The 55,567-nt window shown below is 68.2% G+C and carries 56 protein-coding genes (1 of these 56 only partly in view); 22 read left to right on the forward strand and 34 right to left on the reverse strand.

The annotated features are described in order from the left end of the window. The 4 genes from AA983_RS03500 to AA983_RS03515 form a co-directional block, all read left to right on the forward strand. Window positions 1-425: the 3' portion of a MarR family winged helix-turn-helix transcriptional regulator gene (locus AA983_RS03500; RefSeq protein ID WP_047310745.1), read on the forward strand. Its footprint begins 115 nt before the window's first position; the window shows 425 of its 540 coding nt (coding positions 116-540); the start codon falls outside the window, past its left edge; the stop codon is at window positions 423-425. Between the two features lie 73 nt (window positions 426-498). Next, window positions 499-1,518 (forward strand): winged helix DNA-binding domain-containing protein, encoded by a 1,020-nt coding sequence (locus tag AA983_RS03505; RefSeq protein WP_052946826.1) that lies wholly within the window; start codon window positions 499-501, stop codon window positions 1,516-1,518. Window positions 1,519-1,700: 182 nt separating this feature from the next. Beyond that, window positions 1,701-2,066, forward strand: a complete 366-nt coding sequence (locus tag AA983_RS03510; protein WP_047310746.1) for a hypothetical protein — start codon at window positions 1,701-1,703, stop codon at window positions 2,064-2,066. 202 nt (window positions 2,067-2,268) lie between these two features. After that, window positions 2,269-2,853: a GNAT family N-acetyltransferase gene (locus tag AA983_RS03515; RefSeq protein ID WP_047310747.1), complete on the forward strand. Its 585-nt coding sequence runs from the start codon at window positions 2,269-2,271 to the stop codon at window positions 2,851-2,853. Window positions 2,854-2,955: 102 nt separating this feature from the next. Here the strand turns inward: AA983_RS03515 and AA983_RS03520 are convergent, their stop codons facing one another. The 4 genes from AA983_RS03520 to AA983_RS03535 all read right to left on the reverse strand — a co-directional run bounded on the left by AA983_RS03520 (window position 2,956) and on the right by AA983_RS03535 (window position 7,398). Continuing rightward, window positions 2,956-3,786: a gamma-glutamyl-gamma-aminobutyrate hydrolase family protein gene (locus AA983_RS03520; RefSeq protein ID WP_047310748.1), complete on the reverse strand. Its 831-nt coding sequence runs from the start codon at window positions 3,784-3,786 to the stop codon at window positions 2,956-2,958. 183 nt (window positions 3,787-3,969) lie between these two features. Beyond that, a complete protein-coding gene (locus AA983_RS03525; protein ID WP_047310749.1) occupies window positions 3,970-4,830 on the reverse strand; it encodes a fumarylacetoacetate hydrolase family protein in 861 nt (286 codons plus the stop codon). 29 nt (window positions 4,831-4,859) lie between these two features. Then, window positions 4,860-5,846, reverse strand: coding sequence for a catechol 1,2-dioxygenase (locus AA983_RS03530; RefSeq protein WP_047310750.1), 987 nt, complete (start codon window positions 5,844-5,846; stop codon window positions 4,860-4,862). A gap of 73 nt (window positions 5,847-5,919) precedes the next feature. Next, entirely contained in the window at window positions 5,920-7,398 is a 1,479-nt protein-coding gene (locus tag AA983_RS03535) for an aldehyde dehydrogenase (RefSeq protein ID WP_047310751.1), read from the reverse strand. Between the two features lie 316 nt (window positions 7,399-7,714). Here AA983_RS03535 and AA983_RS03540 point away from each other — a divergent pair, with 316 nt between their 5' ends. Next, window positions 7,715-9,301 carry an APC family permease gene (locus AA983_RS03540; protein ID WP_047310752.1) on the forward strand — a complete coding sequence of 529 codons (1,587 nt, stop codon included), beginning with the start codon at window positions 7,715-7,717 and terminating at the stop codon, window positions 9,299-9,301. 60 nt (window positions 9,302-9,361) lie between these two features. Here the strand turns inward: AA983_RS03540 and AA983_RS03545 are convergent, their stop codons facing one another. Continuing rightward, entirely contained in the window at window positions 9,362-10,033 is a 672-nt protein-coding gene (locus tag AA983_RS03545; RefSeq protein ID WP_047310753.1) for a hypothetical protein, read from the reverse strand. A gap of 44 nt (window positions 10,034-10,077) precedes the next feature. After that, window positions 10,078-10,719 carry a hypothetical protein gene (locus tag AA983_RS15390; protein WP_047310754.1) on the reverse strand — a complete coding sequence of 214 codons (642 nt, stop codon included), beginning with the start codon at window positions 10,717-10,719 and terminating at the stop codon, window positions 10,078-10,080. Between the two features lie 323 nt (window positions 10,720-11,042). Between AA983_RS15390 and AA983_RS15610 the strand changes: the two genes are divergently transcribed. Further along, window positions 11,043-11,669: a maleylpyruvate isomerase family mycothiol-dependent enzyme gene (locus AA983_RS15610; RefSeq protein ID WP_047310755.1), complete on the forward strand. Its 627-nt coding sequence runs from the start codon at window positions 11,043-11,045 to the stop codon at window positions 11,667-11,669. Between the two features lie 145 nt (window positions 11,670-11,814). Further along, entirely contained in the window at window positions 11,815-12,054 is a 240-nt protein-coding gene (locus AA983_RS03560) for a hypothetical protein (RefSeq protein ID WP_047310756.1), read from the forward strand. 6 nt (window positions 12,055-12,060) lie between these two features. On the opposite strand, the gene AA983_RS03565 is transcribed toward AA983_RS03560, so the two are convergent. The 4 genes from AA983_RS03565 to AA983_RS03580 all read right to left on the reverse strand — a co-directional run bounded on the left by AA983_RS03565 (window position 12,061) and on the right by AA983_RS03580 (window position 15,140). Beyond that, window positions 12,061-12,504, reverse strand: coding sequence for a YccF domain-containing protein (locus AA983_RS03565; RefSeq protein WP_047310757.1), 444 nt, complete (start codon window positions 12,502-12,504; stop codon window positions 12,061-12,063). Between the two features lie 36 nt (window positions 12,505-12,540). Beyond that, window positions 12,541-12,900, reverse strand: coding sequence for an ArsC/Spx/MgsR family protein (locus tag AA983_RS03570; protein WP_047310758.1), 360 nt, complete (start codon window positions 12,898-12,900; stop codon window positions 12,541-12,543). Window positions 12,901-13,004: 104 nt separating this feature from the next. Then, a complete protein-coding gene (locus tag AA983_RS03575; protein ID WP_047310759.1) occupies window positions 13,005-14,174 on the reverse strand; it encodes an RtcB family protein in 1,170 nt (389 codons plus the stop codon). A 51-nt stretch (window positions 14,175-14,225) separates the two neighbouring features. Beyond that, window positions 14,226-15,140, reverse strand: coding sequence for a bifunctional 2-polyprenyl-6-hydroxyphenol methylase/3-demethylubiquinol 3-O-methyltransferase UbiG (locus AA983_RS03580; RefSeq protein ID WP_047310760.1), 915 nt, complete (start codon window positions 15,138-15,140; stop codon window positions 14,226-14,228). A gap of 222 nt (window positions 15,141-15,362) precedes the next feature. Between AA983_RS03580 and AA983_RS03585 the strand changes: the two genes are divergently transcribed. The 3 genes from AA983_RS03585 (at window position 15,363) to AA983_RS03595 (ending at window position 17,772) form a co-directional block, all read left to right on the forward strand. Then, complete coding sequence (locus AA983_RS03585; RefSeq protein WP_047310761.1) at window positions 15,363-16,844, forward strand: hypothetical protein; 1,482 nt, start codon at window positions 15,363-15,365, stop codon at window positions 16,842-16,844. Between the two features lie 182 nt (window positions 16,845-17,026). Then, window positions 17,027-17,380 (forward strand): hypothetical protein, encoded by a 354-nt coding sequence (locus tag AA983_RS03590; RefSeq protein WP_156170141.1) that lies wholly within the window; start codon window positions 17,027-17,029, stop codon window positions 17,378-17,380. Further along, a complete protein-coding gene (locus tag AA983_RS03595) occupies window positions 17,380-17,772 on the forward strand; it encodes a hypothetical protein (protein ID WP_047310763.1) in 393 nt (130 codons plus the stop codon). The genes AA983_RS03590 and AA983_RS03595 overlap by 1 nt, the downstream gene beginning before the upstream one ends. A gap of 66 nt (window positions 17,773-17,838) precedes the next feature. Here AA983_RS03595 and AA983_RS03600 read toward each other — a convergent pair whose 3' ends face one another. From AA983_RS03600 to AA983_RS03610, 3 genes are all read right to left on the reverse strand, one after another. Further along, window positions 17,839-18,033: a hypothetical protein gene (locus tag AA983_RS03600; protein WP_047310764.1), complete on the reverse strand. Its 195-nt coding sequence runs from the start codon at window positions 18,031-18,033 to the stop codon at window positions 17,839-17,841. 64 nt (window positions 18,034-18,097) lie between these two features. Further along, the gene (locus AA983_RS03605; RefSeq protein ID WP_052946827.1) at window positions 18,098-18,967 is read right to left on the reverse strand and encodes a phosphatase PAP2 family protein; all 870 of its coding nucleotides are present in this window, start codon (window positions 18,965-18,967) and stop codon (window positions 18,098-18,100) included. Beyond that, complete coding sequence (locus AA983_RS03610; protein WP_052946912.1) at window positions 18,967-19,662, reverse strand: phosphatase PAP2 family protein; 696 nt, start codon at window positions 19,660-19,662, stop codon at window positions 18,967-18,969. The genes AA983_RS03605 and AA983_RS03610 overlap by 1 nt, the downstream gene beginning before the upstream one ends. A 185-nt stretch (window positions 19,663-19,847) precedes the next feature. Between AA983_RS03610 and AA983_RS03615 the strand changes: the two genes are divergently transcribed. Both AA983_RS03615 and AA983_RS03620 read left to right on the forward strand, forming a co-directional pair. Then, window positions 19,848-22,151, forward strand: a complete 2,304-nt coding sequence (locus AA983_RS03615) for a glycosyltransferase family 39 protein (protein ID WP_047310765.1) — start codon at window positions 19,848-19,850, stop codon at window positions 22,149-22,151. Between the two features lie 288 nt (window positions 22,152-22,439). Beyond that, on the forward strand, window positions 22,440-23,885 hold the full coding sequence (locus AA983_RS03620) for an APC family permease (protein WP_047310766.1): 1,446 nt from the start codon (window positions 22,440-22,442) through the stop codon (window positions 23,883-23,885). A gap of 79 nt (window positions 23,886-23,964) precedes the next feature. On the opposite strand, the gene AA983_RS03625 is transcribed toward AA983_RS03620, so the two are convergent. Next, the gene (locus tag AA983_RS03625) at window positions 23,965-25,197 is read right to left on the reverse strand and encodes an MFS transporter (protein WP_047310767.1); all 1,233 of its coding nucleotides are present in this window, start codon (window positions 25,195-25,197) and stop codon (window positions 23,965-23,967) included. 208 nt (window positions 25,198-25,405) lie between these two features. On the opposite strand from AA983_RS03625, the gene AA983_RS03630 reads away from it, so the two are divergent. Then, window positions 25,406-26,173, forward strand: coding sequence for an OBAP family protein (locus AA983_RS03630; RefSeq protein ID WP_047310768.1), 768 nt, complete (start codon window positions 25,406-25,408; stop codon window positions 26,171-26,173). A 146-nt stretch (window positions 26,174-26,319) separates the two neighbouring features. Here the strand turns inward: AA983_RS03630 and AA983_RS03635 are convergent, their stop codons facing one another. Further along, window positions 26,320-27,159 carry a hypothetical protein gene (locus AA983_RS03635; protein WP_047310769.1) on the reverse strand — a complete coding sequence of 280 codons (840 nt, stop codon included), beginning with the start codon at window positions 27,157-27,159 and terminating at the stop codon, window positions 26,320-26,322. A 27-nt stretch (window positions 27,160-27,186) separates the two neighbouring features. Continuing rightward, the gene (locus AA983_RS03640; protein ID WP_047310770.1) at window positions 27,187-27,444 is read right to left on the reverse strand and encodes a hypothetical protein; all 258 of its coding nucleotides are present in this window, start codon (window positions 27,442-27,444) and stop codon (window positions 27,187-27,189) included. Window positions 27,445-27,826: 382 nt separating this feature from the next. On the opposite strand from AA983_RS03640, the gene AA983_RS15395 reads away from it, so the two are divergent. After that, a complete protein-coding gene (locus AA983_RS15395) occupies window positions 27,827-28,621 on the forward strand; it encodes a DUF6226 family protein (protein ID WP_156170143.1) in 795 nt (264 codons plus the stop codon). Window positions 28,622-28,697: 76 nt separating this feature from the next. Here AA983_RS15395 and AA983_RS03655 read toward each other — a convergent pair whose 3' ends face one another. The 4 genes from AA983_RS03655 to AA983_RS03670 all read right to left on the reverse strand — a co-directional run bounded on the left by AA983_RS03655 (window position 28,698) and on the right by AA983_RS03670 (window position 32,490). Beyond that, entirely contained in the window at window positions 28,698-29,108 is a 411-nt protein-coding gene (locus AA983_RS03655) for a VOC family protein (protein ID WP_047310773.1), read from the reverse strand. Window positions 29,109-29,207: 99 nt separating this feature from the next. Further along, window positions 29,208-29,522 carry a VOC family protein gene (locus AA983_RS03660; RefSeq protein WP_231579510.1) on the reverse strand — a complete coding sequence of 105 codons (315 nt, stop codon included), beginning with the start codon at window positions 29,520-29,522 and terminating at the stop codon, window positions 29,208-29,210. An 892-nt stretch (window positions 29,523-30,414) separates the two neighbouring features. Then, the gene (locus AA983_RS03665; protein WP_047310775.1) at window positions 30,415-31,656 is read right to left on the reverse strand and encodes an ATP-binding protein; all 1,242 of its coding nucleotides are present in this window, start codon (window positions 31,654-31,656) and stop codon (window positions 30,415-30,417) included. A 111-nt stretch (window positions 31,657-31,767) separates the two neighbouring features. Further along, window positions 31,768-32,490, reverse strand: coding sequence for a FadR/GntR family transcriptional regulator (locus AA983_RS03670; protein ID WP_047310776.1), 723 nt, complete (start codon window positions 32,488-32,490; stop codon window positions 31,768-31,770). 221 nt (window positions 32,491-32,711) lie between these two features. Here AA983_RS03670 and AA983_RS03675 point away from each other — a divergent pair, with 221 nt between their 5' ends. Genes AA983_RS03675 through AA983_RS03690 form a run of 4 tightly spaced genes read left to right on the forward strand, consistent with a single transcriptional unit; the run spans window position 32,712 to window position 37,346 of the window. Continuing rightward, the gene (locus AA983_RS03675; protein WP_047310777.1) at window positions 32,712-34,388 is read left to right on the forward strand and encodes an L-lactate permease; all 1,677 of its coding nucleotides are present in this window, start codon (window positions 32,712-32,714) and stop codon (window positions 34,386-34,388) included. 20 nt (window positions 34,389-34,408) lie between these two features. Further along, a complete protein-coding gene (locus tag AA983_RS03680; protein WP_047310778.1) occupies window positions 34,409-35,212 on the forward strand; it encodes a (Fe-S)-binding protein in 804 nt (267 codons plus the stop codon). After that, window positions 35,209-36,711 (forward strand): LutB/LldF family L-lactate oxidation iron-sulfur protein, encoded by a 1,503-nt coding sequence (locus tag AA983_RS03685; protein WP_047310779.1) that lies wholly within the window; start codon window positions 35,209-35,211, stop codon window positions 36,709-36,711. The genes AA983_RS03680 and AA983_RS03685 overlap by 4 nt, the downstream gene beginning before the upstream one ends. Further along, window positions 36,708-37,346, forward strand: a complete 639-nt coding sequence (locus tag AA983_RS03690) for an LUD domain-containing protein (protein ID WP_047310780.1) — start codon at window positions 36,708-36,710, stop codon at window positions 37,344-37,346. The genes AA983_RS03685 and AA983_RS03690 overlap by 4 nt, the downstream gene beginning before the upstream one ends. Before the next feature lie 50 nt (window positions 37,347-37,396). Here the strand turns inward: AA983_RS03690 and pdxY are convergent, their stop codons facing one another. Beyond that, window positions 37,397-38,245 (reverse strand): pyridoxal kinase PdxY, encoded by an 849-nt coding sequence (pdxY, locus tag AA983_RS03695; RefSeq protein WP_047311190.1) that lies wholly within the window; start codon window positions 38,243-38,245, stop codon window positions 37,397-37,399. A 1,012-nt stretch (window positions 38,246-39,257) separates the two neighbouring features. Here pdxY and AA983_RS03705 point away from each other — a divergent pair. Together AA983_RS03705 and lepB are read left to right on the forward strand one after the other, a co-directional pair. After that, window positions 39,258-39,575, forward strand: a complete 318-nt coding sequence (locus tag AA983_RS03705; RefSeq protein ID WP_047310782.1) for a rhodanese-like domain-containing protein — start codon at window positions 39,258-39,260, stop codon at window positions 39,573-39,575. Between the two features lie 124 nt (window positions 39,576-39,699). Next, complete coding sequence (gene lepB / locus AA983_RS03710) at window positions 39,700-40,365, forward strand: signal peptidase I (RefSeq protein ID WP_047310783.1); 666 nt, start codon at window positions 39,700-39,702, stop codon at window positions 40,363-40,365. Window positions 40,366-40,496: 131 nt separating this feature from the next. Here the strand turns inward: lepB and AA983_RS14610 are convergent, their stop codons facing one another. The 3 genes from AA983_RS14610 to AA983_RS03725 all read right to left on the reverse strand — a co-directional run bounded on the left by AA983_RS14610 (window position 40,497) and on the right by AA983_RS03725 (window position 43,472). Next, window positions 40,497-41,393, reverse strand: coding sequence for a M15 family metallopeptidase (locus AA983_RS14610; protein ID WP_052946828.1), 897 nt, complete (start codon window positions 41,391-41,393; stop codon window positions 40,497-40,499). Between the two features lie 98 nt (window positions 41,394-41,491). Then, window positions 41,492-42,352 carry an Fpg/Nei family DNA glycosylase gene (locus tag AA983_RS03720; RefSeq protein ID WP_047310784.1) on the reverse strand — a complete coding sequence of 287 codons (861 nt, stop codon included), beginning with the start codon at window positions 42,350-42,352 and terminating at the stop codon, window positions 41,492-41,494. After that, on the reverse strand, window positions 42,345-43,472 hold the full coding sequence (locus tag AA983_RS03725) for an App1 family protein (RefSeq protein WP_047310785.1): 1,128 nt from the start codon (window positions 43,470-43,472) through the stop codon (window positions 42,345-42,347). Before AA983_RS03725 ends, AA983_RS03720 begins: the two co-directional genes overlap by 8 nt. Window positions 43,473-43,617: 145 nt before the next feature. Here AA983_RS03725 and ppk2 point away from each other — a divergent pair, with 145 nt between their 5' ends. Next, complete coding sequence (gene ppk2, locus AA983_RS03730) at window positions 43,618-44,643, forward strand: polyphosphate kinase 2 (RefSeq protein WP_047310786.1); 1,026 nt, start codon at window positions 43,618-43,620, stop codon at window positions 44,641-44,643. Window positions 44,644-44,728: 85 nt separating this feature from the next. On the opposite strand, the gene AA983_RS03735 is transcribed toward ppk2, so the two are convergent. From AA983_RS03735 to ahpC, 9 genes are all read right to left on the reverse strand, one after another. Next, window positions 44,729-45,166 (reverse strand): MarR family winged helix-turn-helix transcriptional regulator, encoded by a 438-nt coding sequence (locus AA983_RS03735; RefSeq protein WP_052946913.1) that lies wholly within the window; start codon window positions 45,164-45,166, stop codon window positions 44,729-44,731. 76 nt (window positions 45,167-45,242) lie between these two features. Next, on the reverse strand, window positions 45,243-46,721 hold the full coding sequence (locus AA983_RS03740) for a long-chain fatty acid--CoA ligase (RefSeq protein ID WP_047310788.1): 1,479 nt from the start codon (window positions 46,719-46,721) through the stop codon (window positions 45,243-45,245). An 81-nt stretch (window positions 46,722-46,802) separates the two neighbouring features. After that, on the reverse strand, window positions 46,803-47,654 hold the full coding sequence (locus tag AA983_RS03745) for a CPBP family intramembrane glutamic endopeptidase (RefSeq protein WP_319803894.1): 852 nt from the start codon (window positions 47,652-47,654) through the stop codon (window positions 46,803-46,805). Between the two features lie 49 nt (window positions 47,655-47,703). Beyond that, a complete protein-coding gene (locus AA983_RS15400; RefSeq protein ID WP_156170145.1) occupies window positions 47,704-47,868 on the reverse strand; it encodes a hypothetical protein in 165 nt (54 codons plus the stop codon). Window positions 47,869-47,914: 46 nt separating this feature from the next. Further along, a complete protein-coding gene (locus AA983_RS03750; protein WP_047310789.1) occupies window positions 47,915-49,393 on the reverse strand; it encodes an amidase in 1,479 nt (492 codons plus the stop codon). Between the two features lie 113 nt (window positions 49,394-49,506). Next, window positions 49,507-50,967 carry an NAD(P)/FAD-dependent oxidoreductase gene (locus AA983_RS03755; protein WP_047310790.1) on the reverse strand — a complete coding sequence of 487 codons (1,461 nt, stop codon included), beginning with the start codon at window positions 50,965-50,967 and terminating at the stop codon, window positions 49,507-49,509. Between the two features lie 29 nt (window positions 50,968-50,996). After that, window positions 50,997-51,878 (reverse strand): hypothetical protein, encoded by an 882-nt coding sequence (locus AA983_RS03760; protein ID WP_047310791.1) that lies wholly within the window; start codon window positions 51,876-51,878, stop codon window positions 50,997-50,999. Window positions 51,879-52,090: 212 nt separating this feature from the next. Next, the gene (gene ahpF, locus AA983_RS03765) at window positions 52,091-53,641 is read right to left on the reverse strand and encodes an alkyl hydroperoxide reductase subunit F (protein ID WP_047310792.1); all 1,551 of its coding nucleotides are present in this window, start codon (window positions 53,639-53,641) and stop codon (window positions 52,091-52,093) included. Between the two features lie 269 nt (window positions 53,642-53,910). Further along, window positions 53,911-54,474, reverse strand: a complete 564-nt coding sequence (gene ahpC, locus AA983_RS03770; protein WP_047311193.1) for an alkyl hydroperoxide reductase subunit C — start codon at window positions 54,472-54,474, stop codon at window positions 53,911-53,913. Between the two features lie 35 nt (window positions 54,475-54,509). Between ahpC and AA983_RS15615 the strand changes: the two genes are divergently transcribed. Next, window positions 54,510-54,854, forward strand: coding sequence for a VOC family protein (locus tag AA983_RS15615; RefSeq protein ID WP_197078931.1), 345 nt, complete (start codon window positions 54,510-54,512; stop codon window positions 54,852-54,854). 130 nt (window positions 54,855-54,984) lie between these two features. On the opposite strand, the gene AA983_RS03780 is transcribed toward AA983_RS15615, so the two are convergent. After that, window positions 54,985-55,509 carry a LysR substrate-binding domain-containing protein gene (locus AA983_RS03780; RefSeq protein WP_052946829.1) on the reverse strand — a complete coding sequence of 175 codons (525 nt, stop codon included), beginning with the start codon at window positions 55,507-55,509 and terminating at the stop codon, window positions 54,985-54,987. Between the last annotated feature and the right edge of the window lie 58 nt (window positions 55,510-55,567).

Below are 55,567 nucleotides of genomic sequence, written 5' to 3' on the forward strand. Positions count from 1 at the left end.
ACGCGTCGCGCAATCACATGACGAACACCGTTCTGCGTCCGCACGACCTGTCGTGGACCGGGTTCGTCGTCCTGTGGAGCGTGTGGATCTTCGACAACCCCGAGACGCGTGAGGTCGCCGACAGCGCCGGCATCTCGAAGGCGACGCTGAGCGGGGTCGTCAAGACGCTCAGTGCGCGGGGTTGGCTGACGCGCAGCCAGTCGAGCACAGACAAGCGCTTCGCCCACCTGAGCCTCACCCCGGCCGGCGTGGCCCTCATGGAGGAGCTCTTCCCGCGCTTCAACGCCCTCGAGGAAGAACTCATCTCCGGTCTCACGCCCGAGGAAGTCGACGTCCTGACGAAGGCGCTGCGCAAGGTCGTCACGACGGCCGAGTCCATGAGCGCCGACGGCCCGAGGCCCGAGTCGGGCGTGACTCATGGTTGATTCCGCGCTGGTCCGCCGCCGCCTCGTGGCCCAAGGGTTGGCGACCCGGCCCTTCAGCAGTCCCCACGACGCCGTGGCTGCGTTCGGTGCCATGCAGGGGCAGGACCTGCCGGGCGTCATGGCGTCCATTGCGCTGCGGTTGAGCGAGCCGGGTGGGCGTTTCGGGCTCGACGACGTCGTGGCCGCCTTCAACGACGGCTCCGTCGTCCGCGGATATCCGATGCGTGGCACTGTCTTCGCCGTGGCCGCCGAGGACGTCCGATGGATGACTGAGCTCTGCGCGGGACCGGCCGTCAAAGCCCAGGTGAGGCGCCGCGCCCAGTTGGAGCTGGACGACGAGCAGATCGCGCGGGCGCAGGAGATTCTCCTGACGCAGTGCACCGCCTCGCCGCGCGGGCTGTCGCGCGGCGACCTCTTCGCCCACTGGGAGGCGGCGGGCCTCGCCCCCGCCGGCGGCCGCGGCTACCACATGCTGTCGTACCTCATCGCGACCGGCGTTGCCGTGTACGGGCCGTGGAACGGTTCGGACAACAACGTCGTGTCAGCTCAGGCTTGGCTGCCCGCCGGGTCGTCGCTCGGGGAACGCTTCAACGGTGACGAAACCGCCGCCATCGCCGAACTGCTGCGCCGATACCTCACGAGCCACGGCCCCGCCACGCTGCGCGACTTCGCCTGGTGGACCAAGCTGCCCATCACGAAGATTCGCCGCGCTTTCGCCACGATCGCAGACGAGTTCGTCGGCGACGACTCCGATGAGGGCCGTTACTGGCGTCAGACACTCGACGACGAGGTGGACGCCGCGGGGGACGCCGCCGACGGGCTGCTCCTCCTGCCCGGCTTCGACGAGATCGTGCTCGGCTACCCCGACCGGCTGGCCCTGCTCGAAGAGGCACACCATCCGCGACTCGTGCCCGGCAACAACGGCGTCTTCCAGCGCGGCATCATGCACGCGGGCACCATCGTCGGCACCTGGCGTCGCGGCGGGCGTCCCGGCCGACGAGCGCTTGACGTCGTCGGCTTCGACACCTTGCCCGCCGACGTGGCCCACGACGCTGAACGTCTGCACGCCCAGTTCCCCTACCTCGGGGCGTGACGCTGACCGGGCGGGCCGGGACAAGCGCACAGCTTGCCTCGATGCCGTCCCCAGGTACTGCGCAAACCGGGGGCAGATGGGTAACTTCAGTCGGGTGGAACCCGTTCCGGCCGACGCCATGGTCTCGCGGCGCATGCGCGGGCAGCGCCGCCGTGACACGTCACCAGGGATGAGCCTCCGCCGTGCCCTCCACGCCAGGGGACATCGGTACCGAGTCGATGCACCACTGCCAGGTATGCCGGGCCGACGAGCCGATCTACTCGCACAACGACCTCGCCGCCACCCTCATCGACGCAGCCGACGTCGTCGCTGAGCTGCGCTCCCAGGGACACCACGTGCTGCTGCGCTGCGCCCACGCTCACCACCGCACGACGTCGGACGCTCTCGTCTACGCCGTGAAGTACCGCTGGCTGACGACGGACGCCGCAGCCGAGCAGATCCGCCGGGCGCTCGGCGTCACCTCGATCGACGGACTGCTGTGGCGGACCGCGCAGGAGGTGGCGCGGGCCATCGAACCGCCCCGCGTCATGACTCCCACGACGGCGTGACCCGGTGGGGACGGGAGGCATTCCCGTCCCCACCGGATGCACTCTCATCGCTGGGCAGACTTCCCTGCGATTGGGCAGTCACCGCCTCGACCCAAGGGCAGCAAACTCTGCCCAACGGCGTGACGTGACGATGCCGCCGTGCTCCCGGTCGGTGCCGACTCGTAGGCTGCGAGAACAACGCACGCACCGGCCGGAGGTCACCATGCCCGCACGCACCGTCACGACCTGGACGCTCGAGATGACGACGCGCCCCGAACTGGCCGCGACGCTGCCCGCTGGTGTGCGCATCGACCTCGCCGAGAACATCACCCCGGAGTTCGCCCGCTACCTCTACGCCGTCGTCGGCGGACCGTGGACGTGGACCGATCGCCTCGCCTGGTCACGCGAGCAGTGGCTCGAGGACCTCGGCGTTCCCGGCACCGAGACGTGGGTGGCCTACGCCGACGGCGCCCCCGCGGGGTACGTGCAGATCCAGCCGACGAAGGACGATCAACACCCGGCATCGGTGGAGATTCGTTATTTCGGCCTCGTCGAGGAAGCGATCGGACGCGGCATCGGCCGGGCGCTGCTCGAGCACGGCATCGCCTCGGCGTGGAGCCTCGGCGAGCGCCACGACGACCTGCCTGCGACGTCGCGCGTCTGGGTTCACACGTGCGACCTCGACGGCCCCGCAGCGCTGCCCAACTACGAGAAGCGCGGGTTCACGCTCACCGACGAGAGCGTCGACGAGATGGACTACCCCGACGAGCCGCTCGGCGCGTGGCGCTCGTCGGGCGGACCGGCCTGACGGCACCCCGTCGCCGTCGCTGGGCAGAGTTTCCTGCGGCTGGGTAGAGGCACACACTGCCCAACCGCGGGGAAGTCTGCCCAACCTCTGGCACTGCGCCGATCAGCGATCGCTCACGCGCCGCGCCCGCTCGACGAGGTCGGCGAAGAGCTTCGCCTGCTGCGGGTCGGTGTCGAAGGTGTCCTCCGGGTGCCACTGCACCGCGACAACGCTCGCGCCGCCCGCAATGGTGGCCGCACCGCTCGCACCCTCACCCGCAGCGGCACCGTCCAGCTCCACCGCTTCGGTGACGCCGTCCGACGACCGCGCCACGACGCGCCATCCGGGCGCCACGTCCTTGAGGCACTGGTGGTGGTAGCAGCTGGCGCGCACCTGCGGCACGCCGAGTACTCCCGCCAGGCGCGAATCGGCGTCCACCTCGACGCCCTCGACCCGGTGACGGTGCGCCTCGACGGAGAGTTCGTCGTCCATGTCGAAGTGCAGCGTGCCGCCGAGGGCCACGTTGAGCAGTTGCATGCCGCGGCAGATCGCGAGCGCCGGCACACCGCGTTCGATGACGACGCGTGCCAGGGCGAAGTCGAACGCGTCCTGCTCGACGTCGACGTCGTAGTGCGTCTCGTGCAGGGCATCGCCGGTCCAGACCGGCGACACGTCGCCGCCACCGGGCAGCAGAATGCCGTCGACAAAGACCACACGCTCGGCTACCTCGTCGACGAAATCCTCTGTCAGCGCGCTGAATCCACGTGATGGGTCGATGCGTCGGTCGGCCGGAACGTCGTCGCCGACGGGCGCCACGGGGTGGATCACGACCGGCTCGCCACCCGCTGCCCACACCGCGTCGAGCAGCTTGCGCGCCGTCACATCTGCGCCGAACCGCAGCGCCGATGCCGACGCCGAGAACCGCGCCGGGATGGCGATGATGGGCCGCCCCATGGCCCCTCCTTCGTTGACGATCACATCGTGCCCCTGGCGAGCCCCGGCTCAAGGTACCGAACCGGCTCCGTGACAATTCGGCACCTCAATCAGGGCGGTTCAGGTGCGATGGCGCCACGACGCCCCGTCGCACCCTGAAGCCGAAACCTGAGCGGGCCGGGGCAAGCGCCCCGGCCCGAACGATCAGGGCTGCGGCGGCTTTGGCTTGCGGATGCCGCGGAACTCCCAGTCGCCACCCTGGGCGGTGGAGAGAACTTCCTCGGACTCGGTCACCTGAGCGCCGACGTCGGTGCGGATCGGCGTCGGGCCCGTGACGATGTGATTGCGCAGCGTGCCGAGACCCTCGACCTCGACCTCGACGACGTCACCCGGGTACACCGTGCGCGAGATCGCGGGCGTGCCCGAGAGCAGCAGGTCGCCCGGCTGCAGCGTGATGGTGCGGGCGATGTCGGCGACGAGGTAGTGCATGTCCCACTCCATCTCGTCGGTCGTGCCGTCCTGCCTCACCTCGCCGTTGACGATGGTGCGGATGCGCTTGCCGCGGAAGTCCCACCCCTCGACGATGCCCGGGCCGACCGGACAGAGCGTGTCGGCGCCCTTGACGCGCAGCATCGAACCGGAGTCGGTGTCACGGAAGTCGTGCAGGCCGTAGTCGTTGGCCACGGTGTAGCCGCGGATGTAGTCCCCGGCTTCCTCGGGCGAGATGTTGCGGCACGTCTTGCCGATGACGATGGCGATCTCGCCTTCGTAGTTGAGCCACTTGCAGCCCTCGGGTCGCACGACGGCACCCTCGTGCGTGTTGAGTGCGGAGACCGGCTTGTGGAAGTAGGTGGGCGCCTTCGGCAGCGACGTCATCATTTCCTCGACGCGGCTGCGGTAGTTGAGGTGCACGCAGACGATCTTGCTCGGCGTCACCGGCGGCAGGTGCGTGGCGTCGGCGATGGCGACGCGGCGGCCGTCACCGGCAACGAGCTCGTCCCCCTCGACGACGACGTCGACGGGGTTGCCGTCGAGCAGGATGCGACGGAATTCCTTGGTGGCCATGGTGATTACTCCTCGAAGTTCTCGGGTGGTCAGCCGGCGGCGGGCAGGTCGGGGATGTGCTCGGGTCCGGCTTCCTCAGCGGCTGCGGCAGCCTTCTGACGCTTGACGTCGTCGTCGATGTCGGTGCGGCGCGGCGCCGGGAAGCCGCCGTCGGGCTGGTCGAACCACAGGTGCACCTGCCCGGTGCCCACCGAGTTCTCGTACTCGCCGTACTGGCGCGACGTGGCGGTACAGTCGCCCTCGCCGAGGGCGCCGATCATCATGAGGTAGTGCCCGAAGCGGGCCTCGGGCTTGTAGCGGTAGAACTCGTCCATCGTGTCGAGCACGCGGGCGTGGTCGCCCTGGCCGAACCACTCCATCCGCTGCAGATCGGCCTGGTAGGCCTCCTGAGAGAAGATGTGCTTCGGGTCGGCAGCCTCGTGGTCGCGCAGCTTGCGCAGCGGGTGGAACGTGTGGCTGAGCGCGCCGCTCGCGATGAGCAGCACCTTGCGGTCGCTCTCACGAATGGCGTCGCCGAGCGCACGCCCGAGGCGCAGGTTGTCCTCCATGTCGGCCGTCTGGCACACGCCGATGGAGATCCAGCGCTTGTCGTCGAGCCCCTTGCCGAGGTACTCCCACATGTTCGTCGTCGCGTAGAAGATCGGCAGCGAGTGGTCGTCGATCGCGGTGATCCACGTGCCGTGCTCGTCGGCCTTGCTCGCGATGAGGTGCGCGAGTTCCGGGTCGCCCGGGAAGTCGTAGTGACGGCGCGTCATGCCGCGCGGCAACTCCTCGGACGTGAACAGCCCCGAGCGGCGGTCCTGCGCCGTGACGACGAACTCGACGGTGGTTGCCCAGTGGCTGTCGAGCACGACGACGGTGTCGTAGTCGAGCGTCTCGAAGACCTCCTTGCGCAACTGCTCAAGCCCGGCGACGAGCGTCGAGTCCTCACCGTGGTTCAGGCTGCGGCGGATCTCCTCCGGCAGCATGATCGTCGGAACGTGCGCGAGCAATCCCGCGCCGACTACCTCACCCATCGGCCCATTCCTCTCTCTGCCCCGCCGCCGGTGACGACGTCCGTCGTCAGCCGTGTGCGGGCGTTTCGTCGTGTCAGTTCGATGCGGGCGCGAAGACGGAGTTCTTCACGTCGCAGTAGAAGTCGAAGCTCCAGATGCCACCCTCGCGCCCGATGCCGGACTGGCCACTGCCGCCGAACGGCGCGCCCAGGTCACGCACGAAGAAGCAGTTGACCCAGACGGTGCCCGCGCGAAGCTGCGCGGAGACCTTCTCGGCACGCTCCGGGTCGGACGTGACGAGCGTGGCGGCGAGCCCGAAGCGTGTGTCGTTCGCCTTGGCGACGCCCTCGTCGTCACCGGAGAACGTCTCGATCGTGAGCACCGGGCCGAAGACCTCCTCGGTGAGGATCTCCGAGCCCTCCGGGCAGTCGGCGAGGATCGTCGGCTCGTAGAAGAGGCCGCCGAGTTCCGTGTTGGGGCCGCCGCCGGTGAGCACCGTGGCGCCGTCGGCCTTGGCGCGCTCGACGAAGCCGTCGATCGTCTCGAAGTGCTTGCGCGTGATGAGCGCCGAGACATCGGTCTCGAGGTCGCGCGGGTCGCCCTGCTTGAGCGTCTTCGACTTCTCGACCACGCGCTTCGTGAACTCCTCGGCGATGGCCTCGTCGACGAGGATGCGCGAGCCCTTGAGGCAGACCTGGCCGGCGTTGTCGAACTGCTCGACGGCGATGTCGACGGCCGTGTCCATGTCGGCGTCAGCGAGCACGAGCAACGGCGACTTGCCGCCGAGTTCGAAGCTGAGCGGCACGATGTTCGGCGCGGCAGCGGCGGCGATGACGCCGGCCGTCGGCACCGAGCCGGTGAAGCACAGGCGGTTGATGTCCGGGTGACGCGTGAGCGGCGCGCCCGCGTCCACACCAGTGCCCTGGACGACGTTGAACACGCCGGCCGGAAGGCCTGCTTCGTGGGCGATGTCGGCGAGCAGCGACGCCGTGAGCGGCGCCCACTCCGGCGGCTTGAGGACGACGCAGTTACCCGCGGCGAGCGCCGGGCCGATGCGCCACGTGGCCAGCATGAGGGGCGCGTTCCACGGCGTGATGATGGCGACGACACCCGCGGGGTCGTACGTGATGCGCTCGCGGTGGCCGCGCCCGGCGACCTCCATGTCGGGGTGCTCGAGATCCTTCTCGAGGTAGTCCGCGAAGAAGCGGAAGTTCATCGCCACACGCGGCATGACGCCACGCAGGTGGCTGCGAAGCAGCGCGCCGTTGTCACGCGTCTCGACCTTGCCCAGCTCCTCGACGCGGGCCTCGATGCCCTCGGCAACCTTGCGCAGGACGGCGGCGCGCTCGGCGGGGCTCGTCTTCGACCAGGCGGGGAACGCCTCGCGAGCTGCGGCGACCGCGGCGTCGACCTCGGCCTCACCGGCGGCACTGACCTCACCGATGACCGACTCGTCGATCGGCGAGACGGTGGTGAACGTGGCGCCGTCGGCGCTCGCGACGCGCTCGCCGCCGATCCAGTGCCGGGTGTCGACCTCGACACCCTCGACGGTGATCTTTTCCGGGTTCGCCATGACGCTCCTCGCCGTTCGCGTGGGTGGTGACATGAGTCACAGTAGCAATCGTTCGGACCCAAACGTATCTGACGGCCGAGGCTTTTGGAAGCGCGTCAAGACCCCGCGGAGAGCGTCGAAAGGACGCTTCGGAAATTTTCCGACGAAATGCTGTGGTCCAGGTCACACCGTGCGCTACCGTGAGCCTCACGCAGATCGTTCGCTCCCTAACGAGTGGGGTGACTCGGAGTGAACGTGCGTAACACCCCGGCCCGCGACACGCGGCGTCACGGGCCGGGGTGCCTCCCCACGCAACCCCCTGGCGAAAGGCGATGCCATGAGCAGCGCACCACTTCACGACGACGCACGCGAGCGCGCGACGTCCGGCGACGAACACAGGCTGCGCAGCGGCCGACTCGGCTCGGTCGCCATCGCATTCATCGTCGTTTCGGCGGCGGCACCTCTGACCGCCATGGCCGGCGGAGCCCCCGTCGCGATGCTGCTCGGCAACGGCCCCGGCATACCGTTCGCCTACCTCATCGTCAGCGCCCTGCTGCTCCTCTTCGCCGTCGGGTACACGGCCATGGCACGCCACCACACGAGCACGGGCGCCTTCTACGCGTACGTCGCGCGTGGCCTCAAGCAGCCCGCCGGTGGCGCGGCCGCGTGGATCGCGCTGCTCGGCTACAACTCGATGCAGATCGGCCTCTACGGACTCTTCGGCGCCGCCGCCGCGAGCTTCTGCGCGGAGACCCTCGGGTTCAACCCGCCGTGGTGGGCGTGCTCGTTCGTCGCCTGGGCGATCATCGGCGTCCTCGGCTACCGCCAGGTCGACCTCTCGGTCAAGGTGCTCGGCATCCTCGTCGCCCTCGAGTTCCTCATCGTGCTCCTGCTCGACGTCGCGATCGTCGGCAAGGGCGGCAACGGAGGCACCGGCGGCTTCGCCTCGAACCTGTCGATGGAACCCTTCAGCTTCGGCGCCCTGACGAGCGGTTCGCTCGCCATCGCGCTGCTGTTCAACTCCGCCAGCTACATCGGCTTCGAGTCGACGACGATCTACTCCGAGGAGGCGAAGGACCCGCGCCGCACGGTGCCCCGCGCGACCTACCTCGCCGTCATCGTCATCGGCGTCTTCTACTCGATCACGACGTGGCTCATGGTGAGCGCCCAGGGCCCCTCGACGCTCGTGTCGCACCTCGGCGAACTCAAGCCCGACCCCACCGTCTTCCTCTTCGAGCTCGGCGGTACCTACCTCGGCTCAACGGCCACGCAGGTCATGTCGCTGCTGTTCGCGACGTCGGTGTTCGCGGCCCTGCTCGCCTTCCACAACGCGGTGGCCCGCTACCTTTACGCCCTCGGGCGTGAGGGGCTCGTGCCGCGCAAGCTCGGCCACACGCACGCGCTGCACCTGTCGCCCCACATGGGCTCGATGAGCCAGACGGCTCTCGCCGCCGTCGTCCTGCTGCTCTTCACGGTGACGGGTCAGGATCCGGTGCTCAACCTCTTCACCTGGCTGACGCAGCTCGGCACGCTCGCCATTCTGTTCCTCATGTCGCTCGCGTCCGTCGCCGTCGTCGCGTTCTTCGCGCGCTACCGCGGCGAGCGCCGCAAGGCCGCGGCCGACGAGGCCGTGACGGCGGACGTCGCCACCGCAGGAACCGGGGCCGGCGGAATGTGGCGGACGGCCGTGGCCCCCGCGCTCTCCGCGGTCCTCATGGGCGCGGTCGCCGTGTACGCCACCTCGCAGTTCGGCAACCTCATCGGCAACCCGGAGAGCGCTCTTCGCTGGGTGTTGCCGGGCCTCATCCTCGTGGCGGTCGTCGTCGGCATCATCTCGGCGGCGGCGCTCAAGAAGCGCGACCCCGAGCGTTGGGCCCTCATGGGCAAGGACCGGGTCGACGAGCTGGTTCCCGACCACCACTGACGGCGTTCGCACACACCCGTGCCCGGGCCGATGATCGGCCCGGGCACGGGTGTGTGTGCGTCAGTAGCGGTTCTTCGGCAGCGAACCGATCTTGTGCTGCTCGATGTGAACGTCCTTGGCGACGGGGGCCGTGCCCGACAGGGGCGTCGGCTGGCTCCACGTGCCGTTGAGCTTGCAGTACTGCTGCGTGCCCTTGAACGTGACGGTGTTGAAGCCGTGCGTCGCGCGTCCGACCATGCCGGGCTTGATGTCGTAGGGGCCGATCTCCTGACCGGTCGTCCACGACGCCTCGTAGGAGAAGCCGGGCTTGATGGCCTGGGTCCACGTCGCGGCGAGGTTGCCGCCGCCGGTCATGCCGTCCTTGCTGCCCGAGCCCGTGAGGCCCGCGGTGAAGGAGCGGCCGAAGTCGCCGTCGATCTTCATCGTCAGCGTCTGGGTGGACGACAACGTCTGCGTGAGCGGCACGCTCGAGTCCGAGTCGTTCGTCGTCTGCACGGCGCCCATCGGCGTGAACGACGTCTTCACGCTCGTGATGTGCGTGCGGCACTGCGACCAGGGGTTGCAGACCGGGTTCGGGTTGGAGGCGTTGGGCTTGATCGGGCCGGCGTTCTTGATGTGCCAGATGTCGACGTTCTCGGTCGACGCGTCAGCCTGCGCCGGGGCCGCGGCGAAGCCGGTGGCGACGGTGGCGGCCGCGGCGAACGTCGCGAGGGTGCGCTTGATGGTCGTCATGGTTCCTACCTCGTGTCGTGGGGTCGAAGTGCGGGGTGGGCCGATCAGAGGTCGGCGTCGTAGGTGAAGGTGCCGCCCTTGATCGTGACGACGTGCTCGATCTCGACGAGCTCGCCCGCCGACGTGTTGGCGCGGCTCGTGTACGTCATCGTGCGCGACGGCGCCGTGACGGAGACGCGGTAGCGCATCGTCGCGGAACGTTGGCCGTCGGCGGAGATCGGGGCGCCCGACCAGGTGCCGTAGATGCCCTGGCCCGGGGCGAGGGTCTTCGTCAGCTCGACGTTGGCGACGCCGTTCTTACCGGCCGACGCGTTCGTCGCGCCGGCGTACTTCACCGACGACGAGGCGAGCGACGGGGTGGCCGTCGTGCTCACGTACGACTGGTAGCCCTTGCGGCCACCCTCGTTGGCCGGGTTCTTCACGACCTGCCATCCGACCTGTACCGAGTAACCCTTGGGCAGCGAGTAGGCGCTCTCATTGGCGACGGGGAACTGGCCCGCCGTGAGCGAGCCCGGAACCGGCGCGTCGGAGTAGACGCTGGAGTTCGACTGGTCGATCGTCTCGTGCTGCGTGACGTGGCGGACCTGCGGCTCGGCGGACGCCGTGGCGCCGGCGCCGATGCTGGCGAACGCGACGGCGACGGTGGCCGCAGCGGCCGTCGTGCGGCCCCATGAACGGACGTGCATGTGCTCCTCTCCAAGATGAATCCCCGACCGCGAGACGGCCGAGGCGCTCGAACATGGACGACCGTACAAGAAGGAATCGACCGAGTTTCCGCGGTTTTTTCGTGAGGACTCTCACACTTGATCGGAGAGCGATGGGCTTTCATCCCGCGTCGAGGAGGGCGCCTCCGAGCAGTCACGACGCGTTCATCGCAGGTTCACCGTCGAGTGATGTCCCGCGCGCGAACGGCCGTCGCGCTGTGAGCAGGTTCACGCGCTCGGATGGCCGATCGCTCGCCGTTTCGGCAGACTGGAGCCAAGATTCGGCCCCGACGAAAGGCAACGTCATGTCGCACGAGATGGTGTGGACGAAGATCCACGACGAGCGCGAGGCTCTCCTCGCCGAGCTGGAGCAGCTCTCCGACGAGCAGTGGCGCAGCCCGTCGCTGTGCGAGGGCTGGACGATCCAGGACGTCGTCGCGCACCTCGCTTCCGGTGCCTCGACGTCGAAGGCCGACGTCGCCAAGCTCGTGCTCAAGCACAAGGGCGACTTCCAGGCCGTCACCGACGCCGTCGTGGCCGAGTACTCGAAGGGCACGCCCGCCGAGACGCTCGCCGCGTTCAAGGCCGTGCTCCACGAGCGCACCGCCCCGCTGAGCGGCGAAGCGATGCTGGGTGACACGCTCGTGCACGCCGAAGACATCCGCCGTCCGCTCGGGCTCACCCGCGAGTACCCGCTCGAGACGCTGCGTGAGCTCGGCGACTACTACAAGGATTCGAGTGGCCTCGGTGTGAAGAAGCGCATCGACGGCCTGCACCTCATGGCCACGGACCAGAAGTGGGATCACGGCAAGGGTGAGATCGTCCAGGGCCCGTTGCTCGCGCTCATCATGACGATGACGGGCCGCGCCGAGTACCTTGACGACCTCGCCGGCGACGGCCTGCCCGAGTACCGCGCCCGCCTCACGAAGTAACGCGGCGCCGCTCACGAACGCAGGGCGCTCGTCTCCGACATTCGCGTCGCCGGCGGGCGCCCTTCGTCATCCCCTGACGAATGTCATGGGGCGTTCGTGACACCAACCCCGGGCTGCGCGACCACCACGGGGGAAGAGTGAAGACATGAAGACCAACCAGCCCATGACCACCGCGCAGAAGTTGCTCGCAGTCTCCGGCACCCTGGCGCTCATCACGTTCTTCGTGCTCGGCTTCGCCTTCCACGCGTGGGAGATCGCGTGGGTGGTTTTCCTCGTGCCCGGCCTGCTGCGCCGCTGGGTGAGTTTCGACGAACCGAAGGAAAGCCCTCGCAGCGGCTACGGCATTGACGACGACGGAACGCCCAAGCCCTACCCCTACACGTGAGGCCACTCAGTAGCGCGAAAGTGGCGGGCCGCCCTGGCCGTAGGCCTGCGGCGGTGTGTACCGGGGCGGAGCGAGGGCACCCTCCGGCACGATCTCCTTGCCCAGGGGGAACAGCGCGAGCGGGATCATCTTGAGGTTCGCCCACGCCAAGGGGATACCGATGATCGTCACCGCGAGCGCGATGGCCGTGCCGATGTGCGCGAGCGCGATCCACAGGCCGGCGAACACGAACCAGATGACGTTGCCGATCATCGACGCCGCGCCGGCGGTCGGCTTGTCGATGTAGGTGCGGCCGAAGGGCCAGGCCGCGAAGTTGGCGATGCGGAACGACGCGATGCCGAACGGAATCGTCACGATGAGAATGCACATGACGAGAGCCGCGACCGCGTACGCGATCCACAGCCAGAAGCCGGCCAGCACAAACCAGATGATGTTGAGCAGCGTCTTCACGCGGCCTCCCCCAGTGGTGATCAGTAGTGCGAGAAGTCAGTTGCCTGCGAGGAACGCGGGCACGCGGTCTTTCGGGCGCCCGATGATGGCGCGGTTGCCACGCACGAGCACGGGGCGCTGCATGAGCTTCGGGTGCTCCGCGAGGAGGTCGGCCACCTGGTCGGGCGCCGCGACGTCGGCGTCGGTGAGGCCGAGCTCCTTGAACGTGGTGTCACGTCGCACGAGGTCAGTGGGTGCGTCCTCGAGCTTGCCCAGCAACTCGAGCAGGGCCTCACGGGTGAGGGGCTCCTTGAGATACTGGAGGACCTCGACGTCGACGTTCGCCTCCTGCGCCGCGTCGAGGGCGGCGCGTGACGTCGAGCAGCGCGGGTTGTGCAGAACGGTGGTCTCAGCCATGCCCCTGACGCTACCCGTCGCCACCTACAACCCGATGGGAACGCCGATTCCCCCGATGTCGCGCGGCGGAGGGGCCACACTCCATCGGGGGAATCGGGCTATGACTAATCGCCCTTGACGTTGACGATCTGACGCAGCGTGTGCCGGATCTCGACGAGGTCGGCGGCATCCGCCATCACCTGGTCGATGTCCTTGTACGCGCCCGGGATCTCGTCGATGAACGCATCGGTGTCGCGGTACTCGATGCCCTTCATCGCCTCCCGCAGCTCGTCACCAGTGAAGCGCTTGCGCGCCGCAGAACGGGAGAACGCACGACCCGCACCGTGCGGCGACGAGTTGAGCGAGAGCGCGTTGCCCTTGCCGACGACCACGTACGACGCCGTACCCATCGAGCCCGGAATGAGACCCGGACGCCCTGCCTCGGCGTTGATCGCGCCCTTCCGTGAGAGCCACACGTTCTTCCCGAAGTGCTTCTCCTGCTCCGTGTAGTTGTGGTGGCAGTTGATCCGCTCAAGCTCTGTCACCGGCTCGCCCACCCACTCGGCGTACTGGCGCACGACGCGGTCCATCATTTCCTCGCGGTTGAGGAGCGCGAAGTGCTGCGCCCAGCGCAGTTCACGGATGTAGGCGTCGAACTGCGGCGTTCCCTCGACGAGGTAGGCGAGGTCACGGTCGGGCAGCTGGATCCAGTTCGTCCGGCAGTACGCCTCGGCCGCCTTGATGTGGTGCTGGGCGATGCGGTTGCCGACACCTCGCGAACCGGAGTGCAGGAAGAGCCACACCCGGTCCTCCTCGTCGAGCGAGATCTCGATGAAGTGGTTACCGGAACCGAGCGAGCCGAGCTGGAGCTTCCACTTCTTCGCGTACGCGGCCGGGTCGAACCCGGCCTCTTCGGCCATCGTCTCGAGCTCGTCGATGCGCACCTGCGTGTGCTCTCGGCTGATCTTGCGGTTGGCCCCACCCGCCGAGAGCGGGATGGCGCGCTCGATCGCCTGACGCACGGACGCACGCTCGGTGGGCAGATCTGCCGCCGTGTGCTGCGTGCGGACGGCGATCATGCCGCAGCCGATATCGACACCGACGGCGGCCGGGATGATGGCCCCGAGCGTCGGAATGACCGAGCCGACGGTCGCGCCACGGCCGAGGTGGGCATCCGGCATGAGGGCCAGGTGCGGGAAGACGAACGGCATCGACGCCGTGGTGACGGCCTGCTCGCGGGTCGAATCCTCGAGGATCGAGGCCCAGTTGAAGAGGGTCGGGGAAATGCGCTCCATTGTTCTTTCTCCTTGCGGTCACCCTGCACCGCAACGGAGTAGGGAGCAATGTCAGGTTTCGGGTGCCACCTTCGTGGCGGTGATCGTGTACGTGGCGGCGAGACGTTCCGGCGCTTCGGCGAGCTGCCATTCGCCGACGCCGATCTCGACCATCTGGCCGGGCATCGCGTTCCAGGGCACGCTCTGGTGTTCGGTGAACAAGTCGAGGCGCAGGCCCGCCTTGAGCAGCGCGGTGACGATCTCGCCGAGACCGTGGTTCCACTCGTGCGTGACCGTCGCGTTGAACTCGCGCTCGGTCTCGACGTAGGTGCCGCCGTCGTCGAACACGAGTGGCTCGGGCATCTCGAAGTACGGGAATTCGAGCGCTGGGCCGGTGAACTCGCCGTCCGCGAGGGTGCGCTGACCGGTGGCTGGGTTGTCGCCCAGCGCCCACAGCATCGGGTGTCCCTCGCGGATGAACAGTCGTCCGCCTGGTCGCAGCAGCTCAGCCACCACGGCGGCCCACCGTTCGACGCTCGGCAGCCAGCACAACGCGCCGATGCCGGTATAGACGAGGTCGAACTGCTGCCGTTCGAGCGCGGCCGGAGCGTCGTAGACATCGGATTGAACGAACCGGATCTCGCGGTGCCCGGCGCGCTCGGTGATGCTGCGCGCCTGCTCGAGCGACGCCGTCGAGAAGTCGAGCCCCGTGACGGACGCTGCCCCGAGACGCGCCAACGAGAGCGTGTCCGTGCCGATGTGGCACTGCAGGTGCACGACGTCGAGGCCCGCGATCGAGCCGAGACGAGGTCGGTCGAACTCGACGACGCCACTGAGGGCGTCAGGGTCGTCGACGAAGCGCTGGACGGCGTAGTCGGGGCTCGAAGCATGCGCGGCGGCGCGCTCGTCCCAGTTGGCCTGATTGTGCGAGCGGGAGTTCTCCCACGTCGCGTCGGCGCTGGGAGAACTCGTGGTGAAGGAGTTCATGGATGAGAGTCTGACGCAGGTGCTCCCGGTGCGCGACCGAATATCTCCGACGATGTTGCCTCGGAAACGCGGCACCGGTGCCGCGGTCACCGCTCATCATCGGGAAGTTGGAGGAAACCTCCAAAGACGCCCGTCCGACGTTGGCGGTTCTTCGGATGATCCGGCCACACCGCGTGGGATTTCATGGAAGCGACCGCTGCCCCGATCAGGAAGAGACAGACGATGACGACGCTTCGTGGCATCACCTTCCCCGCGCCCGACACCGCGGAGAGCGCTGACGCCGAGCGCGCCACCACCCCGACCGTTCGGGGCATCGTCACCGACGCCGTCCGCGGCAGCGACGCGGCCCTCGCCGCACGCGTGGAGGGCGCGAAGAACTGGCGCGAGGCCTACCTCGCCGCGGTTCGCGACCTCACGATGACGACGGCCTCCACGCCGCAGGCCGCTGTCGACATCGCCCGCGCGGGGCTCGACTCCGCCTACCGCCGCATGCGCGTCGTCGGGGACGACGGCCACGAAACACCACTCGCCGAGTGGGCCTTCGACGACGCCGTCGAAGCGGCTCACGGCACGTACGAGAACCGCACGATCGACGGTCGCAAGCCTCGGGTCGAGGCGTTGGCGGTGCCCTACAAGGGACGCGATCTCACGGGCCACGACCTCGAGCGTCAGCTCGACACGTGGGTGGCCAAGGGCGTCATCGAGGCCTCGTGCGCCGAAGCGGTCAAGCGCGTCATCAACCACCCGGAATGGCTGAGCCTGCCCGGTCACGTCCTCGCGAGCGTCGGCGCGGGCGCCGAGATGGGCCCCACCGACATGCTGTCGCGCTGGGGCGCACGCATCCTCGCCGTGGACATTCCGCGCGTCAGCGAGCGTCTCGCGAAGTTCGCCGAGGCCGGGGCGGGCAGCATCACCCTGCCCGTCAGGGACGGCGAGGCGGGTGCCGACATCGTGGCCGACCCGGCCGGTGTTGCAGCCTGGTTCGCCGACAACGCCGGCGACGACACGATCGTCTTCGGCATGCACGCCTACGCCGACTCGGGCATGCACATCCGCCTCACGCTGGCGGCCGACGCCATCGGCCAGTACCTGCAACGCATGCGCCCCACCACGGTCCTCGCGTACCTCGCCACTCCGACGGACGCCTTCGTCGTGCCGCAGGAGATCGTCGACGCCTCGCGGGGACGCTGGCAGCGCCACGGCAGTCGCGGAGTCGCGAAGAAGGGGCTACGACTGGCCTCGCGGGGCCAGCTGTTCAGCGAGCCCTACCCCAAGCACTCGCACGTGGCCGACTGCCTCGTCGCGCAGCAGGGCCCGAACTACGCCGTCGCGAAGCGACTGCAGCGCTGGCGTGCTGTGGCGGCGGAGGCCGACGGCAAGCGCGTGTCGTTCAACGTCGCCCCGGCCACGCTCACACGATCGGTAACGAAGAACCCCGTCCTGCGCGCGGCGTACGGCGGCGCCCACCACTTCGGCGTCGAGGTCTTCGCGCCCGAGACGAGCCGCGCTCTCATGGCTGCGCTGCTCGTGCACGACGTCATGCGCGATGACCTGGCGCCCGGCGAGGCGCCGCACCGCGACCACCCGGAGGCACTCTTCAGCGACGGCGCCGCTCACGGCGGGCTGTGGCGGACGGCGTGGGCCCCGCGTTCCGCGCTCGGCGTGGCCGCCGTGCTCGGCCTGCCCAAGGTCGTGCGCCGCTGACACACGCACCGTCTTCGAGCATCTCGGCCCGACGACGCGCACACGTTTTCCGTTGATCACCTCACGACGTGCAACCCAAACCTTGATCGAGCGTCCTACCTCTGTCAGGACTGTCGATCAGCTTTGGAGTTCGTGTGGCGACCTTCGTTCTTCGTCGTGCCCTCGTGCGCACTTTCGCTCCGGTGAACCTCGTCTCGTCCAGCACCCGTACGGCGACTGCAACGGGTGCCGCGAGCCGCACCCCTGAGCGCCCGTTCGTCCCGTCGCTGGCGAGTGAATGGATCGGTGAACAGGCCGAGCACGTGCGCGTGCCGGTGGAGATCGTCGCCATCACCGACATGGGTCATCGAATTCAGCGTTATCTCGTCCGCCAAATCGGCACTCACGATTTGCTTGAATGGTCATCGGCCCGCCGCTACGGATTCCGCGTGGGCGATCGAGTGAAATTGTCCGGCCTCGTACAGGCCCACATCCGCCGTGACGATGCCTGCATCACGACGCTCCACGAGTGCTTCAACCCGCTGAGGATGACCTGATGTTCGGCCCCTTGACCCTCTCCCGCGTCTCCGCGCAACGTCGCGGCGCGGCCCGCGACGACCGGTTCGCCGGGGTCGCTGCCGGCCCGGCTGAGCAGGATTCCACCCGCACGACGTCGTCGGGCTACCTCGGCGAGGTCGGCGAGCCCTTCGAGATCGTCGTACGCGTTGCCGGCACCACCCCCCGCCACGCGCAGGACGGCCCGGACATCGTGCGCCACTGCTTCCGCACCGTCGACTCGGGTCTCGCCCTGTGCTGCCCGCTGCCGAACACCCAGCACCTCCGCCTCGGCAGCGTCGTTCGCGTGCGCGGCTCGGTGACGGGGCAGCGCACCCAGGGCATCAACGACGTCACGGAGATCAGCGCCGAGTCGATCGAACGCATGGGCTGAAGCCTGCAGCCTCACCTCGTCGGCGCCCTTCGCGATTCGTCGTGGAGGGCGCCTCGTGCGTCATCGTCAGCGACGCGCGCCGGGTGTGTTGTCCTCACCGCGAACGGACGGGGCGTTGTCCTCGCCGCGCGCCGTGGGGGCGTTGTCCTCACCGTGCTTCGCGGTGACCGGGTGGCTCACAGCGTTGGCCGCCCCCGCGGAGAGGGCGACGAAGGATCCGGCGACGAGCATCGAAGCAGCCGCTGCGGTGAGTCGTTTCATGGTCTCTCCTCGAAGAAAGCCGCCACCGTGGTGCGCCGGCGTCCGGGAACGGAGTCTGACCTTCTCACCTCGACGGGAGTGAAATCGAGCGTGCATCGAAAAGTGAACCGAGAATTTTTCGCGGTCCTGCTTTCCGGTCCGTCACCACCTGAACAACACGGCCCAACACCGCGATCCGTCCCAAATTGGACACCTTGGGCTCCCGCTTCAGACCGTCGTCAGCTTCCCCCGATCCACCTGACGTTCGGTGGCATGGCGATCCGCCGCTCGAACAGCAAGGTAGGCCGCGAACGCGCACCCGATGCCAAGGAGGCCCGAACACGATGTCGCTGAAGTGGTGCATGCCGCGGTAGAGACGTGCGGCGCCCACGCCGAACGGAAAGAGGACGCACAGCGTCTGCACGGTGCGTCGCAGAGCCGAGTTCTCGATACGCGTCGCGAGCATCGCGAGTGACCAGAACAGCGCGAACGACGCGGCCGTGTGGCCGCTGGGAAAGCTGGAGGTCGGCGGCGCGTTGTCGAGCCGACCGACCTCGGGGCGCGGTCGGCCGACGAGGTGCGTCACGGGCACGAAGACGCTCGCTTCGAGACTGATGGCGAGCAGCGGCACGACGCTCAGCCACCACTTCCGCGTCAGCGCGAGAAGAGCGAGCCCGATGACGATCGCTCCGCCGATCGTGAACCAGGTGTCGTTGATCGTCGAGACGACCTTCGTCACGGTGTTGAGCACACCGTCACGCTCGGCGGCCACCTTCTGCGAGATGCGCTCTTCGGACGGCACCTCGTGGAACACCGTCATGAGGGCCTTGCCGATACCGAGCAGGAGCCCGAACATCACGAGCGCCGGAAGAACGGCGCGAAGCAGTACCGATCGCAGCACCTCGTGGACGGTGGGCCGAGCGGCGCGCGTGTTCGCAGCGGGTCCAACCGCCATCACGCCGGCTCCTTCGTCGCTCGCGGTCGGTGACTGAACCCGATGAACGAAGCCACCGACAGCCCGCACCCCAGCAGAACGCCGGCCGTCACGTCACTCGGGTAATGGATGCCGAGGAAAACACGGTCGAGGGCCGTGAGCACGGCGATGACGGCGGCGCCCGCGACGAGAAGGGCACGCAGCGCGAGCGCCCTTTCGCGCACGAGCGGCCAGATCATGATGAGGCTCGTCGTGAGCATCATGGCGACGTTGAACGCGTGCCCGCTGGGGAAGCTGTAGCCCGGCGCGTGGGCGACGGGATCGTCGATGAGGGGCCGCGCACGCTCGACGAGGAGCTTCGCCTGGAGGCCGAGGTTCCAGCCGACGAGCATCGTCACGACACCCCAGATGGTGCGCCCGCGAAGACGCCGGTGCCACGTCCACAGCGCAATCGGCACGGCCGCGATGTAGACCCGCATCGGGTGGAGCCACCACTGCCACGCCTCGAGCGCCGGGAGGAAACCCCGCTCGCGCGTGACGTTCGTGGCTGCGAGGACGGCGCGTTGGTCGGCGTCGACGATGGGCGACCAGTGACGTGTGACCAGCACGGCTAGGACGACAACGGGCAGGCAGAGCACTGCGGCTGCGAGGGCACCGCGCACGAGGCGGGGCAGGACGACGCGAACGAACCACGCGCCCGACGTTGCTGGGGACACGCCGTCAGAGTACGCGTGGCGTCCGGCACCGCCGCGGCGCTCGGCGATGACGACCACCCACGATTCGGGCAGATTCGTCCACAGGAACCCCACAGCGCCACCCAGTGACCGGCAAAGAGAGGGCCGGGAGTTTGGTCTCGTCACGGTCGCACTCGGCGGCCGTCGAACGGACCCAAGGATCAGCGATGACGACGACCACCCCGGCGCGGTTGCTGCGGCGATCACGCAGCGACACCGCGCCTCATGACAAACACCCGACGGGCGGCGCGTCACGCACGAACGCCGTCACGGGCCAGACCTCGAGCCGTGGGCGCGCGGCCACTCTCCTGCGCGGCAGGCAGGACGACCCGACGTGGGCGCGTCCCGCGCTCTTCGCGCTGCTCGCGTTCGCTGCGTTCGTCTACCTGTGGGATCTGACGAACTCCGGCTACGCCAACGAGTTCTACGCCGCCGCAGTGAAGTCGGCGACCCAGGACGCGAAGGCCTGGCTCTTCGGGTCGCTCGATGCGAGCAACGCCATCACGGTCGACAAGCCCCCGGCCTCGCTGTGGGTCATGGGTCTGTCGGCTCGGATCTTCGGCTTCTCGAGCTTCTCCCTCCTCCTGCCGCAGGCGCTCATGGGCGTCGGCACGGTGGCGCTGGCGTACGGCGCGGTGCGTCGGTGGTCGGGTCACGCGGCCGGCCTGTTCGCCGGGCTCCTCGTCACCCTGACCCCGGTTGCGGCCCTCATGTTCCGCTTCGACAACCCCGACGCGATGCTCGTTCTCCTCATGACGGCGGCCGCCTACGCGGTGGTGCGCGCTGTGGAAACCACACGCGGACGCGTGGCTCTGCGATGGATGCTCGGAGCCGGTCTGCTCATCGGCTTCGCGTTCCTCACCAAGATGCTCCAGGGCCTGCTCGTGCTGCCCGGCCTCGGCCTGGCCTACCTCGTCGCGGCCCGGTTCTCGCTCAAGCAGCGCCTCGCGCACCTCGTCGTGGGTCTCGTCGGCGTCGTCGTCGGAGCTGGCTGGCTCGTCGCACTCGTCTCGCTGTGGCCGGCGTCGGCACGCCCGTACATCGGCGGCTCGACGAACAACTCGCTGTGGGAGCTCGCCCTCGGTTACAACGGCCTCGGCCGCATCCTCGGCGGCGCGGGCAACGGCGGCGGAGGTGGTGGCGGAGGCGGCTTCGGTGGCACCGCAGGCCTCCTGCGCATGTTCAACAGTCAGTTCGCCGGTGAAATCTCATGGTTGCTGCCGGCCGCTCTCCTGCTGCTCGTCGCCGGTTTCGTCGCTCGAGGACGGGCGCCGCGCACCGACCGTGTTCGCGCATCGCTCATCCTCTGGGGCGGCTGGCTCGTCGTCACGGCGCTGTGCCTGTCGTTCATGCAGGGCACCGTCCACTCGTACTACGCGGTGGCACTCGCTCCGGCGATCGCGGCGTGCGTCGCCGTCGGTGGCCGTGAGGCGTGGGCCCGACGCGACTCGTTGGTGTGGCGGCTCGTCATCGCCGCGGCTGTCGTCGTGACGGCGGCCTGGAGCTTCCAGGTGCTGTCGACGAACGCTGCGTCGTGGATGCCGTGGATGAAGTGGGTGTCGCTGGTACTCGCCGTCATCGGGACGCTGACGTTCGTGGTCGCCGGTGCTCGCCCTGCGCGAGTGCGTCGTTTCGCGACGATCGGACTCGTCATCGGCGTGCTCGGTGGCCTGGGCGGAACGACGGCGTACACGCTCGCGACGATCACGCAGGGTCACACCGGCTCGATGCCGGCGTCAGGCCCGGCCGTGGCCGGCGGGGCAAGTGGCGGCCCCATGGGTGGTGGCCCGTCGGCTGGCCAGGCCGGCACTCGACCGAGCGGTCAGCAAGGCACCCAGCAGAACGCCCAACAGGGCGGCACGTCAGGCGGGTCGTCGTCGTCATCGTCGGCGCAAGCACCCACCGGAACGCCGCCGAGCGGGCAGCCGCCGACGGGAACGCCGCCGTCCGGCAGCCCCGGTGGATCGGCACCAAACGGTGCCGCACCGGGAGCGTCCGGCACGAACGGCCAGTCGTCGTCAGGTTCGACGAACTCCCCCGGGAGCGGGTCCGCGTCGTCGGGCGGTGCAACGTCGGGATCGGCAACGTTCGGTTCGATGCAGGCTGCTCCCGGCGGCCAGGGCAGCGCGACGAGCAACACGGCCCTCAGCGCCAAGCTCGACGCGACGACATCCACGTGGTCCGCTGCGGTCATCGGTGACCAGAGTGCGGCCGGGTACATCCTCGCCTCCGACACCGCGGTGATGTCGATCGGTGGCTGGAGCGGCAGCGACAACAACGTCACGCTCGCGCAGTTCCAGGAGTACGTGAAGAACGGCGACATCACGTACTTCATCGCCGGAGGCGGCATGGGCGGTGGCCAGGGTGGCAACGGGTCGGCCGCGCAGATCACGGCCTGGGTCAAGGCGCACTACACGGCGACGACCGTCGGTGGCGTGACGATCTACGACCTGACGAAGGCGACGTCGTAAGCCTCTCCCCCGATCTGGGTACGTTGTGTGGATCTGGCCGCGAGATATCGCGGCCAGATCCACACAAGTGCACCGGCTGCGGCTGGTAGCCGCCGAGCCTCATGACCCGAACCGATCTGCCGGAATCGTGAGCCGCCAACACCCACAACGGTGTTCGTCAGCGTGCAAGATAGGTCGGCCCCCGAAAGGCGTTCGTGAAAGTCGCGACGGGGCGGCATGTCAGGGTTGCTCTACCGCTGCGTACGCGACAGTGTGAGTGACACGCATCACGGGGTGAGAGGACACATCATGGCTGCGACGGACGCTGCGCAAGCCGAGGCGCACGAGCCGAAGACCGAGCTCAAGCGGGTCCTCAGCCCGAAGCTGCTGCTTCTGTTCATCGTCGGCGACATTCTCGGCGCAGGCATCTACGCCGTCACCGGCGACATTGCGGGCGAAGTGGGCGGCATGGCGTGGCTGCCGTTCCTCATCGCGTTCACCGTCGCCACCCTGACGGCGTTCAGCTACCTCGAACTCGTGACGAAGTACCCGCAAGCCGCCGGCGCTGCTCTCTATACGCACAAGGCGTTCGGCATCCACTTCCTCACGTTCATCGTGGCGTTCACCGTCGTCTGCTCGGGCATCACGAGCGCTGCGACGTCGTCGAACCTGCTCGCCGCGAACCTCCTCACCGGTCTCGGCGTCGGCGGTGACGACGGCCCGGGCGCCCTCGGCACGATGCTCGTCGCCCTCGCGTTCATGGTGCTGCTCGCGCTCATCAACCTGCGTGGCGTCGGCGAGAGCGTGAAGTTCAACGTCGTGCTCACCGTCGTCGAGTTGTTCGCACTGGCCGTCGTCATCGGCATCGGCTTCTACGCCATGGCCACGAAGGGCGCCGACTTCAGCCAGCTCACGACGTTCGAGTCGTCCTCGGACCGCAACATGTTCGCCGCGACGACCGTCGCCACCGCCATCGCGTTCTTCTCGATGGTGGGCTTTGAGGACTCGGTCAACATGGTCGAGGAGACGGAGAACCCGCGTCAGGTCTTCCCGCGCATCATGCTCACGGGTCTCGGCATCGCCGTGCTCATCTACATGCTAGTCGCCGTGTCGGTCGTGCTCGTGCTGCCGATCAAGGACATCCAGAACTTCGACGGCGAGACCGGCATCCTGCTCGAGGTCGTCAAGACCGGCATGCCCGGCTTCCCCGTCGACGCGGTCTTCCCGTTCCTCACGGTGTTCGCCGTCGCCAACACCGCACTCATCAACATGATGATGGCGAGCCGCCTCATCTACGGCCTGGCGAAGCAGGAAGTGCTCCCGCCAGCACTCGGCAAGGTGTCGCGCCGCCAGTCGCCCTACGCGGCCGTGTTCTTCACGACGGCGCTCGCCCTGGCGCTCATCATCTACGTGTCGATGCAGAAGGGCACGCCGGTCGTCGGCGCACTCGGCGGCACGACGGGTCTGCTGCTGCTCATCGTGTTCACCATCGTCAACATCGCGTGCCTCGTGCTGCGCCGGGAGAAGGCACACCCCAAGGCCTTCCGTGCACCTACCGTCATCCCGATCCTCGGTGCGGTGCTGTGCGCCTTCCTCGCCGGCCCGTGGGCGCGCGACCCGGAGAAGTACATCCAGTACAAGATCGGCGCGGCCCTGCTCGCCATCGGCGTCGTGCTGTCGCTGTTCACGTGGTTCGTCCACACGCGCCACCACGAGAAGACGCGCTTCAGCGACATCGAGAACCTCGAGGAGTAACCCCTCTCCCGACGACGGCGCCCGCCCGACCCTCACGGTCGAGCGGGCGCCGTCACGTCGCGAGGCGTTGATGCGTTTGTCAGAGGGGGACGGCGATCTGGTCGTCGTCGTGGGCCTTGGGGGCGCGTTTCATCGTCATCGGCAGCACCCCGGCGACGAGACACAGGCCGGCCGTGAGCAGCCACGCGGACGCGTACGAGCCAGCTCCCGAGCGCAGCGCGCCCGAGACGCTCGCGCCGATTCCGGCGCCGATCATGTGCGACGCGTAGATCCAGCCGAAGACGACGCCCGACGCGTGCAGCCCGAAGTGACGGCGACACAGCTCGACGGTGGGTGGCACCGTGGCCGTCCAGTCGAGGCCGTAGAAGACGACGAACGCCCACATGGGCATGTCGACGCTCGGGCCGAACAGGCCGTTGATGAACACGAGCGAGATGCCGCGCGTGACGTAGTCGATCGCGAGAAGAATGCGCGGGTCGTAGCGGTCGGTCAGCCAGCCGGAGGCGACCGTGCCGACGATGTCGAAGATCCCGATGATGCCGATGAGGGTGGCGGCCGTCGTCGGCGCCATCGAGTGGTCGTGTGCGGCCGGCGCGAGGTGTGTGACGACGATGCCGTTCGTCGACCAGCCGCACACGAAGAACGTCAGCATGAGCACCCAGAAGGCCCAGTGTCGAGCGGCACTGCGCAAGGCCGTCAGGGCCATCGATGCGGAAGCGGGGCCCTCGTCCTCGACATCCTGCGCACTCGCGGCACCGATGGCGCCGACCCCGACGTCGGCGGGCCGGTCGCGCAGGAACAGCGCGCAGAGCACCGCCATGACGAGGGAACACACCCCGGCGACCAATGACGCTGTGCGCCAACCGGGCCCGGCCGCAATCATGGCAATGACCGGCACGAAGAGCACCTGACCGGCGGCCGTGGCCGCCGAGAAGACGCCGGTGACGGTGCCCCGATGCGTGACGAACCAGCGGTTCGCGATGATCGTGCCGAACGTCAGCGCCATCGAGCCCGTGCCGAGGCCGATGAAGACGCCCCACAGCAGCCACAGCTGCCACGGCTCACCGACGAGAGTGACGGCCGCGCTGGCCAACCCGACGATGACGAGCGACCACGTGACCGTGCGGCGCACGCCCCACGCCTGCATCAGGGCTGCGGTGAACGGGGCAGCGATGCCGTAGAGCACGAGGTTGAGGCTCGCGGCGCCCGACGTCACGTCGCGCGACCACCCCGTCGAGTGCTCGATCGGTTCCATGAGCACACCGGTCGTCGAACGGAAGGCCGACGCGGGGAGCAGCGCACCCGCCGTCACGCACGCGACTCCCCAGGCGGGATGGCGGCTGGCGGTACTCGCGGGCGGCTCCTCGTGCGGGTGGCGAGTCCTCGATGCTACGAACTCCTGACGAACCGACCTACCGCACTTCCACCCCTCGGTCCACGCCCAGCGCTGCGCCGCCGTGATGACGCTGCCCGCCTGTTCGGGTGGGCAGCAGGGCCGATGAGGTTTCTAGCGTGGAGTCATGACTTACCGTCACCTCTTCAGCTCGGAACACCGTCACACCTTCACCGCCTTCGGCGCCGGCGCCCTCACGGCGGCAGGTCTGGGCCTTGCCAAGAAGGTCACCGCGATCATGAAGACCGGCAAGGGGCATTCGGCCAAGCACCGCGCCCTCGACTTCGCGTCGGCGACCGCGCAGCCGAAGTACCCGCTCGACGCGATGAGTACCTACCTCAACGGTTTCCACTTCTACGCCGACGACATGGGCCGTCAGGTCGAGGCGACGCACTTCTGCACCCACCTGCGTCACGACCTGCATCAGTGCGTCATCTACGACAGCAACGCCGCGGACGCTCGCCTCATCGGCATCGAATACATCATCAGCGCAGAGAAATTCGCGACGCTGCCCGAGGACGAGAAGAAGCTGTGGCACAGCCACCACTACGAGGTGAAGTCGGGGATGCTCGTGGCGCCGGGCATTCCGGATCTCGCGGAGCGTTCCTACTTCGAAGATCTCGTCTCGACGTACGGCAAGACGTTCCACACGTGGCAGTACGACAAAGCCGACTTCCCGTTCGGCATCCCGCAACTCATGATGGGCTTCACCGACGACGGACAGGCCGACGAGAACGCCACGCGCGAACGCGACGAGCGCCTCGGCGTCTCCACGCCCGACAAGCGACGCGACCGCGCCGACATCCCGATGCCCGACGTCGACCCCGCCGCGAACTCGTGGCAGAGCGGACGCTCGGTGCAGACAACGCTCGAGGATGTCGACTTCACGCGCTGAGGAAGGCGGGACGTTGCCGATAAGGGCGGGTGCTTTGACTGCAGGCGCTCCTCGTCCCGCGGGAGCAGATGCTGTCGGTGCGAGCCGCTTAACGTCCCGTGTGTCGAACCCGCTCCCCTCGGCGGCTTGAGGTGAGCGTTCCCGAGTCACACAGGCTCGTCGCTCCAGGGCACCGCGTCGAGAATCGCGTTAGCTGCCTCCGGCGTCAGGACGGCCGACCAGACAACTTCACCCGGACCAGGCGCCAGGTCCGCTATCCCCGCAGGCTCCGGACCCCAGTCGTCCCCGGACACACCCGGGAGGGCCGACATCATGACCGCGAGCCTCTTCGGGTCGTAAACCTGTCTCGCAATGAAGGCAACGAATTGCTCTCCGCGATCCGCGCGGATCAGGACACCCATTGCGAAGGCATCGAAGTGTGCCATGACGATCTTCCCGCTGCGCAAGCTGCGCGCAGCGCACTGCATCATGACCGTCCGATAGGCGCGCTGCTCGGCTACGGCGCGCTCGGCAATGATTCTGCGTCGATCCCATTCCTGGGGCAGAAGCGAATCGGTGTTGATCCTGTCCTTCTTCGCTTCGCTCCAGACGCACCGGCACTCGGACTCGATTCTGGTGTAAAAGTCGCGACGCGCGCCGTCTTCCCGCCACCCAGCGGCCCCAAGCCACCACCGCGAGGATTCGTTCACGCTTCGCGTCCACCCAGCGGCATCATCGAGTCGTGCGTTCTCGTGTAGGTCCGCGTCGGTGAGGCGGGTGGCGACGCCGCGCCACCGCCCGCGCTTCACCTTGAACCAGACTCGGTCTTTGAGCACCCCGATGCGGGTGGCTCGGCCAGCAAGCATGCGGGCCGGAAGCGACTGTGCTTCCTCGACGAGCTCGTGGGCCAGCAGATGCAGGGGAGCGTCCAACTTCGGGATCTCGATCTCGAGCGAGTCGAGGCAACGTCGGGTGGGACGTACACCTGAATGATCATCAGCCTGCATAGCGAGAGACTAGCGAGTCCTCACATGTCAGTCGGGCAATCCACCCAGATCGTCGAGCTCCTGCGCAGAGAAGCCGCTGAGGGCCGAAACGGCGGCAGCGTCCGAACCGTTGATCTCGCGAAGAATGTTCTGCACGGAGGCGTTGATCTCGTCACGGTGGCGATCGATGTATTCCTGCACAGCAACCTCGACGACATCCTTCTTGGACGTCGAGAGGAAGTGCGCTGCGTGAGAGATGAGCGCGTCCGTCGAAGAGGACACCTTGATAGGCGCAACGGCAGGCATGAAGAGTGTCCTTTCGTGAGTTCTTGGTACCAAAGTACCATAGCGGTGAAGTTGCCTATCGCCCCGGCTCGGGGCGCGTAGGCAACGCGCCGTGTCGGGATGGGCTCGCCGCCTCTTCGCCTGACGCGTCTCGGAGCCGCTACACCGCAGCCGGGGACGAGGCGCGCTTTCGGACGATCCCCGGCACGTCGGCGCGCAGAAAACCTCGTCGCCTAACCCGGCCGCGCCCCCGTAGCGTGAGGGAGAGCGCTCAGGCGCTCCCAGACCCGCCCGTACCCGTCCTGCTGGAGGCGCGATGTCGACCTGGTGGCACGACCACAACGCCTACTGGCGCGCTCATCCCGACGAATCAACCGAGAATCCATGCTTTCCCGATCATCTGGTGAGCCTGCTCGATGCCGTGGAGGCCTGCTTCGTGGCAGCGGGCGGCTCCTCGGCTTGGCCGGACCCACACGCAGACCCCAGCTCGCCGGGCGGCTGCAGCGCTCCCACCGACGACGAGTACAGCCGCCTCACCCACCCCGAGCGCTACGTCATCCTCGAGGTTCGCGTGCGGGCCTGGATGGACGCCCTCGCCCAACTCGGTCTCGCTCACGTGGCACCACACGGAGCTGGACCACTGCCGACTCAGGGGCAGGCAACAACACCCTGTGCCTCCGCCGACGAGAGTCGCCCTCGCGCCGCGGATGCCGGCCTCGATGGACGCGATGGACTCGGCCAACACGACCATCTCGTCGAACCGAGCCCAGTGGGTGAGCGTGGCGAAGGTGGCCCGGCGTGGCCGAATTGTCCGCGACAACCGTCGGTGGTGTGGATGGCCATCCCGCACGAGAACGCGCCGACCCTACGCGTAGCGGCGTGGCCCCTGGACGAACTCGGCACTCAGGTCGAGGTGGGTTTGAGCGACCCGATCGTCATCATCGATCGTGTGCCCGATTGCCCCTGCGACGCATGCGATGACGGTTCGGCTGATCTCTTGGAAGGTCTCGACCGGACGTTGCTGTCGATCGTCGACGGCTCGATCGAGGTCGTCGCGACCGGAGGTGTCCGGCGCGAGCGCAGCGCATGGGACGGCTCATCGGGAAGCGACTGGCTCGGTCAGGGTGACTACGCCGTCCGAGGAGCCTCATGGTTTCCCGGTCGTGAACCCCTGCCGCTCATCACGCCGATGACGTGATGACGTTCGGGCGACGCCCAGGCCCCGCTGTGGCTGACCCTGACGACAACCCGACGCGGCGGTCGCCCAGTTCCGGTCAGGCTTGCGGCGTCGATTCTGCGGCTTCGTATCGCTCCGGCTGTTCGAGGCACAGGCAGAAGGGATGCCCGTCCGGGTCGGCGTACACACGAAAATCGGCGTGGGCACTCTCGTCCTCGAGGAACGTCGCACCCAGGCTGAGCGCATGCGCGTGCGCCGCCTCGTATTCAGGCACGTGGAAATCCACGTGCGCCTGCTGCGGCACGGTGTTGGCCGGCCAGGTCGGAGCCACGTAGTCGGGCGACAACTGAAACGAGAGTCGCTGACCGGTGGGGTACTGCGTCTCGACCCAGTCGTCGCTGCGGTACGTGACGCGCCCGCCTGCGAGGTTGCAGTAGAACGCGGCGAGACGCTCAGGGTCAGGCGTGTCGATGGCGACGGAATGCAGAACGATGCTCGGTGAAGTCATGAGCCCATCATGGGCCCACGTCTGCAGCTCTGTGGGCTCATTCGGGCGGGGCTGCGGCCTCGGCCTTGATCTGCTCGAACTCGCGACCCATCGCCTCGCTCAGGGCGTGTGCATCCCGACGTTGACGACGTTTCCGCTCTCGTCGCGGTAGAAGAACCGGGTGACGCCCCATGGCTCGTCGGTGAGCGGATGAACGATGTCGAACCCGGCCTCCTGCGCGCGCCGATACGCCTCGTGCACATCGTCGACGAAGACGGAGACGCCCGGATTCATCGCGGCCGATGCGTCCTGCGTCATGACACTGAGTTGGTGGCCGTCGGCGTCGCCGAGGGTGACGATCCACCCGTGATCCATGAGCACGTCGAGGCCGAGAACGGCGCGGTGGTGGGCCACCCCGGCGTCGAGGTCGGTCACGACCAGATTGGGAACAACACGTTCGACTCTCACCCGCGTCAGCCAACACCCTCACCCGACGGTGAGCAAGGCTTCAACCGGAACCGGTCGGCCCTCGTTCGGTGGTTCGGCCGGGCCCTTGAGCCCGCGGTGGGCGATGCAGCGCGCCAGGCAGCTTCCGCGTCAGGCCGTCGCGTCGCGGTACGAACTCGGCTCTGCCCCAACGTCTGGCGAAACTCGCGTGTCAGATGGGCCTGATCGAGGAGACCGAGTCGATGATCGCGGGGTCGGTGACGACGCGGCGAACTCGTGTCGGCAACTGCGTGGGAAACAGCGTTCCGGTGGAGGACTGCGTCTCGACCCAGTCGTCGCTGCGGTACGTGACGCGCCCGCCTGCGCGACTGCGGTATCCGTCAGGTCGAGGTATCGACGCTCCGGATCGGTGCCCTTCATGCCGATGGGGAAGAGCGTGCTGAACACGCCGCCCGCGTAGTCGTTGCGGATGCTTCCCATGTAGGCCTTGGCCTCACTCGCATCTGCGAAGACGCCCAGGATGTTGTCGTGGGCCGACTCGGAATGCCAGACAACATGCACCTCGGTGATCGGTGCTGACTGTTCGGCCATCGTGCAACCTCCGTGCGTGGAAAAGCCAGGAACTTGAACATAGCCCGATTTCTCCCTGGCTCGGGTTGCCGTGGAGGTGTCGCCCACTGTCCTTTATGCGATACACCCGCGGTCACCCGAGATAATCCGTTGCCAAGGCAACGTCAACTAGCGGTGCGGTTCACCCGCGAAGACAGATGCTCTCAGGCTCTCAGGGGCGCGGCACGCCGAGGCCGATCGCAGCACACGTCATGTCTCATGACGCGGCCATCCCGATGAAGGACGATCAGCGAAAAGCCAGGCTGCGCCCTTACTCCCCGCCGACGCTGCGCAGGTAGCGCCCGAAGTGGGGCACGGTGAAGGCGATGCGGCCACGCTCGCCCGAGTACACGAGGCCCTTCTTCATGAGCGAGTCGCGCGCCGGGGAGAGCGACTGCGGCTTGCGCCCGAGCACCTCGGCCACCTTCGACGTCGGCACCGACTCGATGTCGTCGAGCCCGGGCGTCTCCCCCGTCTCGTCGGCTGCAGCGGTCTCCGCGATCGCCGTCGCCGCGTCGGCCATGGCGCGCAGGTACTCACGCTCGCCCGGCGTCGCACGCTCGTAGCGCGAGCCGAAGAACCCGACGGCCAGCTCCGCCTCGGCCTCCGGCATAGCCACCTTGACGTCGTCCACCGTGATCGGCGACGCGGGCGCCAGGTCCCACACCCCCGCGCCGTATGCCTGGATGAAGTACGGGTAGCCGCCCGTCGCGGCGTACATGGCCTCGAGTGCCTCGTCGGTGAACTCGGCGTCCTCCTCCTGCGCCGGGCCCTGCAGCGCGCGGAAGGCCGCCTCCTTCGGCAGCCGGTCGATACGCGCGTACCGGAACAGCCGCTCGCTGTACGACTTCGACGCCGACAACACCGCCGGCAGATGCGGCAGCCCCGCCCCCACGACGATGACGGGCAACGAGGCCTGACTCATCTCGTGGCACGCCGCGCACAGCGCCGAGACGTCCTCCGGGTCGAGATCCTGCATCTCGTCGATGAAGATGGCGACGCCCTTGCCGACGTCCGCCGCGAGGCCGCCGACGTCGGTGAGCAGTTCGACGAGGTCGATCTCGATGTCACCCGAGTCGGCACGCCCCGTGACAGCCGGGGCGTCGATGCCCGGGTTCCAGCGGTCGCGCAGCTTCGCCTTCGGGTCGACGTCGCGCTGCGCGAAGCTCTTGATGACGCCGAGCACGTGATCGACGTCGTCGTCCTGCGGGTGCCCGAGTTCGCGAACCGCAGTGTGCAGCGCACTCGCGAGCGGCCGGCGCAGCCGCTGATCGGGGCGAGCTTCGAACTTGCCGGTGCCCCAGTGCGCCCGCACCGCACCCGATCGCAGCGTGTTGAGCAGCACCGTCTTGCCCACACCGCGCAGCCCGATGAGCACGATCGAGCGCTCCGGACGCCCCTTGGCGATGCGCGCGACGACGACGTCGAACGTGCTGATCTGCTCCTCACGCCCGGCGAGCTCGGGCGGACGCTGACCGGCGCCGGGCGCGTACGGGTTACGAATCGGATCCATGCTCACCACCGTATTGCGCGCTCTAGGCGAAGATTGAGATTTCCGCGGCGTGGCGGCAACCACTCGTCTGCTCGGCTCCGATCCTCCGGCTGTCGACCATTGCCGAAGCGACTACTCAGGCGCGGTCTTCATCGCCGGCAGCGCGCTGTAGGCGGCACGGATGTGCGTCTCGATGCGCTGCGCGGCGTCCTCGCCGTCACCTGCTTCGAGTGCGGCGAAGATGCCCTCGTGCTGCTCGCAGAGCATGCCGCGGAAATCGGCGTACTCCCCACTGCTCAAACCTTGTTCGGCGACGAGGATCGGGGCGCGCAGCGACTCGCGCACCGCGATCGTCAGGTCCGTGACGAGGGTGTTGTCGGCCGCCCGCGCGATGGCGACGTGGAAGTCGGTGTCCAGTCGGTTGAACCTTTCGACACCAACGGCCTCCCCGCGCATCTCTGCGAGCAACGTCCGCATCGTCTCCAGCGCCTCGGGCGTCACGGACGCCGCGGCCAGCGTCGCGCTCGAACGCTCCAACGCCACACGCAACTCGACGACCTCGCGCAACCGTCCGCCCGCGAGCGCCACGTGCAGGCGCAACAACCGGGTCAGTGCGCGCGTTCGCGCCCGGATGATGCGCGTTCCGCCGGTGGCCCCGGCTCCCACGGACGACTCGACGACGCCCTGCGCCTCCAGCGCACGGATGGCCTCACGGACCGCACCTCGCGAGACACCGAGCTCCGCGGCGAGCTCACGCTCGGCGGCGAGGGTGTCGCCGATGTCGAGCGACCCGTCGAGGATGCGCTCCTCGATGTGCGCCCGAACGATGTCGAACGCCTTCGGCTTGTTCGGCATGGGCCACCCTTCTCGATGTTCGCCACATCCTAGGGCGACTCACCGAGCACCTCCGTCGTCGAGGCACTCCGCGACCGCGAGCACAGGCCGCCCATCGACACACTCGAAATGGTCAAACCATTGACGTAGATCACATTCGCCTCTACATTCGTCAAAAGGTCTGACTAACAAGTGCAGGCCCCTCTCGCCTGCGTGGCGCCTCCTGAAACGGCTGAACTCCCATGAGCTACACCCCTGACCTCGCGCCCCTCGGGTCGCTGTGGGGCTCCGCGCTCGTCGCGACGTTGCCCCTGCTCACCGTCTTCCTCACGCTCGGCGTGCTGCGCTGGAAGGCCTACCAGGCGGGCCTCGCCGGCCTGGCCGTCGCGCTCGTCGTCGCCATCGCCGCGTACGGGATGCCCGCGAAGCTCGCCTTCCTCTCCGCGAGCCAGGGCGCCGTCTACGGCCTCTTCCCCATCGTCTGGATCGTCTTCGCGGCGATCATGCTCTACCAGGTCACCGTCATCAGCGGCCGGTTCAAGGATCTGGCGGCCGTCTTCGACATCCTCAGCGATGACCCGCGCATCCAAGCCATGCTCATCGCCTTCTGCTTCGGCGGCCTGCTCGAGGCCCTCGCCGGGTTCGGCGCTCCGGTCGCCATCACCGGCGTCATGCTCGTGGCCGCAGGCTTCTCCGCGCTGCGCGCCGCGACGGTCGTCCTCGTCGCCAACACGGCGCCCGTCGCGTTCGGCGCCATCGCCATCCCGATCATCACCGCGGGTGACCTGACGAAGATCCCCTACCAGGAGATCGGCGCCTACGTCGGGCACCAGACGCCGGTCATCGCCGTCTTCGTGCCGCTGTTCCTCCTCATCCTCGCCGACGGCCGCCGCGGCGTCAGGGACGCGTGGCCCATCGCTCTCGTCACGGGCATCGCGTTCGCGGTTGCCCAGTGGATCTGCGCGTCGTACGTCTCGGTCGAACTCACCGACATCGCCGCCTCGCTCGTCGGCCTCGCCGCCGCCGTCGCGTTCCTTCGCGTGTGGAAGCCCAAGGGCACCGCGGAGGCCACGGCTCGCCTCACTGCCGAGCGCGAGGAGGAGCGCGCGAAGCTCCCCGCCGACGCGCAGACCGTCGAGGCTCCCAACGCGGAGCCGGTCGGGCGCATGACCGCCGGCCGACTCTTCATGGCGCTCTTCCCCTACCTGCTCGTCATCGCGGTCTTCTCCGCGGCGAAGCTCGTGAAGCCGCTCAGCGACTTCCTCGCGAGCACCGACCTCAAGATCCACTGGCCCGGCCTCGACGGCCACATCCTCACCGCGGCAGGCAAGGTCTCCGGCACGACGATCTACAAGTTTCAGTGGCTCTCAAGCCCGGGCACACTGCTCATCCTGACGATGATCGTCGTCGCGATCGTCTACCGCGTCGGACCGGGCAAGGTGGTCAAGGAGATGGGCAAAACGCTGCACCAGCTGCGCTTCTCGGCCCTGACGATCGCCGCCGTGCTCGCCCTGGCCTACGTCATGAACCAGTCGGGCCAGACGATCACCATCGGCTCGTGGGCCGCCGGCACCGGCGCGGCGTTCGCCTTCCTCTCGCCGATCCTCGGCTGGCTCGGCACAGCCGTAACGGGCTCCGACACGAGCGCCAACGCCCTCTTCGCAACGCTCCAGCAGACCGCCGCGCAGAAGGCCGGCATCGACCCGACGCTCCTCGTCGCCGCGAACACGACGGGCGGCGTCGTCGGCAAGCTCGTCTCCCCGCAGAACCTCACGATCGCGGCCACTGCGGTGGGCCTCGTCGGCCATGAGTCGGCCATCCTCCGTAAGGTGATCTGGTGGAGCCTCGGCATGCTCGCGGCGCTGTGTCTCATCGTCGGCCTACAATCGACCCCGGTGCTTTCCTGGATGCTCCCGTGACCTCCCACCAAGGAGACGTGATGACCACGAACGACCTACCCGGCGCGGGCAAACGCGTCGCCCTCTTCGCCACCTGCGTCAACGACGTGATGTTCCCCGAGACGCCGAAGGCCGTCGTCCGGCTGCTCGAACGGCTCGGATGCGAGGTGGACTTCCCTCCGGCGCAGACGTGCTGTGGGCAGATGTTCACCAACACCGGCTACTTCGACGAGGCGATGCCGAGCATCCGCACCTACCTCGACGCGTTCGAGCCCTACGACTACATCGTGGCGCCGTCGGGTTCGTGCGTGGGCAGCATTCGCGACCAGCACCCGATGCTGGCGCAGCGCTACGGTGACGCCGAGCTCGCAGCGCGCGTCGCGGCCACGTCGGCCAAGACGTACGACCTCACCGAACTCATCGTCGACGTCCTCGGCGTCACGGACGTCGGCGCGTACTTCCCGCACCGCGTCACCTACCACCCCACGTGCCACTCGCTGCGCATCACGAAGGTGGGGGATCGCCCGTACGAGTTGCTGCGCAACGTGAAGGGCATCGAACTCGTCACGCTGCCCGACGCCGACCGCTGCTGCGGGTTCGGTGGAACGTTCAGCGTGAAGAACCCGGATGTGTCGACGGCGATGACGGCCGACAAGGCCCGCCATGTCGCCGACACCGATGCCGAGTACGTCGTCATGGGCGACAACTCGTGCCTCATGAACGTGCAGGGAATGCTGTCCCGTCAGCGATCACAGGTGCGAGGAATCCACCTCGCCGAACTGCTCGCGCACAGCGAGGAAGACTTCGCCGCCGCCGAACCCGACGTGGAAGGAGCCCTGTCATGACCCGCCTGACGCCCGCGCCGCCCGCCGGCGAACTCATCGACTCACCCCCGTTCCCCAAGGCCGCGCCGGTGCAGCTCGCAAATCCGGTGCAGCGCAAGAACCTCCATCACGCCATGACGACGATCCGCACCAAGCGCGCGAACGTCGTCGCGGAGAAGGCCGACTGGGAGGCGATGCGCGTCGCCGGCGCGCAGATCAAGGACCGCACGCTGCGTCACCTCGACGAGTACCTCGTGCAGCTCGAGGAGTCGTTGCAGCGCAACGGTGTCCACGTCCACTGGGCGACGGACGCGGACGACGCGAACCGCATCGTCCGCGAGATCGTCGACGAGCGACTCGCGCGCGAGGACGCCGTCGCCGCGCCCCGTGAGGTCGTCAAGGTCAAGTCGATGGCCACGCAGGAGATCGAACTCAACGAGGCCCTCGAGGACGCCGGCATCGCGGCGTGGGAGACGGACCTCGCCGAGCTCATCGTGCAACTGGGCCACGATCGCCCGACGCACTTCCTCGTACCCGCCATCCACCGCAACCGCGCCGAGGTACGCGAGATCTTCCTCGAGGAGATGGGCCGCTACGGCAAGGGCGCTCCCGCGGATCTCGACACCGAACCAGTGCATCTCGCAGGGGCGGCACGCGCGCACCTGCGCGAGAAGTTTTTGCGCGCGAAGGTGGCGGTGAGTGGAGCCAACTTCGCCGTCGCTGAGACGGGGACGCTCGCCGTCGTCGAGTCGGAGGGCAACGGGCGCATGTGCCTGACGCTCGCCGACACCCTCGTCTCGATCGTCGGCATCGAGAAGATCCTGCCGACGTTCGCCGACCTCGAGGTGTTTCTCCAGCTCCTGCCGCGCAGTTCGACGGCGGAGCGGATGAACCCGTACACGTCGCTGTGGAGCGGCCCCGCCGAGGGCGACGGCCCGCAGGAGATGCACGTCGTCCTCCTCGACAACGGGCGCACCGACGTCCTCGCCGACGAGGTCGGCCGCGACGCGCTGCGCTGCATCCGCTGCTCGGCGTGCCTCAACGTCTGCCCCGTGTACGAGAAGGTCGGCGGCAACGCGTACGGCTCGGTCTACCCCGGCCCCATCGGTGCCGTCCTGACGCCGGCGCTGCGTGGCACCTCGTCCCCGATCGACCGGTCGCTACCGTTCGCCTCGAGCCTGTGCGGCGCGTGCAACGACGTGTGCCCCGTCAAGATCCCGCTCGCGGAACTGCTCGTGCACCAGCGCAACCGCGTCGTCGAGGCGAAGAAGAAGGACACGATGCCGCACGCCGAGGCCGCCATGATGGCGAGTGCGTCGTGGATGATGGCCGACCACCGTCGCTGGTCGGTGGCGACGAAGTCGTCCGGGCTCGCGGGGCGGGTGCTCGGGCGGCGCATGGAGTCGTTCGGGCCCCTGCCTCCGCCGCTGTCGCGGTGGACGAACGCGCGTGACGTGAAGATGATGCCGACCGAGTCGTTCCGCGACTGGTGGGCCCGCGAACGAGGGGGCAAGCGATGAGCAGCCGTGACGTCGTGTTGGCTCGGGTGCGCGAGGCGCTCTCCGACGTCTCGGGCGCGGCCGACGAGGCTCCGGTCGAGTGGACCTACGGAGCCCCGACGGCGATGGACGAGCCGGTGCTCGACCGCTTCGTCGAGCGCGTCGAGGACTACCGCGCCGTCGTCGAGCGCTGCGGGGCCGACGAGGTTCCGGCGCGCGTTGCTGCGGCGCTCGCCCACTACGGCGCGACGTCGCTCGTCCGCCCGCCCGGGCTCGACGACGCGTGGCTGACGCAACTCGACGGCGTCGAGGTGATCGAGGATTCTGCTCTCACACCGCTGCAACTCAACGAGATCGACGCTGTGGTCACCGCGTGCGCGGTGGGCGTCGCGGAGACGGGCACCATCGTGCTCGACCACGCCGACGACCAGGGCCGGCGTGCGCTGTCCCTGGTGCCGGACATCCACGTCTGCGTCGTTGCCGCGGATCAGGTGGTCTCCGACGTGCCCGAGGCGATCACGCGCCTGGGAGACGCAGCGACGTCACGTCGCCCGATGACGTTCATCTCCGGCCCGAGCGCGACGAGCGACATCGAGCTCTCCCGTGTCGAAGGCGTGCACGGCCCGAGGACACTGCACGTCATCGTCACGGAGTAGCTGATTCTGTAGACGTTGCGCGTCACATAGCGCGCGCAACGTCTACAGAATCAGCGCAACCGGGTGACTTCGAACTCGCTCGCGGGGTGCGCGATGGCCTCCTGCGCCTCGATGAGGAGGATCTCGCCCGAGCCTGCGGCGTGCGTGCGCTCCATGACGTCGTAGATCGACGACGCCGTGGCCGCGAGTGCCTCGGCCGGCGTGGACGTCATGTAGCGCGCGAGGAAGATGGCGGCCGTCGCGTCGCCGGAGCCCGAGACGTACATGGGCAGCAGCGGCGTCGTGACGATCCAGGCACCCTCGGCGTCGACGACGGCCATCTGGACGGAGTCGGCCGGCGTCTCGTCGGTCTGCACCGACGTCACGAGGACGACCTGCGGCCCCTTGGCACGCAACGCGTCGGCGGCGGCGAGCAGGTCGGCGACGCTCGAGACGCTCTGACCGACGAGGAACTCGAGCTCGAACTGATTGGGCGTCAGGATGTCTGCGGCCGGCACGACGACGTCGCGCATGAACTCCGGGATGCCCTCGCGCACGTAGAAGCCCCGGCCGACGTCACCCATGACGGGGTCGGCGCAGTAGAGGGCCTTCGGGTTGGCGGCCTTGACGCGGGCAACGGCGTCGAGGATGACCTCACCGACCTTCTCGCCACCCTGGTAGCCCGAGAGCACCGCGTCGCAGCGGTCGAGGACGCCGCGCTCCTCGATGCCGGTGATGACGTCGCGCACCGTTTCCGGTTCGAACACCGGGCCGCGCCACTCGCCGTATCCCGTGTGGTTGGAGAAGTGCACCGTGTACACCGGCCACACCTCGTGCCCGAGTCGCTGCAGCGGGAAGACTGCGGACGAGTTTCCGGCATGGCCGTAGGCCACCGACGACTGGATCGACAGGATGTTCACGTCCGCCACCCTAAATCGGAAGCCGTTCGTCGACGACGCGCCACGGGGCTCAGGCAGTAATCAGCCACGACCGGAAGGTGCCACCTTCAAACCAGCACCACAAACTACGAGACGACAGGAGGGCCGCGCCCCGGGCCACCTTGGTCATCAACAGCTGGCGATCCCCCGGACGAGCGCAAAGCCGCAGTGGCCACCCAGAGGCGGGTCGCGCGTGAGAACCGGAACTACACGTTGCCACGAACTTTTACGCGCACTGCTTCGCAGAGCCCTCTCTCACGAACCGACGAAACAAACTGAACGCAGAGGTCACAGGCCGAAGAATCCGAACCGCGCCCCTCTTGATTCGCGCAGCAAACTTCTCACTTTCCATCTCTTCTTTACGCTGCGCATAGTAGATTGGAATTTTTACCTTGATCGCCTCAGTGCACCGCTCTTCTGCGGGCCGATAAATTGACTTGGTAAATAGGTCGCCCACCCAGAGCGCTGCCACCAGACATACCGGTCCAACAAACACACCCCACTGCGGGAGCGCACTTTCGACCTCGGAAGCGAAGACCAAGGTGGCCCCCAGCAGTAGCACCATCCAAACAGCCGATCGCTCAGAACGCTCCTCGAACTTGACTTTCACATCTTCAGGTATCCATGCGAGCCTATCTGGTTTTGCACCCCTCCCTCGGGAAAACATTGTTCCTTTGGGAATTGCTTGATCAACCATCTCCGGCGCAATCTTTTTCGACACCCTCGGTCAGGCCCAGATCTCAGCCACATCCAATTGACTCCGCATAGCAGTCGCCACCATGACTATGAACGCACCCAAGACTCCCACGACTCGCCATCCCTTCACGTTTTCTGAGCCCACTTCCTCAACGCAACCAAGGTATCTGAAGAAGTCCACTTAGTTGGCAAGAAGTTTGCCTCGCACGAAGAAGACCTCCACCATCGCTCCCAGGGCGTTAATTCTGCGCAGCGGTCGCCCCTGCCGATGACGGCGCGAACATGGCATGGTGGAGGCATGAACACGGTTAACCCCAAGGACATCGCTGACGACGCCGTCGTTCTCGACGTGCGCGAGCAGGACGAGTACGACGCCGGTCACGCGCCGCGCGCCATCCACATCCCCCTCGGTGACCTGCCGAACCGCCTGAACGAGCTGCCCGAGGTGGACGGCGACCTCCCGGTCGTGTGCCGCAGTGGCGCGCGCAGCGGCCGCGCCGTCGAGTGGCTCACCGGCCAGGGCCGCGCCGTCGCCAATGTCGAGGGCGGCATGAAGCAGTGGAACGCCGAAGGCAAGACGATCGTCTCCGATTCCGGGGACGCCAGCATCATCTGAGCCCTGACGAACCCGAAGGGGCGGCAACCTGACGAAGGTTGCCGCCCCTTCGCGTCTCTCGGACGGTTGGGCAGATCGCCCGACGTCCACGGAACGCACAGGCCGACCCGTCATACTTGCCCGTATGGCAGGCAAAGCAAAGCTCTGGCGCGATCGCGTCATTCTCGTCGCGGTCGTGTGGGCCATCTGGGCACTCATCACGACGTTCGTCGTGCAGCCCTTCCGCATCCCTTCAGCGTCGATGGAGAACACCCTGCAGATCGGCGACCGCATTGTCGTCAACAAGATCACGCCGCGTTTTGGCGAGGTCAAGCGGGGAGACGTCGTCGTCTTCAAGGACCCGGGCGACTGGACGCAGCCCGTGCCGAGCGGAAACGCCGTGTTCGGCGCCATCCGCAAGGTCGCCGAGGTGACGCACCTGTCGGCGAGCGGCTCGCACCTCGTCAAGCGTGTCGTCGGCGTCGGTGGGGACAAGGTCTCGTGCGAGGGCCTGGGCAACAAGCTCAAGGTCAACGGTGCCGAAGTCGACGAGCCCTACCTGAAGTCCGGCGTGCAGCCGTGCGCCGAGAAGTTCTCCATCACGGTGCCCGACAACAAGGTCTGGGTCATGGGCGACAACCGCAGCGACTCCGCCGACAGCCGGTTCCACGACGACGGCACCGGCAAGCTCGGCAGTGTGCCGCTCTCCGACATCACCGGAAAGGGACTCGCGGTCGTCTGGCCGATCGGCAACGTCTCCGGTGGCCACAACGCGGAAGAGGCCTTCGCCAAGGTGCCTGCCGCCAAGTGAGCCCCGAGCGATGCCCCCTGTGCCGAAGGCGCGGGGTGCATCGTCAACCCTGCGGCCCCGAAACTCCGGCTCCACCCGCACACGACGAACGCCGCCGCTCGGCATCGAGCGGCGGCGTTGTCGAAGGTCTGTCAGTAGCCGGGCGCGGCCGGCAGGTCGAAGAGCTCCTCGAGCGTCTTGATGTCGCGGCGCTCGTGGAGGAAGCGAGCGACGTCGTCACCGACGTAGCGCAGGTGCCACGGCTCGGCGCGGTAACCCGTCGTCTTCTCCTGGCCCTCCTGGTAGCGCACGACGAAGCCGAACTCGTGCGCGTGAGCGGCCACCCACTTGCCCGTGGGGGTGTCCTTGAACGACTCCTCCAGCTCGTGCACGGCGTCGGCGCCGCGCACGTCGATCGTGAGGCCGAGCTGGTGCTCGCTGTGGCCCGCGCGCGCCGAGTACGTGTCGGCGGCCTTGCGGCCGTCGCGACGTTCGTAGCTCGCGTAGAGGCTTTCCTGGTGCTCGAACGAGCGGTAACCGCTGACGGCCTCGAGGGTGATCTTGTCCTTCTTGGCCGCCTTGATCATGCGCGTGATCGGCTGCTCCAGCCGCTCGTCGACGACGACGGCCCCCGTGACGGCGAGCTTCTCCGGCTTGTCCTCGTGGGTGAGGGCCACGTGCTTGTTGACGATGCGCAACTCCGACGTGCGCAGTGCCTCGACCCGAGTGTCGACGTCGATCGCGCGGCGCGTGTCGGCCACCTCGACGACGACGCGCGACCGTGCGTTCTTCGCCACCGCGAGGCCGAGCACGGCGACGTTCTTCTCAGCCGTCCGGCTACGGCGCTCGGAGCCCTGCGAAGCTGTCAGCACCTCGCCCGAGTGCATCCGGGCGACGACGGCGACGCGATCCGGCGTCACGGGGAGGACGACGACGCGTGGTTCGTTCTCGTCGCTTCGTGCGGCCTGTGCCGTTCCGGCACCCAGCATCGCCAGAGTCAGGGCAGCACCGGATCCTGCGATCGCCTCGCGGCGAGTCAGGTCACTCATGGTGGCTTCTTTCGTTGTCGGCCCCTTCGCGGCCTCAACGGTATCGAGCCCCGAAGGCCGGTGTCACCTTGTCGTGCTGTGAAATCGTGTGATTCGGGTTATTTCAACAGCTTGCTCATGCGCCGGTCGGCGAGCGGTTTGCCGCCCGTCTGGCACGTCGCGCAGTACTGCAGCGAGCGGTCGGCGAACGACACCTCGCGGACGACGTCGCCGCACACCGGGCACGCCTCCCCTGTCCGGCCGTGCACCCGCATGCCGGCGCGCTTGGCGTCCTTAAGTTCCTTCGCAGGCTTGCCCGAGGCCGCCGCGACGGCGTCGGTGAGCGTTGTGCGCAGCGCCTCGTAGAGGGTGTGGACCTGCTCGGGCGTGAGCGCCGTCGTCATGGCGAACGGCGACAGCTTGGCGACGTGGAGCACCTCGTCGGAGTAGGCGTTGCCGACGCCGGCGATCTCCGACTGGTCACGCAACAGCCCCTTGATCTGCATGCGTCGTTCGGCGACGAGGGCCGCGAACGCCTCCTCGGTGAACTCCTCGGACAGCGGGTCGATGCCGAGCTTCGCGACGCCGGGCACCTCCTGGACATCGCGCACGAGGTAGACGGCCAGGCGCTTCTGCGTGCCCGCCTCGGTGAGGTCGAAACCGGCCCCGTCGTCGAGGCGCACGCGAACGGCGATGGGCGACTTCCCGGGGCGCAGCGTCGTCGTCGGGAGGTTGTCCGACCAGCGCAGCCACCCCGCTCGCGAGAGGTGGAAGACGAAGTGCAGGCCCGACGCCTCGATGTCGACGAACTTGCCGTGGCGGTGCACGGCGTCGACGACGAGCCCCTCGAACGCCTGCGGCGGAGGGTCGAACGTCTTGAGCACCGCGAACGAGGCCAGTTCGACGCCGACGACGGCGCGTCCGACGAGTCGTTCGGTGAGGAATCCGACGAGGCCGCTCACCTCGGGCAGTTCAGGCATGACCGAGCACCTTCGAGACGTGTCCGTGCAGGACGAATCCGTTGGGACCTTCGAACCACGGCACACCCGGCACGCGGCCGACGACGTCGTCCATCTGGAGCGGGTGACCGTGGCTGAGCACCTGCTGCGCCACCGTCAGCTGCCGGATCGCGACGCCCGCGACGTGATCGGGGTAGCTCAGCGCGAACTGCTCGTAGATCGACGGGTCGTGCTGGCCGTCGTCGCCGACGAGCAGCCATTCGATGTGCGGGAACTCGGCGGCCAGGCGCCGCAGCCAGCGCCGCTTGTGCGCCTGCCCCGAGCGGAACCAGGACGTCTCCGTCGGGCCCCAGTCGGTGAGCAGCAGTGTGCCGCGCGGGAATCCGTGCCGGCGCAGGAAGCGGGTGAGCACCGGCTGCGTGTTCCAGGCGCCGGTGGAGAGGTAGAAGACGGGCGCGTCCTCGTGCTGCGCGAGGACCGAGCGGTAGAACGCGGCCATGCCCGGCACCTCACGGCGCACGGTCTCGCGGACGACGAACGTGTTCCACGCGGCGATGAGCGGGCGCGGAAGCGCCGTGATGAGGGCCGTGTCGTCGATGTCGCTCACGATGCCGAAGCGCACGTGCCCGCCGATGATCTGCACCGGAGCCACCGCGGTGACGCCGTCGCACTCGACGTGCGCGTCGTGCCATCCGTGACGCAGGCCGTGCCCGGTGACCTCGACCTCGAAGTAGCCGCCGCGATCGGTGAGGCCCGTCGCCGTGGCGTCCCCGAGCGTCACCGTGACCTCGCGTTCGGTCTCCGGCACGGAGAAGAACGCCTTGAAGCCGCGCCGAACGAGGGAGTCGTCGCTCGCCGTCGGCACCGACGGCTGCCCGTCCTTGCCGAGCACGACCCGACCGAGGACGCGCGCGATGCCGTCCTCGGGGATGCGTCGCTTCGGGCCGGACGAGGCGCGCCAGCGCGACGTCGACGGCTTCGGGGTGCGCTCCAACGGGTCGCGACCTTCGAGCGCGGGATCGACCGAGCCGTACCCGACGTAGGGAAAGACGCGCGTCGACCAGTCACGCCGCGAGAGAACGGACGCGGCGGAGCTGTTGAGCTTGTCCTCGACCCGTGAGGCGAAGTGGGGGCGCGCCATGGGCCCACTGTAGAACGCCGGTCCAACGACCCCCTCCACGACACGATGGGCCCAACGCGACGCGCAGGCGAACGGAAGGGGACCTACGTCCCAACGATGCCCCCGACCCCTTACGGGAAGCGCCTCGAAGGCGGACAATAGTCACATGGGAAAGAAGTTCAAGACGCAGGACGAGACCTGGCAGCACAACTACCCGTACGACGTGAAGATGACACGCACGGAGTACGAGTACCTCAAGCGCCAGATGCAGATCGAGCTGCTCAAGATGCAGGCCTGGGTCAAGGAATCGGGCGAGAAGGTCGTCCTCATCTTCGAGGGGCGTGACGCCGCCGGAAAGGGTGGGTCGATCAAGCGGTTCAACGAGCACCTCAACCCCCGTGGTGCACGCACCGTCGCGCTCAACAAGCCCACCGAGGAAGAACTCGGTCAGTGGTACTTCCAGCGCTACGTCTCCCACCTGCCCACCAAGGGCGAGATCGTCTTCTTCGACCGCTCCTGGTACAACCGCGCCGGCGTCGAGCGCGTCATGGGCTACTGCACCGACGAACAGTACGACGAGTTCATGCGCACCGCGCCCGAGTTCGAGCGCATGCTCGTCGGCTCCGGCATCCACCTGCGCAAGCTGTGGTTCTCCGTCGGCAAGGCCGAGCAGCTCACGCGCTTCGAGAAGCGCCGCACCGACCCGGTGCGCCAGTGGAAGCTGTCGCCCACCGACCTCGCCTCCCTCGACAAGTGGGACGCCTACACCGAGGCGAAGGAGGCCATGTTCGAGCACACCGACACCGAGTGGGCTCCGTGGACCGTCATCAAGAGCAACGACAAGAAGCGCGCCCGTGTCGAGGTGATGCGCTACGTGCTCGACTCGCTCGACTACCCGGGCAAGAACACGGACTTCATCCACGAGCCCGACCCGCTCATCGTCGGTTCGGCCAAGCAGATCCTCGACGAGGGTGAGGGCGGCTTCCAGCACGGCTACCCCGACCGGTCGAACGGCGGCAAGAAGCCGAAGCCCGGTATGGCGCCGAAGTCGAAGTCGGCCAAGGCCGCGCGTGAGAAGGCGGAGAAGGCTGTCCGCGAGGCTGCCGTGAGCGCCGAGAAGGCGGCCAAGGCGACGGCGGCTGCCGACAAGGCTGCGGACGACGAGGCGTCGTCCCAGGGCGACAAGAGCTGACGCTCGCTGCCACAGAAACGCGGATCGGCCGCGGGCTACGTGCCCGCGGCCGATCCGCGTCGTGGTGCTGTGATGCGTGACGGTGTCAGCGCCGTCCGTTGCTGTTGCGCTGTGCTGTGAGGCCACGGTCGAGGATGTCGAGGGCCGCGTCGAGGGTTTCCAGCTCGTCCTCGGTGAACCCCTCGAGCAGCGGGACGACGACCTCCGCACGCGCTGCGCGCGCTTCCATGAGCACCTCGCGGCCCGCCTCCGTCATCGACACGAGCGTGGCGCGCGCGTCACGCGTGTCGGCGGTGCGCGAGACGAGGCCGAGTGCCTCGAGGCGCTGCACCTGCGTCGTCATCGTCGGCTGTGAGGAGTTGTCCGCAACGGCCAAATCACCGATGCGGGACGGGCCGAGATCGTTCATCAGGGAGAGCAGACGCAGCTGGGCCGCCGGCGCAGGCAGTTGGGCGCGGCGAGTGGCCCACCGGTTGAGTCGGGCCACGATGAGGAGGAGATGGTCGCCACGCGAACTGGTCATGCCGTCCATGATAGTTCGCACGCGAACGCCACCGCAGGGCTCTTCGAGAGTCCGATGGTGGCGTTCGCGTGGAGGGTCAGCTGCGCAGTTCGCGCTTGAGGATCTTGCCGGTGGCGCCCTTCGGCAGCGCGTCGATGAACGTGACGGTGCGCGGGTACTTGTAGGCGGCGACGCGGGCCTTCGCGAATTCCTTGACGTCGTCCTCGGAGAGCGACGAGCCCGGCGTGCGCACGACGAAGGCAGCGATCTCCTCGCCGTAGTGCTCGTCGGGCACACCGACGACCGCAACCTCGGCGATCTCCTCGTTCTCGTAGAGCGCTTCCTCGACCTCGCGCGGGTACACGTTGTACCCGCCGCGGATGATCATGTCCTTGGCGCGGTCGACGATGAAGAAGTAGCCGTCCTCGTCCTGGTGGGCGAGGTCGCCACTGAAGAACCAGCCGTCGCGGATGGCCTCGGCCGTGGCGTCGGGGCGGTTCCAGTAGCCCTTCATGAGCAGGTGGCCGCGAATGGCGATCTCGCCGACCTCACCCTGGGCAACGGGCTTGCCGTCGCTGTCCGCGACGATCATCTCGACGCCTTCGATCGGCGTACCGATCGAACCGGGCTTGCGCTCTGCGTTCGGGTGGTTGAACGACGCCACGGGCGAGGTCTCGCTGAGGCCGTAGCCCTCGAGGATCGTCGCCTCGAAGCGCTGCTCGAACTTCTTGAGCACCTCGACGGGCATCGCCGAACCGCCCGAAGCGCAGGTGCGCAGCGACGACATGTCGTAGTCGTCACGGTTCGCGGCCGCGGCGAGCATCGCCTGATACATCGTGGGCACGCCCTGGAAGATCGTCACCTTGTCGTGGCCGACGACGTCGAGCGCCTTGTTCGGGTCGAAGCGCGGGATGAGCGTGAGCGTGGCGCCCGTGGCGACGGAGGTGTTGAGGCCGCACGTGAGGCCGAAGACGTGGAACAGCGGCAGGCAGCCCATGATGACGTCGTCGGAGGTGATCGCCATGAGCGTGCGAGCCGAGACCTCCTGGTTGATGTCGAGCGAGCGGTGCGTGAGCTCGGCGCCCTTCGGGCGGCCGGTCGTGCCGGAGGTGTAGAGGATGACGGCGGTGTCGTCGTCGGCGCGGTCCACGACGTCCGGCGTCGGCTCGAGCGCACCGAGGACGCCCTGGAGCTGATCGGCACCGACCTCGACGTACTCGACGTTCTTGTTGGCCGCGCCCTTGGCCGATTCGCCGCCCATGCCGAAGACGAGCTTCACGCCCGCGTCCTCGAGGTAGTACTCGACCTCGCGCGCCATGAACAGCGGGTTCATCGGCACGAGGACGGCACCGGAACGCCACACGCCGTAGGCGATGACGGGGAAGGCGGGGACGTTCGCCAGGCTCAGCGCGACGCGGTCACCGGGCTCGATGCCGTGGTCGCGCAGGAAGGTGACGACGCGCTGCGTGGCGTCGTCGAACTGCTGCCAGGTGAGGGTGAAGTCGTCGAGCTTGATGGCGGCCCCGTCGGGCAGCTTCTGCGCCGTACGCACGAGGTTGTCAGCGAGGTTCGTCATGGACGTGAGCCTAGTCACTTCGCGCCGTATTGAGCAATGATCAATAGAGGTTCGTACCGTCTGTTCGCGGAGCGAAACGGGTCAGAGCCAGGACACGTGTGGCTTGAGCAGCGCGTACCCGACGAACGAGACGATGTCGAGGATCGTGTGGGCCACGACGAGCGGCATGACACGGCGCGTGCGGGTGTAGAGCCACCCGAAGATCAGGCCCATGACGACGTTGCCGACGAACCCGCCGATGCCTTGATAGAGGTGATACCCACCGCGGATGAGCGCACTGACCACGATGACCTTCGTGCGCCCCCACCCCGCCTGCGACCACCGCGTGAAGAGGTAGCCCACCATGACGACCTCTTCGAGCAGCGCGTTCTGCACAGCCGCGAGGACGAGGACGGGCACGACCCACCAGTGATCGGAGAGGCCCGACGCGACGACCGTCGTGTTGAGGCCCGCAGCACGGGCGCCGAGGTACAGCGCGAGGCCGGGCAAACCGATGACGGCGGCGAGCAGCGCGCCGAGTACCGCGTCGGGGCCTTTGCGCGTGCCGTCGAGGCCGATGAAGCCCAGCGGGTTGCGCATCGAACGCCCGAGGAGGTGGGCGGCGAGCGCCGCCGGCACGAGGGCGAGCGCAATGCCGACGAACTGGCTGATGGCGTCGAGCCACTCGAGCGACGAGCGGGACGCGTTGAGCGTGGAGGTTTTCGTGCTGAGCGACGTGCCGGCGGCGCGGGCCTCGAGCGCCTTGCGCAGCAGCGAGATGGCCGACCAGACGGCGCTCGCGCCGAGGCTCACGAGGAGCACGAGCCAGGTCTCGGTGAGCACCTGACGTCGGGTGAGCGCCGCACGGGGACGCAACGGTGGAACGGCCAGCACGGACCCGGGCCAACGAACGCCCCGGCCCTTCGTCTGTGCGAGCGAGTCGGGGGTCGTCACAGCAGCACTCTCGAGATCGCTTTCGAGAGTGCCATCGGGGCGCGCGGGGTCAGCGTCCGTCGGACTCATCGCTCGCGGTGCGGCTCGTGTCGTCGGGAAGCTCGTCACCGTCGACGTCGGGGCCGACGCCCTCGTCGAAGTCGACGTCGCCGTCCTCGTCGAGCTGGTGGACGGGCGCTTCGTCGTACGGGTCGTTGTCGAAGTCGTCGCTCATGGCGTCATCCTTGCAGGCGCCCCCGACAGGGCGGGCCGGTGAGTGGTCAGACGGTGTCGAGGCGGCGGAACGGCTGCGCCTTCTCGACCTGCAGCGCGAGACGCAGCAGGGTGTTCTCGCCACCGCCTCGCCCGGACACCATGACGCCCACGGGAAGGCCGTCGGCCGTCGCGCCGAGCGGGAGGCTGATGGCGGGGGCGCCCGTCGCGTTGTGCAGCGGGGTGAAGCAGCAGTACTTGAGTACGCGCTCCATGTGCGTCTCGAAGTCGAGGTCACCCGCCAGGTGTCCGATCTCCGGCGTGATGTGCCCGAGCACCGGCGACAGGACGACGTCCGGGCCCTTGGCCATCTGTCGGTCGTAAACCTTGCTGCTCGCCTGCAGGCGCGAGAGGAAGACGGGTGCGTGCGCGAGGCGACGCTTGCCGCGGCGTGCAAGCCCCAGCGTGAACGGGTCGAGCTTGCTCGCGTCGAAATCCTTGTGGAACAGGCGCTTTCCGCCCGCTGCCGTGTTGTACGCGAGGAAGGCCCAGTAGTCGAGGAAGTCCTCCTGGAAGCTCGCCGGGATGTTCGGCTCCCACTCCTCGACGTGGTGACCGAGCTCGCCGAGCAGCTTCGCGGCGCCCTCGACGGCAGCGCGCGTGTCGGCGTCCGACGGCGGCGCGAAAGGGCTGTCGACCATGACGCCCACGTGCAGCGGAGCCTCCAGCTCGGGGTTCGCGCTGACGCCGATGGCGGGCAGCTTGCGGTTGCGGCGCACCCGCTCGGCCTCCTCGAAGAAGGTCACCGTGTCGCGCACTGTGCGGGTGAGAACCGAGTCGGCGACGATCTTGACCGGCATGGACGCCGCGCTTTCGCCGAGCACGAGGCGTCGTCGCGTCGGCTTGAGACCGACGAGGCCACAGGCCGCGGCAGGAATGCGGATGGAGCCACCACCGTCGTTGCCGTGCGCGATCGGCAGGGCACCCGACGCGACGAGGGCCGCGGCGCCACCGGACGAACCGCCCGAGGAGCGGCTCGTGTCCCACGGGTTGCGGGTGACGTCGTCGCCCGGACGCTCCGTCGTCGCCGTCCAGCCGAAGGGGGGCATCGTCGTGGTGCCGATCGGCACGAGGCCGGTGGCGAGCATCTGTGTGGCGATCTTGCCGCTGCGGCGGTTGCTCACGCGCGGCATGGCCTGTGAGCCCTGCGTCATGGGCACACCCGCAACAACGATGTTGTCCTTGAACGCGCTCGGCACGCCGCGCAGACCGGCGCCGTGCTTGTCGTGAACGCCGCCGCTCAGGCCGGAGTCGATGCGGCCGGCGCGCTGACGGGCCCGCTTCGCGTCGAGGAACTCGAGGGCGTTGAGGACGCCGTCGACCTTTTCGACACGTGCCAACGCGGCTTCGACAGCTTCGCTCGCGCTCACCTCGCCGGCCGCGATGGCGGCGGCCAGCCCCGTGGCGTCGTGCGTCCCGAGCGCGTCGTCACCGAACGCGTGCACGCGCTTCGCCGTCGTCTTGCTCGTGTCTGCCTGCGTCGTCATCGTCGTCCCCTTGCACAGAGTCGGCTGGTGGTCGCGGTAGCCCGAGTGGGCCGCCCAAGAACCCCAGTCTCGCGCGTCGAGGCGCCTCGGGTGGGCGCTTCGGGCAAGGAAAGCTACTTTCGCGTAACTGACGGCGCGAGGGACGGCGCCTCGACGCCGTGGTCGGCGAGCAGTGTGCGCGCGGCATGCCAGCCGCTCATGCCGTGAACGGCCGGGCCGGGCGCCGTCGCGCCGGAGCCGAGATAGACGCCGTCGAGCGGGGTACGCCAGGGCGCGGTCGACACCACGGGTCGCTTCACCATCTGCGCGACGCTCACCGCGCCGCCCGCGAAATCGCCCCCGGCGAAGTTGGGGCTCACCGCCTCGGCGAAGTCGGTGGCCCGCGTCGCGACGCTCGCGAGGACGAGGTCGGAGAAGCCCGGCGCGTACTCCTCGACGGCGCGTGTGACGAGGTCGGTGGCGTCGAGATTGCTGTCGTGAGGCACGTGGAGGTAGGCCCAGAACGTCGCCTTTCCCTCGGGTGCTCGGGTGGGATCGACGACGCTCGGCTGCACCGCAAGGACGTACGGACGCTCGGGCACCCAGCCGCGAGCGACCTGCCGTTCGGCTAGAGCGATCTCGGCGCGCGTTCCGCCGAGGTGGACTGTGGGCGCCTCGCCGAGACGGGCATCAGCCCACGGCACCGGCCCGGCGAGCGCGAAGTCGACCTTGCTCACACCGCGCCCGTGCCGGTAGCGGCGCAGGGCCCGCGCGTACTTCGCGGGCAGGCGTTCTCCGGTGAGATCGAGGAAGGCGGGTACACCGACGTCGAGGACGCAGGCGTCGTACTCGTCGAGTTCGTCGAGGTCTGTCACCCCGCGATCGAGCACGATGCGTCCACCGTGCGCCTCGAGATCGGCCGCGAGAGCGTCGACGATGGCCTGTGAGCCGCCAACGGGAACGGGCCACCCGGCCGCGTGGGCCGTGGCAGCAAGGAGGAGCCCGCCGCCGGCGAGCGCCGGGCTGGGGTGTCGGCCGATGGCGTGAGCCGCGCAACCGGTGAGCATAGCGGGCGCGATCCTCTCCGCGAACCGGGCGTTCCAGGCGGGGGTGCCGGCCTCGGCGACGCGGGCGGCAAAGATCGTGGCGGCCACCGGGTCGCGCGGCACGCGAAGCAACGAGTTGAGCGTGAGATCGACCGTTCCGGCGAGGTGGTCGACGACCGGCCCGAGGAAGGCTCGGTACGCGCCGCCGTCACGGCCGATCGCGTCGGCGGCCCGGTCGAGATCGCGGTACCCGAAGCCGCTACGGCCGTCGGGCAGCGGGTGGGCGAACGACATCTCCGGGACGGCGATGTCGATGCGGTCGGCGAGCCCGAAGGACTGGAAGAAGGGGCTCGCGAGCGCCATCGGGTGCACCGCGCTCGCAAGGTCGTGGCGAAACCCTGGGAGGGTGATTTCGCGGGTGGCCGCTCCCCCGCCGAGCCAAGCGTTGCGTTCGAGGACGTCGACGGCGAGGCCGGCGCGCGCGAGCGTCACCGCGGCCGCGAGGCCGTTGGGCCCCGACCCGACGACGGCGACCCGGCTGATGCTCATGGCGTCAGGATGTCAGGTCGCGAGGGTGTTCAGCGGCGACGAATGATCTGGGTGGCGTCCGGGTCGTCGGGGTCGCTCGACTCCGGGGAGTACGGGCTCTCCGGGTCGAGGTGGCGGCCGGTCGGCATCGCGCGGGTGCGTCCGTCGTCGCCGCGCAGACTTCCGCGTGACGGCTGTGGTTGCGTCGCGGTGTAGCCGTCGTCCTCGTACCAGCGGGTCGAGTTGGGGCGGTCGTCGAAGTCGGAGAACTCGTCGTAGCGCACGGCGTCGGGCTCACCGCCACCGAGCGGGAGGTCGGCCTGGGCGGCGGGCGTCGCTGCTGCGGGTTCGCCGTACAGCGCGGCGTCCTTGCGCTCGCGACGGGCGCGCGCCTTGCCACGCAAGAAGCGGTAGATGCCGACGAGGAGCGCGAGCGCCCCACCGATGAGCAGCCCGATGGCGAGACCCGTCCAGTTGTCGACGACGTCCTGGCTCGAACAGCTGCGCTTGAGCTCGGGGTAAAGATCCTGGATCGTCTCGATCCCCGGTGGGAGCGCGAGGAGGAACGCGATGCCGAGGAACTTGCGCCAGAATCCGTCGAGGAGCATGACGCCGACACCGGCGGGGAAAAGCAGCCAGACATTCGGCGGCCGGGAGCCGGAGCTGAACCAGTAGTCACGGGCGAGCGGGCGCCAGATCGACCAATCGCACCCCGCCGCCGGGATCCCGAAGTAGTCGTTCTTGACCGGGCTCAGCGTGACGACGGCCGCGACGACGAGGCACCACACGACGAGCGCGAAACCGACTCGGTCGGCGTGCGAGCGGCGTCGGGCGAAGAGGAAGAAGGACACCAGCGCGAGGAATGCTCCGACGACGATGGCCGGGCCCGTCCACGGCAGGGCCTTGAGGATGAGGCGGAACTGTTCGAGCATGCGTTACGCCTCCTGGCCGTGCGTGTCGGGATGTTCACCCGGTTCCCGGGAGACAGGCCACGGTAGCAACGACGCGTGACCTTCCCGTTATGCGGCGCGCGGGGTGGGCGTCATCAATCACGCACGAAGGGCCGAAACCTTCCCTTCTTGTGCGCAAGCGGTGTGCTTGGGCACACGAGGGGAACGTTTCGACCCTTGTGGTGCGGGCTGCGTCAGACGCGGATGCTCGCGTCGAACGCGCCGAGCGCGGCCGTGGCGCCGGAACCCTCTGCGACGACGATCTGCTTGTAGGGCTCGGTCGTCGCGTCGCCGGCGGCGAAGATCGCCGGGTCGGAGGTGCCGCCGCGGGCGTCGACGACGATCTCCTTGCGCTCGTTGAGCTCGACGACGCCGTCGAGGAACTCGGTGTTCGGCAGGAGACCGATCTGGACGAAGACGCCTTCGACGTCGAGCTTCTTCGTCTCCCCGCTCTCGCGGTCGGTGTACTCAAGGCCGGTGACGGCCTTGCCGTCGCCGAGAACCTCGGTCGTCGCAGCGGACATGACGATGTCGACGTTCGGCAGCGACTTCAGCTTGCGCTGCAGCACCTCGTCGGCGCGCATGGTGTCGAGGAACTCGAGCACGGTGACGTGGCCGACGACGCCGGCGAGGTCGATGGCGGCCTCGACGCCGGAGTTACCGCCGCCGATGACGGCGACCTTCTTGCCCTTGAACAGGGGGCCGTCGCAGTGCGGGCAGAACGTGACGCCCTTGTTGCGGTACTCCTCTTCGCCCGGCACGTTCATGCGGCGCCAGCGGGCGCCGGTGGCGAGGATGAGCTGCTTGGCACGCAGGGTGGCGCCGGTCTCGGTCGTCACCTTCTTGAGGTCGCCGTCGTCCTCGATGCTGGCGACGCTCTGGCCCTTCATGACGTCGATCTCGTACTCGTGCAGGTGCTGGTCGAGCGCCGCGGCAAGCTTGGGGCCCTCGGTGTACGGCATCGAGATGAAGTTCTCGATGGCCATGGTGTCGAGCACCTGGCCGCCGATGCGGTCGGCGACGAGGCCGGTGGAGATGCCCTTGCGTGCGGTGTAGACCGAGGCCGCCACACCGGCGGGGCCACCGCCGACGACGAGGACGTCGAAGGCGTCCTTGGCGCTGAGCTTCGCGGCGGCCTTGGCGTCTGCGCCGGTGTCGAGCTTCGAGATGAAGTCCTCGATCGTCATGCGGCCCTGACCGAACACGTCGCCGTTGAGGTAGACCGTCGGCACAGCCTTGATGTCACGCTCTTCGATCTCGTGCTGGAAGGCGCCGCCCTCGATGGCGATGTGGTGGATGTTCGGGTTGATGACGCTCATGGCGTTGAGCGCCTGCACGACGTCGGGGCAGTTCTGGCAGGAGAGCGACATGTACGTCTCGAAGCGGAACTCGCCTTCGATGTCGCGGATCTGCTGGGCCTGCTCGTCGCTGATCTTGACGGGGTGGCCGCCGACCTGGAGGAGTGCGAGCACGAGCGAGGTGAACTCGTGGCCGAGCGGCAGGCCCGCGAAGTGGACGCCGACATCGGTGTCGCGGCGCGCGATTTCGAAGGAGGGGCGGCGCTCGTTCTCGTCGGTGCGCGAGTAGGAGACGAGGTCGTGGAGTGCCTCGATCTCCTTGAGGAGCTCTTCGGTCTGCTTGGACTTGTCGGAGTCGTCGAGGCTGGCGCGCAGTTCGACGGGCTCGCGAAGGTTGCCGAGCAGCTGCTTGAGCTGGGCGGTCATGTTCTGGTCGAGAACGGCCATGGGGTGCCTCCTGGGAGTCGGACGGGCGTCGCTCGCACGTCACGACGTGAGGCGAGCGGGGAGTCGGGTCGGGAGTGGGAGTCGGCGAGAACCTGGGGGGCGTTCTCGCCAGCTTCCACCCGCGGCCCGGGGGACGGGGGGTGGCGGCGGGCGCGGAAGGGGTGACCGCGCCCGTCGTCACCGGCTTGGGGTGCGCGATGAGCGAGCCGCGAGGCTGAGAGCCCGAACTTGCGAGGGGTTCAGCCCCGCGGCTCCGCGAATCGCAACGGTCAGATCTTGCCCACGAGGTCGAGCGAGGGGGCCAGCGTGTCTTCGCCCTCTTCCCACTTGGCGGGGCAGACCTCGCCCGGGTGGTTGCGGATGTACTGGGCGGCCTTGACCTTGCGGACGAGCTCGGCGGCGTTACGGCCGATGCCCTCGGAGGTGACCTCAGTGAACTGGATGACGCCGTCGGGGTCGACGAGGAAGGTGCCGCGGTTGGCGAGGCCCTCGTCTTCGCGCAGGATCTCGAAGTTGCGCGAGATCTGGAGCGTCGGGTCACCGATCATGGCGTAGTTGATCTTGCCGATCGTCTCGGACGAGCCGTGCCACGCCTTGTGCGTGAAGTGGGTGTCGGTGGAGACGGAGAAGACCTCGACGCCGAGCTTCTGCAGCTCGTCGTAGTAGTCGGCGAGGTCGCCGAGCTCGGTCGGGCAGACGAACGTGAAGTCGGCCGGGTAGAAGAAGAAGATGCTCCACTTGTCGGCGACGTCGGCCTCGGAGACCTCGACGAATTCGCCCTGCTTGAAAGCGGTGGCCTTGAACGGCTTGATGGTCGTGTTGATGAGCGACACGTCATGCTCCTTCGCGTTGGGGATCGGCGGCGAGCGTGGCGCCGCCGCAAGCATTCCTTAACTGGAATGACTCCACTTTAGCCTATCTGGTCGCCCTGTCCAACAGCGGGCCGCGTGAACATCGCGTGAACGACCCGCCCCCCCTCGCGGCGCGCCCCGAGTTCTCAGGCCGACGGCTGTGTGCACATCTGCGATTCACGGTCACATTCGTCGGCGACGGCGGCATGGTCGCGACGGGCGATCTGCGCACCCATCGCGAGGCGCTTCTCGATGCGGGAGCCGAGCATCATCGGGGGCCGCTCACGATCGGCGGCGGGCGCAGCATCTGCCAGCTCGTCGATCCGTTCGGCGGAGTCTTCGGCCTGGACGGCCCGCCCTGACGCCCAGCGCGTCCGAACATCGTCCGGAAACGCGTCAGGCACGACGCGTTCTCGGGCAATGAGCGCCGCACACCCGTTCACTGCAGGCCCTCACGATCGACGCGCCGTCGAGACACGGCTCAACCTTTCGTCACGCGATCCACGACAGGCCGAGCAGCGTCTGCACGACCTCCTCGACGGCGGCCGGGCGCGGCGGTGCGCCGTACGTCGCGACGTGCAGTTCTCGGCCCGCACCGACAACGGAGTGCGTGACGACGCCTGGGTTGCGGTGGCCCGCGAGCGCGAGTGCAGACAGCAACGTCACCCCGAAACCCGCTGCCACGAGAGCTTGTACGGCGACGACGTCGTCACTGGCGAAGCCGATGTCGGGCTCGATTCCGACGGAGGCGCACAGGTCGAGCAGCCCTGTGCGGCAGCGCTCGCAGCCCGCGATCCACCGGTCGTCGGAGAACCTTCGCAGTTCTTTTGACCGCAGGCCCGTCGCCTCCCGCTCGCCGGAGGCGCGCCCCTCCGCGATCGTGCCGCCAACCGAACGAGATGGTTCGACGAGGTGCAACGCGTCCCACCCGAGGTGCTCAACGGTGACGTCGTCATCGAAGTGCTGCCCGGAATAGGCGAACGTGATGGCGACGTCGACCTGCCCCGAGCGCAGCAACGCGGCGGCTTCCGGCGGTTCGACCTCGACGATGTGAGGCGGAAGTCTCCCAAGAGGC

The organism is Dermacoccus sp. PE3 (assembly GCF_001021715.1).
Lineage (GTDB): Bacteria > Actinomycetota > Actinomycetes > Actinomycetales > Dermatophilaceae > Dermacoccus > Dermacoccus abyssi.

What these genes read in the sequence shown, in the direction of transcription:
- AA983_RS15400 (WP_156170145.1), bottom strand. Translation starts at nt 47,868, where the DNA reads ATGAGCGACGACTTCGACAACGACCCGTACGACGAAGCGCCCGTCCAC.
- AA983_RS03635 (WP_047310769.1), bottom strand. Translation starts at nt 27,159, where the DNA reads ATGCAGGCTGATGATCATTCAGGTGTACGTCCCACCCGACGTTGCCTC.
- AA983_RS03605 (WP_052946827.1), bottom strand. Translation starts at nt 18,967, where the DNA reads ATGGCGGTTGGACCCGCTGCGAACACGCGCGCCGCTCGGCCCACCGTC.
- AA983_RS03620 (WP_047310766.1), top strand. Translation starts at nt 22,440, where the DNA reads ATGGCTGCGACGGACGCTGCGCAAGCCGAGGCGCACGAGCCGAAGACC.
- AA983_RS14610 (WP_052946828.1), bottom strand. Translation starts at nt 41,393, where the DNA reads ATGAGTGACCTGACTCGCCGCGAGGCGATCGCAGGATCCGGTGCTGCC.
- AA983_RS03655 (WP_047310773.1), bottom strand. Translation starts at nt 29,108, where the DNA reads ATGACTTCACCGAGCATCGTTCTGCATTCCGTCGCCATCGACACGCCT.
- AA983_RS03580 (WP_047310760.1), bottom strand. Translation starts at nt 15,140, where the DNA reads ATGAACTCCTTCACCACGAGTTCTCCCAGCGCCGACGCGACGTGGGAG.
- AA983_RS03665 (WP_047310775.1), bottom strand. Translation starts at nt 31,656, where the DNA reads ATGGATCCGATTCGTAACCCGTACGCGCCCGGCGCCGGTCAGCGTCCG.
- AA983_RS03600 (WP_047310764.1), bottom strand. Translation starts at nt 18,033, where the DNA reads ATGAAACGACTCACCGCAGCGGCTGCTTCGATGCTCGTCGCCGGATCC.
- AA983_RS03705 (WP_047310782.1), top strand. Translation starts at nt 39,258, where the DNA reads ATGAACACGGTTAACCCCAAGGACATCGCTGACGACGCCGTCGTTCTC.
- ahpF (WP_047310792.1), bottom strand. Translation starts at nt 53,641, where the DNA reads ATGGCCGTTCTCGACCAGAACATGACCGCCCAGCTCAAGCAGCTGCTC.
- AA983_RS03735 (WP_052946913.1), bottom strand. Translation starts at nt 45,166, where the DNA reads ATGACCAGTTCGCGTGGCGACCATCTCCTCCTCATCGTGGCCCGACTC.
- AA983_RS03560 (WP_047310756.1), top strand. Translation starts at nt 11,815, where the DNA reads ATGAAGACCAACCAGCCCATGACCACCGCGCAGAAGTTGCTCGCAGTC.
- AA983_RS03680 (WP_047310778.1), top strand. Translation starts at nt 34,409, where the DNA reads ATGACCACGAACGACCTACCCGGCGCGGGCAAACGCGTCGCCCTCTTC.
- AA983_RS03685 (WP_047310779.1), top strand. Translation starts at nt 35,209, where the DNA reads ATGACCCGCCTGACGCCCGCGCCGCCCGCCGGCGAACTCATCGACTCA.
- AA983_RS03520 (WP_047310748.1), bottom strand. Translation starts at nt 3,786, where the DNA reads ATGGGGCGGCCCATCATCGCCATCCCGGCGCGGTTCTCGGCGTCGGCA.
- AA983_RS03720 (WP_047310784.1), bottom strand. Translation starts at nt 42,352, where the DNA reads ATGCCTGAACTGCCCGAGGTGAGCGGCCTCGTCGGATTCCTCACCGAA.
- AA983_RS03630 (WP_047310768.1), top strand. Translation starts at nt 25,406, where the DNA reads ATGACTTACCGTCACCTCTTCAGCTCGGAACACCGTCACACCTTCACC.
- AA983_RS03595 (WP_047310763.1), top strand. Translation starts at nt 17,380, where the DNA reads ATGTTCGGCCCCTTGACCCTCTCCCGCGTCTCCGCGCAACGTCGCGGC.
- AA983_RS03750 (WP_047310789.1), bottom strand. Translation starts at nt 49,393, where the DNA reads ATGACGACGCAGGCAGACACGAGCAAGACGACGGCGAAGCGCGTGCAC.
- ppk2 (WP_047310786.1), top strand. Translation starts at nt 43,618, where the DNA reads ATGGGAAAGAAGTTCAAGACGCAGGACGAGACCTGGCAGCACAACTAC.
- AA983_RS15610 (WP_047310755.1), top strand. Translation starts at nt 11,043, where the DNA reads ATGTCGCACGAGATGGTGTGGACGAAGATCCACGACGAGCGCGAGGCT.
- AA983_RS03760 (WP_047310791.1), bottom strand. Translation starts at nt 51,878, where the DNA reads ATGCTCGAACAGTTCCGCCTCATCCTCAAGGCCCTGCCGTGGACGGGC.
- AA983_RS03615 (WP_047310765.1), top strand. Translation starts at nt 19,848, where the DNA reads ATGACGACGACCACCCCGGCGCGGTTGCTGCGGCGATCACGCAGCGAC.
- AA983_RS03525 (WP_047310749.1), bottom strand. Translation starts at nt 4,830, where the DNA reads ATGGCCACCAAGGAATTCCGTCGCATCCTGCTCGACGGCAACCCCGTC.
- AA983_RS03530 (WP_047310750.1), bottom strand. Translation starts at nt 5,846, where the DNA reads ATGGGTGAGGTAGTCGGCGCGGGATTGCTCGCGCACGTTCCGACGATC.
- lepB (WP_047310783.1), top strand. Translation starts at nt 39,700, where the DNA reads ATGGCAGGCAAAGCAAAGCTCTGGCGCGATCGCGTCATTCTCGTCGCG.
- AA983_RS15390 (WP_047310754.1), bottom strand. Translation starts at nt 10,719, where the DNA reads ATGCACGTCCGTTCATGGGGCCGCACGACGGCCGCTGCGGCCACCGTC.
- AA983_RS03585 (WP_047310761.1), top strand. Translation starts at nt 15,363, where the DNA reads ATGACGACGCTTCGTGGCATCACCTTCCCCGCGCCCGACACCGCGGAG.
- AA983_RS03540 (WP_047310752.1), top strand. Translation starts at nt 7,715, where the DNA reads ATGAGCAGCGCACCACTTCACGACGACGCACGCGAGCGCGCGACGTCC.
- AA983_RS03740 (WP_047310788.1), bottom strand. Translation starts at nt 46,721, where the DNA reads ATGACGAACCTCGCTGACAACCTCGTGCGTACGGCGCAGAAGCTGCCC.
- AA983_RS03575 (WP_047310759.1), bottom strand. Translation starts at nt 14,174, where the DNA reads ATGGAGCGCATTTCCCCGACCCTCTTCAACTGGGCCTCGATCCTCGAG.
- AA983_RS03535 (WP_047310751.1), bottom strand. Translation starts at nt 7,398, where the DNA reads ATGGCGAACCCGGAAAAGATCACCGTCGAGGGTGTCGAGGTCGACACC.
- AA983_RS03515 (WP_047310747.1), top strand. Translation starts at nt 2,269, where the DNA reads ATGCCCGCACGCACCGTCACGACCTGGACGCTCGAGATGACGACGCGC.
- AA983_RS03675 (WP_047310777.1), top strand. Translation starts at nt 32,712, where the DNA reads ATGAGCTACACCCCTGACCTCGCGCCCCTCGGGTCGCTGTGGGGCTCC.
- AA983_RS03640 (WP_047310770.1), bottom strand. Translation starts at nt 27,444, where the DNA reads ATGCCTGCCGTTGCGCCTATCAAGGTGTCCTCTTCGACGGACGCGCTC.
- AA983_RS03545 (WP_047310753.1), bottom strand. Translation starts at nt 10,033, where the DNA reads ATGACGACCATCAAGCGCACCCTCGCGACGTTCGCCGCGGCCGCCACC.
- AA983_RS03670 (WP_047310776.1), bottom strand. Translation starts at nt 32,490, where the DNA reads ATGCCGAACAAGCCGAAGGCGTTCGACATCGTTCGGGCGCACATCGAG.
- AA983_RS03755 (WP_047310790.1), bottom strand. Translation starts at nt 50,967, where the DNA reads ATGAGCATCAGCCGGGTCGCCGTCGTCGGGTCGGGGCCCAACGGCCTC.
- AA983_RS03725 (WP_047310785.1), bottom strand. Translation starts at nt 43,472, where the DNA reads ATGGCGCGCCCCCACTTCGCCTCACGGGTCGAGGACAAGCTCAACAGC.
- AA983_RS03570 (WP_047310758.1), bottom strand. Translation starts at nt 12,900, where the DNA reads ATGGCTGAGACCACCGTTCTGCACAACCCGCGCTGCTCGACGTCACGC.
- AA983_RS03690 (WP_047310780.1), top strand. Translation starts at nt 36,708, where the DNA reads ATGAGCAGCCGTGACGTCGTGTTGGCTCGGGTGCGCGAGGCGCTCTCC.